General features: G+C 27.6%; 64 protein-coding genes (2 of these 64 cut by a window edge). 41 read left to right on the forward strand and 23 right to left on the reverse strand.

The genetic code is table 11. The features are described 5' to 3' along the window. Window positions 1-2, reverse strand: partial view of a signal recognition particle-docking protein FtsY gene (gene ftsY, locus CRV01_RS10365; protein WP_129008137.1) — a 2-nt sliver only. It extends 1000 nt beyond the left edge of the window; only 2 of the gene's 1002 nt are visible here; the start codon is cut by the window's left edge — 2 of its three bases fall inside, at window positions 1-2; the stop codon falls past the left edge of the window. A 3-nt stretch (window positions 3-5) separates the two neighbouring features. Beyond that, window positions 6-557 (reverse strand): TlpA disulfide reductase family protein, encoded by a 552-nt coding sequence (locus CRV01_RS10370; RefSeq protein ID WP_129008138.1) that lies wholly within the window; start codon window positions 555-557, stop codon window positions 6-8. Between the two features lie 59 nt (window positions 558-616). Between CRV01_RS10370 and CRV01_RS10375 the strand changes: the two genes are divergently transcribed. Both CRV01_RS10375 and rny read left to right on the forward strand, forming a co-directional pair. After that, window positions 617-1153: a 5-formyltetrahydrofolate cyclo-ligase gene (locus CRV01_RS10375; protein WP_129008139.1), complete on the forward strand. Its 537-nt coding sequence runs from the start codon at window positions 617-619 to the stop codon at window positions 1151-1153. A gap of 9 nt (window positions 1154-1162) precedes the next feature. Then, the gene (gene rny, locus CRV01_RS10380; RefSeq protein WP_129008140.1) at window positions 1163-2707 is read left to right on the forward strand and encodes a ribonuclease Y; all 1545 of its coding nucleotides are present in this window, start codon (window positions 1163-1165) and stop codon (window positions 2705-2707) included. Between the two features lie 18 nt (window positions 2708-2725). On the opposite strand, the gene CRV01_RS10385 is transcribed toward rny, so the two are convergent. The 3 genes from CRV01_RS10385 to CRV01_RS10395 form a co-directional block, all read right to left on the reverse strand. After that, window positions 2726-3214: a DUF2062 domain-containing protein gene (locus CRV01_RS10385; RefSeq protein ID WP_164970052.1), complete on the reverse strand. Its 489-nt coding sequence runs from the start codon at window positions 3212-3214 to the stop codon at window positions 2726-2728. 92 nt (window positions 3215-3306) lie between these two features. After that, window positions 3307-3909 (reverse strand): hypothetical protein, encoded by a 603-nt coding sequence (locus tag CRV01_RS10390; RefSeq protein ID WP_129008142.1) that lies wholly within the window; start codon window positions 3907-3909, stop codon window positions 3307-3309. Window positions 3910-3978: 69 nt separating this feature from the next. Continuing rightward, window positions 3979-4548 carry a hypothetical protein gene (locus tag CRV01_RS10395; protein ID WP_129008143.1) on the reverse strand — a complete coding sequence of 190 codons (570 nt, stop codon included), beginning with the start codon at window positions 4546-4548 and terminating at the stop codon, window positions 3979-3981. Between the two features lie 116 nt (window positions 4549-4664). On the opposite strand from CRV01_RS10395, the gene rsmD reads away from it, so the two are divergent. The 3 genes from rsmD to CRV01_RS10410 all read left to right on the forward strand — a co-directional run bounded on the left by rsmD (window position 4665) and on the right by CRV01_RS10410 (window position 7869). After that, on the forward strand, window positions 4665-5261 hold the full coding sequence (rsmD, locus tag CRV01_RS10400) for a 16S rRNA (guanine(966)-N(2))-methyltransferase RsmD (RefSeq protein WP_129008144.1): 597 nt from the start codon (window positions 4665-4667) through the stop codon (window positions 5259-5261). A gap of 3 nt (window positions 5262-5264) precedes the next feature. Then, the gene (locus CRV01_RS10405; protein WP_129008145.1) at window positions 5265-6065 is read left to right on the forward strand and encodes an ABC transporter permease; all 801 of its coding nucleotides are present in this window, start codon (window positions 5265-5267) and stop codon (window positions 6063-6065) included. A 109-nt stretch (window positions 6066-6174) separates the two neighbouring features. Next, window positions 6175-7869 carry a Na+/H+ antiporter NhaC family protein gene (locus CRV01_RS10410; RefSeq protein ID WP_375234267.1) on the forward strand — a complete coding sequence of 565 codons (1695 nt, stop codon included), beginning with the start codon at window positions 6175-6177 and terminating at the stop codon, window positions 7867-7869. Window positions 7870-7892: 23 nt separating this feature from the next. On the opposite strand, the gene CRV01_RS10415 is transcribed toward CRV01_RS10410, so the two are convergent. Continuing rightward, the gene (locus CRV01_RS10415; protein ID WP_129008147.1) at window positions 7893-8714 is read right to left on the reverse strand and encodes an SDR family NAD(P)-dependent oxidoreductase; all 822 of its coding nucleotides are present in this window, start codon (window positions 8712-8714) and stop codon (window positions 7893-7895) included. Window positions 8715-8783: 69 nt separating this feature from the next. On the opposite strand from CRV01_RS10415, the gene CRV01_RS10420 reads away from it, so the two are divergent. After that, complete coding sequence (locus CRV01_RS10420) at window positions 8784-9554, forward strand: TIGR02757 family protein (protein ID WP_129008148.1); 771 nt, start codon at window positions 8784-8786, stop codon at window positions 9552-9554. On the opposite strand, the gene CRV01_RS10425 is transcribed toward CRV01_RS10420, so the two are convergent. Genes CRV01_RS10425 through abc-f form a run of 4 tightly spaced genes read right to left on the reverse strand, consistent with a single transcriptional unit; the run spans window position 9519 to window position 14346 of the window. After that, entirely contained in the window at window positions 9519-10613 is a 1095-nt protein-coding gene (locus CRV01_RS10425; RefSeq protein WP_129008460.1) for a glycoside hydrolase family 3 N-terminal domain-containing protein, read from the reverse strand. The two genes, CRV01_RS10420 and CRV01_RS10425, sit on opposite strands and share 36 nt — an antisense overlap. Further along, window positions 10597-11859: a GGDEF domain-containing protein gene (locus tag CRV01_RS10430; protein WP_129008149.1), complete on the reverse strand. Its 1263-nt coding sequence runs from the start codon at window positions 11857-11859 to the stop codon at window positions 10597-10599. The genes CRV01_RS10425 and CRV01_RS10430 overlap by 17 nt, the downstream gene beginning before the upstream one ends. A gap of 33 nt (window positions 11860-11892) precedes the next feature. After that, window positions 11893-12336 (reverse strand): GatB/YqeY domain-containing protein, encoded by a 444-nt coding sequence (locus CRV01_RS10435; protein WP_129008150.1) that lies wholly within the window; start codon window positions 12334-12336, stop codon window positions 11893-11895. 51 nt (window positions 12337-12387) lie between these two features. Then, window positions 12388-14346 (reverse strand): ribosomal protection-like ABC-F family protein, encoded by a 1959-nt coding sequence (gene abc-f / locus CRV01_RS10440; RefSeq protein WP_129008151.1) that lies wholly within the window; start codon window positions 14344-14346, stop codon window positions 12388-12390. A 157-nt stretch (window positions 14347-14503) separates the two neighbouring features. Between abc-f and CRV01_RS10445 the strand changes: the two genes are divergently transcribed. Beyond that, a complete protein-coding gene (locus CRV01_RS10445) occupies window positions 14504-15283 on the forward strand; it encodes an AraC family transcriptional regulator (RefSeq protein WP_129008152.1) in 780 nt (259 codons plus the stop codon). 8 nt (window positions 15284-15291) lie between these two features. Here CRV01_RS10445 and CRV01_RS10450 read toward each other — a convergent pair whose 3' ends face one another. The 4 genes from CRV01_RS10450 to CRV01_RS10465 are packed head-to-tail and all read right to left on the reverse strand — an operon-like array spanning window position 15292 to window position 21920. Beyond that, entirely contained in the window at window positions 15292-17472 is a 2181-nt protein-coding gene (locus tag CRV01_RS10450) for a CHASE2 domain-containing protein (RefSeq protein WP_258238387.1), read from the reverse strand. Further along, window positions 17472-19820 carry an HD domain-containing phosphohydrolase gene (locus tag CRV01_RS10455; protein ID WP_129008154.1) on the reverse strand — a complete coding sequence of 783 codons (2349 nt, stop codon included), beginning with the start codon at window positions 19818-19820 and terminating at the stop codon, window positions 17472-17474. The genes CRV01_RS10450 and CRV01_RS10455 overlap by 1 nt, the downstream gene beginning before the upstream one ends. 38 nt (window positions 19821-19858) lie before the next feature. After that, window positions 19859-20743 (reverse strand): cation diffusion facilitator family transporter, encoded by an 885-nt coding sequence (locus CRV01_RS10460; protein WP_129008155.1) that lies wholly within the window; start codon window positions 20741-20743, stop codon window positions 19859-19861. A gap of 1 nt (window position 20744) precedes the next feature. Further along, window positions 20745-21920: a pyridoxal phosphate-dependent aminotransferase gene (locus CRV01_RS10465; RefSeq protein ID WP_129008156.1), complete on the reverse strand. Its 1176-nt coding sequence runs from the start codon at window positions 21918-21920 to the stop codon at window positions 20745-20747. Window positions 21921-21992: 72 nt separating this feature from the next. On the opposite strand from CRV01_RS10465, the gene CRV01_RS10470 reads away from it, so the two are divergent. Further along, window positions 21993-22592 carry a M48 family metallopeptidase gene (locus CRV01_RS10470; protein ID WP_258238388.1) on the forward strand — a complete coding sequence of 200 codons (600 nt, stop codon included), beginning with the start codon at window positions 21993-21995 and terminating at the stop codon, window positions 22590-22592. Here the strand turns inward: CRV01_RS10470 and CRV01_RS10475 are convergent. Then, window positions 22576-22992: a DciA family protein gene (locus CRV01_RS10475; protein ID WP_129008158.1), complete on the reverse strand. Its 417-nt coding sequence runs from the start codon at window positions 22990-22992 to the stop codon at window positions 22576-22578. The genes CRV01_RS10470 and CRV01_RS10475 overlap by 17 nt on opposite strands. Before the next feature lie 98 nt (window positions 22993-23090). On the opposite strand from CRV01_RS10475, the gene nadB reads away from it, so the two are divergent. From nadB to guaA, 3 genes are all read left to right on the forward strand, one after another. Then, a complete protein-coding gene (gene nadB, locus CRV01_RS10480) occupies window positions 23091-24539 on the forward strand; it encodes an L-aspartate oxidase (RefSeq protein WP_129008159.1) in 1449 nt (482 codons plus the stop codon). A gap of 2 nt (window positions 24540-24541) precedes the next feature. Then, entirely contained in the window at window positions 24542-25936 is a 1395-nt protein-coding gene (gene nhaD, locus CRV01_RS10485) for a sodium:proton antiporter NhaD (RefSeq protein WP_129008160.1), read from the forward strand. 132 nt (window positions 25937-26068) lie between these two features. Further along, window positions 26069-27604, forward strand: a complete 1536-nt coding sequence (guaA, locus tag CRV01_RS10490; protein ID WP_129008161.1) for a glutamine-hydrolyzing GMP synthase — start codon at window positions 26069-26071, stop codon at window positions 27602-27604. Window positions 27605-27777: 173 nt separating this feature from the next. Here the strand turns inward: guaA and CRV01_RS10495 are convergent, their stop codons facing one another. Next, window positions 27778-28740, reverse strand: a complete 963-nt coding sequence (locus CRV01_RS10495; protein WP_129008162.1) for an integron integrase — start codon at window positions 28738-28740, stop codon at window positions 27778-27780. Window positions 28741-29017: 277 nt separating this feature from the next. On the opposite strand from CRV01_RS10495, the gene CRV01_RS10500 reads away from it, so the two are divergent. The 14 genes from CRV01_RS10500 (at window position 29018) to CRV01_RS10565 (ending at window position 38676) form a co-directional block, all read left to right on the forward strand. Then, window positions 29018-29752, forward strand: coding sequence for an NAD(P)H-dependent oxidoreductase (locus tag CRV01_RS10500; RefSeq protein WP_129008163.1), 735 nt, complete (start codon window positions 29018-29020; stop codon window positions 29750-29752). 141 nt (window positions 29753-29893) lie between these two features. Next, complete coding sequence (locus CRV01_RS10505; protein WP_129008164.1) at window positions 29894-30325, forward strand: DUF3990 domain-containing protein; 432 nt, start codon at window positions 29894-29896, stop codon at window positions 30323-30325. After that, window positions 30322-30720, forward strand: coding sequence for a hypothetical protein (locus CRV01_RS10510; RefSeq protein ID WP_129008165.1), 399 nt, complete (start codon window positions 30322-30324; stop codon window positions 30718-30720). Before CRV01_RS10505 ends, CRV01_RS10510 begins: the two co-directional genes overlap by 4 nt. 79 nt (window positions 30721-30799) lie before the next feature. Next, a complete protein-coding gene (locus CRV01_RS10515; protein WP_129008166.1) occupies window positions 30800-31243 on the forward strand; it encodes a hypothetical protein in 444 nt (147 codons plus the stop codon). A gap of 108 nt (window positions 31244-31351) precedes the next feature. Then, entirely contained in the window at window positions 31352-31777 is a 426-nt protein-coding gene (locus tag CRV01_RS10520; protein ID WP_129008167.1) for a nuclear transport factor 2 family protein, read from the forward strand. Window positions 31778-31855: 78 nt separating this feature from the next. Then, a complete protein-coding gene (locus CRV01_RS10525) occupies window positions 31856-32452 on the forward strand; it encodes a DJ-1/PfpI family protein (RefSeq protein WP_129008168.1) in 597 nt (198 codons plus the stop codon). A gap of 194 nt (window positions 32453-32646) precedes the next feature. Further along, window positions 32647-33498, forward strand: a complete 852-nt coding sequence (locus CRV01_RS10530) for an NgoPII family restriction endonuclease (protein WP_129008169.1) — start codon at window positions 32647-32649, stop codon at window positions 33496-33498. Then, window positions 33495-34586 carry a DNA cytosine methyltransferase gene (locus CRV01_RS10535; RefSeq protein WP_129008170.1) on the forward strand — a complete coding sequence of 364 codons (1092 nt, stop codon included), beginning with the start codon at window positions 33495-33497 and terminating at the stop codon, window positions 34584-34586. Before CRV01_RS10530 ends, CRV01_RS10535 begins: the two co-directional genes overlap by 4 nt. Before the next feature lie 53 nt (window positions 34587-34639). Further along, window positions 34640-35008: a hypothetical protein gene (locus CRV01_RS10540; RefSeq protein WP_129008171.1), complete on the forward strand. Its 369-nt coding sequence runs from the start codon at window positions 34640-34642 to the stop codon at window positions 35006-35008. Between the two features lie 166 nt (window positions 35009-35174). Next, entirely contained in the window at window positions 35175-35813 is a 639-nt protein-coding gene (locus tag CRV01_RS10545; RefSeq protein ID WP_129008172.1) for a LysE family translocator, read from the forward strand. A 91-nt stretch (window positions 35814-35904) separates the two neighbouring features. After that, a complete protein-coding gene (locus tag CRV01_RS10550) occupies window positions 35905-36465 on the forward strand; it encodes a pseudouridine synthase (RefSeq protein WP_129008173.1) in 561 nt (186 codons plus the stop codon). 32 nt (window positions 36466-36497) lie between these two features. After that, window positions 36498-36956: a hypothetical protein gene (locus CRV01_RS10555; RefSeq protein WP_129008174.1), complete on the forward strand. Its 459-nt coding sequence runs from the start codon at window positions 36498-36500 to the stop codon at window positions 36954-36956. A 32-nt stretch (window positions 36957-36988) separates the two neighbouring features. Then, entirely contained in the window at window positions 36989-37336 is a 348-nt protein-coding gene (locus CRV01_RS10560; protein WP_258238389.1) for a rhodanese-like domain-containing protein, read from the forward strand. Between the two features lie 116 nt (window positions 37337-37452). Further along, on the forward strand, window positions 37453-38676 hold the full coding sequence (locus CRV01_RS10565; RefSeq protein ID WP_129008175.1) for a permease: 1224 nt from the start codon (window positions 37453-37455) through the stop codon (window positions 38674-38676). 28 nt (window positions 38677-38704) lie between these two features. Here CRV01_RS10565 and CRV01_RS10570 read toward each other — a convergent pair whose 3' ends face one another. Beyond that, entirely contained in the window at window positions 38705-39457 is a 753-nt protein-coding gene (locus CRV01_RS10570) for a hypothetical protein (RefSeq protein ID WP_129008176.1), read from the reverse strand. A 171-nt stretch (window positions 39458-39628) separates the two neighbouring features. Here CRV01_RS10570 and CRV01_RS10575 point away from each other — a divergent pair, with 171 nt between their 5' ends. From CRV01_RS10575 to CRV01_RS10585, 3 genes are read left to right on the forward strand one after another with little or no spacing between them, the layout of a single operon-like run. After that, window positions 39629-40084: a GNAT family N-acetyltransferase gene (locus CRV01_RS10575; protein ID WP_129008177.1), complete on the forward strand. Its 456-nt coding sequence runs from the start codon at window positions 39629-39631 to the stop codon at window positions 40082-40084. A gap of 14 nt (window positions 40085-40098) precedes the next feature. Next, complete coding sequence (locus tag CRV01_RS10580; RefSeq protein WP_129008178.1) at window positions 40099-40587, forward strand: DUF1566 domain-containing protein; 489 nt, start codon at window positions 40099-40101, stop codon at window positions 40585-40587. Next, complete coding sequence (locus CRV01_RS10585) at window positions 40584-41207, forward strand: hypothetical protein (RefSeq protein WP_129008179.1); 624 nt, start codon at window positions 40584-40586, stop codon at window positions 41205-41207. Before CRV01_RS10580 ends, CRV01_RS10585 begins: the two co-directional genes overlap by 4 nt. 107 nt (window positions 41208-41314) lie before the next feature. Here CRV01_RS10585 and CRV01_RS10595 read toward each other — a convergent pair whose 3' ends face one another. Further along, window positions 41315-43570, reverse strand: a complete 2256-nt coding sequence (locus CRV01_RS10595; RefSeq protein ID WP_129008180.1) for an ATP-binding cassette domain-containing protein — start codon at window positions 43568-43570, stop codon at window positions 41315-41317. Further along, complete coding sequence (locus tag CRV01_RS10600) at window positions 43563-43994, reverse strand: MarR family winged helix-turn-helix transcriptional regulator (protein ID WP_129008181.1); 432 nt, start codon at window positions 43992-43994, stop codon at window positions 43563-43565. Before CRV01_RS10600 ends, CRV01_RS10595 begins: the two co-directional genes overlap by 8 nt. 137 nt (window positions 43995-44131) lie before the next feature. Between CRV01_RS10600 and CRV01_RS10605 the strand changes: the two genes are divergently transcribed. Genes CRV01_RS10605 through CRV01_RS10620 form a run of 4 tightly spaced genes read left to right on the forward strand, consistent with a single transcriptional unit; the run spans window position 44132 to window position 46079 of the window. Continuing rightward, window positions 44132-44449, forward strand: coding sequence for a DUF2834 domain-containing protein (locus CRV01_RS10605; RefSeq protein WP_129008182.1), 318 nt, complete (start codon window positions 44132-44134; stop codon window positions 44447-44449). Window positions 44450-44463: 14 nt separating this feature from the next. Next, the gene (locus CRV01_RS10610) at window positions 44464-45408 is read left to right on the forward strand and encodes a glyoxylate/hydroxypyruvate reductase A (RefSeq protein ID WP_258238390.1); all 945 of its coding nucleotides are present in this window, start codon (window positions 44464-44466) and stop codon (window positions 45406-45408) included. A 33-nt stretch (window positions 45409-45441) separates the two neighbouring features. After that, complete coding sequence (locus CRV01_RS10615; RefSeq protein ID WP_258238391.1) at window positions 45442-45759, forward strand: hypothetical protein; 318 nt, start codon at window positions 45442-45444, stop codon at window positions 45757-45759. Window positions 45760-45794: 35 nt separating this feature from the next. Beyond that, window positions 45795-46079, forward strand: a complete 285-nt coding sequence (locus tag CRV01_RS10620; protein ID WP_129008184.1) for a YrhK family protein — start codon at window positions 45795-45797, stop codon at window positions 46077-46079. 10 nt (window positions 46080-46089) lie between these two features. Here the strand turns inward: CRV01_RS10620 and CRV01_RS10625 are convergent, their stop codons facing one another. Then, window positions 46090-47586 (reverse strand): ATP-binding protein, encoded by a 1497-nt coding sequence (locus CRV01_RS10625; RefSeq protein ID WP_129008185.1) that lies wholly within the window; start codon window positions 47584-47586, stop codon window positions 46090-46092. Beyond that, window positions 47587-48408, reverse strand: coding sequence for a PhnD/SsuA/transferrin family substrate-binding protein (locus CRV01_RS10630; protein WP_129008186.1), 822 nt, complete (start codon window positions 48406-48408; stop codon window positions 47587-47589). Window positions 48409-48706: 298 nt separating this feature from the next. Here CRV01_RS10630 and CRV01_RS10635 point away from each other — a divergent pair, with 298 nt between their 5' ends. From CRV01_RS10635 to CRV01_RS10660, 6 genes are all read left to right on the forward strand, one after another. Further along, window positions 48707-49417: a hypothetical protein gene (locus CRV01_RS10635; RefSeq protein WP_129008187.1), complete on the forward strand. Its 711-nt coding sequence runs from the start codon at window positions 48707-48709 to the stop codon at window positions 49415-49417. A 7-nt stretch (window positions 49418-49424) separates the two neighbouring features. After that, window positions 49425-51947: an ATP-dependent helicase HrpB gene (gene hrpB / locus CRV01_RS10640; RefSeq protein WP_129008188.1), complete on the forward strand. Its 2523-nt coding sequence runs from the start codon at window positions 49425-49427 to the stop codon at window positions 51945-51947. 35 nt (window positions 51948-51982) lie between these two features. Continuing rightward, window positions 51983-52561: a nicotinamide riboside transporter PnuC gene (gene pnuC, locus CRV01_RS10645; RefSeq protein ID WP_129008189.1), complete on the forward strand. Its 579-nt coding sequence runs from the start codon at window positions 51983-51985 to the stop codon at window positions 52559-52561. Then, window positions 52533-53300 (forward strand): choline/ethanolamine kinase family protein, encoded by a 768-nt coding sequence (locus tag CRV01_RS10650; protein ID WP_129008190.1) that lies wholly within the window; start codon window positions 52533-52535, stop codon window positions 53298-53300. The genes pnuC and CRV01_RS10650 overlap by 29 nt, the downstream gene beginning before the upstream one ends. A 136-nt stretch (window positions 53301-53436) precedes the next feature. Continuing rightward, window positions 53437-53718, forward strand: coding sequence for a high-potential iron-sulfur protein (locus tag CRV01_RS10655; protein ID WP_129008191.1), 282 nt, complete (start codon window positions 53437-53439; stop codon window positions 53716-53718). Window positions 53719-53835: 117 nt separating this feature from the next. Next, entirely contained in the window at window positions 53836-54702 is an 867-nt protein-coding gene (locus CRV01_RS10660; RefSeq protein ID WP_258238392.1) for a DMT family transporter, read from the forward strand. Window positions 54703-54740: 38 nt separating this feature from the next. On the opposite strand, the gene CRV01_RS10665 is transcribed toward CRV01_RS10660, so the two are convergent. Next, entirely contained in the window at window positions 54741-54959 is a 219-nt protein-coding gene (locus CRV01_RS10665; protein WP_129008192.1) for a cold-shock protein, read from the reverse strand. Window positions 54960-55196: 237 nt separating this feature from the next. Here CRV01_RS10665 and CRV01_RS10670 point away from each other — a divergent pair, with 237 nt between their 5' ends. Both CRV01_RS10670 and CRV01_RS10675 read left to right on the forward strand, forming a co-directional pair. Next, complete coding sequence (locus CRV01_RS10670) at window positions 55197-55763, forward strand: pentapeptide repeat-containing protein (protein WP_129008193.1); 567 nt, start codon at window positions 55197-55199, stop codon at window positions 55761-55763. Window positions 55764-55804: 41 nt separating this feature from the next. Continuing rightward, window positions 55805-56260 (forward strand): cupin domain-containing protein, encoded by a 456-nt coding sequence (locus CRV01_RS10675; RefSeq protein WP_129008194.1) that lies wholly within the window; start codon window positions 55805-55807, stop codon window positions 56258-56260. Window positions 56261-56286: 26 nt separating this feature from the next. Here CRV01_RS10675 and CRV01_RS10680 read toward each other — a convergent pair whose 3' ends face one another. After that, complete coding sequence (locus tag CRV01_RS10680) at window positions 56287-57291, reverse strand: AraC family transcriptional regulator (RefSeq protein WP_129008195.1); 1005 nt, start codon at window positions 57289-57291, stop codon at window positions 56287-56289. An 82-nt stretch (window positions 57292-57373) separates the two neighbouring features. Here CRV01_RS10680 and CRV01_RS13935 point away from each other — a divergent pair, with 82 nt between their 5' ends. After that, window positions 57374-57671, forward strand: partial view of a CopD family protein gene (locus CRV01_RS13935; protein ID WP_129008196.1) — the 5' portion only. 131 nt of this gene lie beyond the right edge of the window; only the first 298 of its 429 coding nucleotides appear in the window; the start codon lies at window positions 57374-57376; its stop codon lies off the right edge, out of view.

The raw sequence follows: 57671 nt of genomic DNA on the forward strand, positions 1-57671 counted from the left end.
ATTACTTATTTTCCAAGTGCTTCATCTATATCTAATTCCAACATCTCTTCAGGAACTATACCAACATATTTTTGCACTATTTTGCCATTTGGGTCTATTAAAAACATTGAAGGAATACTTTGTACAGGACCAACTAAGGTTGCAATTTTCAAGTTATCATCACTATTTGTAATAGGATATTCTATTTCATACTCTTCAATAAATCTATTTAGCTCTTCTTGACTTAATAAAGTTCCATCTTTTTTGCCTAAGTTAAAACCAACAATTTCAAGTTGTCCTTTGTATTTTTTCTTTAAATTATTTAAATGAGGGATTTCAGCTCTACATGGAGGACACCAAGTAGCCCAAAAATTTAATAATACAGCTTTACCTTTTAACTCTTCTATTGAAACTTGTTCTTTTTTAACTTCAATATTTAAGTTTTTTAATTCATGTGTTTGTAGTGTAAATTTTGTTTGCTTTTCTTTTATAATTTCTTTCTTTTCATCTTTTGAACCACAACCAGTAAACAAAAGTGTAACAGAAATTATTAAAAATGCTATTTTTTTAAACTGCATTTTAATTCCTTATTGGTAGAATATTTAAGGTAAGAATTTTACCCAAGTAAGGCTTAAATATGAAAGAAAATCACAAAAGTGATTTCAGAAAATCATGTATTAAAAGATTAGAGTTTTCAAGCCGCTTTTTAAAGTTATATAAAGATAAAAAGACAGTAGAGAAATTAGAAAAATTTATAGAATTATATAATTTCAGAAATATATTGTTATATATTCCAATGGATATGGAAGTAAATGTACTTCCTTTAATCAATAAATTAAGAAAGAAACAAATTAATGTATTTGTTCCTTTCATGTACAAGGACAGTTTTAAATTAGTAAAGTATAGATTGCCATTACAAAAAAAGAGGTTTGGTATTAAAGAACCCAATAACTCTTTTTGTATTCATCCAAAAATAGATTTAGCCATTGTCCCTGTTGTGGGAGTGGATAAAGAATGGAAAAGAATTGGTTTTGGTAAAGGAATGTATGACAGATTTTTTTATAGCTTAGACTATAAACCAACTATTGTTTTTACTCAATTAACACTTTGTAAAGCGAATAAAACACTAAGTAATAAATACGATATTCAAGCTGATTTTGTAATTACAAATTAAGGTTTTGATATGGAATTAGTAATAGTAGGTATTGTAGTTGCAATTATTAGTGTTGCGATTACGATATTCGTAGTAAAAAAAATAAATAAAGCAAAATTTGATATTTATATTGAACAAGCAAAGGCAAAAGCAAAAGTTATTGAACATGAAGCTAAAGTGATCTTAAAAGATGCTCAAATTAAGGCAAAAAGAGATTATGATAGAGAGTTCAAAGCTGCTAAAAGAGAGTATGATGATATGCTTTCTCAGATTGAGAGAAAAGAGAAAGAGTTAAATCATCATTTGGAATGTGAGCTAAAAGCCATAAAAGAAGAAAAAGCCCAAATAGTTGAAAAAAATGAAAAAATTACAACTATAAAAGAGGGATTAAAAAGACAACAAAAAACTTATGAAGAAAAAATTTCTAAAGCTATAAAAGTATTAGAAAATGCTTCTGGGTTAACTGAAGATGAAGCAAAAGAACTTATGCTTGAAAAAGTAAAAGAAGATAGTCGAGCAGAAATAGCTTCTATTTTTAGAAAAAGATATAAGTTAGCAGAACAAAACAGTAAAGATGAGATTAACAATATGTTCTCTCAAGCTGTTACTAGATATGCAGGTGAGTTTGCAGCAGAAAGACTTATCAATAATATTCCTATTAATGACGAAGAAACAAAAGGAAAAATTATTGGTAAAGAAGGGCGAAATATTAAAGCTCTTGAGATGTTATTAGGTGTTGATATTATTATTGATGATACACCAAATACGATCACTATTTCATCTTTTAATCTTTATAGAAGAGCAATTGCTACTAGAACTATTGAAGAGTTATTAGAAGATGGAAGAATTCAACCTGCAAGAATTGAAGAGATTTACAACAAAGTTAAAACAGAGTTTGATAATAACATCCTAAAAGAGGGTGAAGATGTTGTAATGGAACTTGGAATTAAATCAATGCATCCAGAACTTATTAAGTTAGTTGGAAGATTAAGATATAGAGCTTCTTATGGTCAAAATGCATTAAAGCATACTTTAGAAGTTGCTAACTTAGCTGGTTTATTAGCTGCTCAAATGGGTGGAGATGCTGTTTTAGCTAGAAGAGCAGGTATCTTACATGATATTGGAAAAGCATTAACTCATGATATGCCAGGTAGTCATGTGGATTTAGGAGCTGAAATCTGTAGAAGATATGATGAGCCAGATACTGTTATAAATGCAATTTATGCTCATCATGGACATGAAGAACCAATAAATGTAGAGTCTGCTGCTGTATGTGCTGCTGATGCTTTAAGTGCAGCTAGACCAGGTGCTAGAAGAGAAGTTCTTGAAAGCTTCTTAAAAAGAGTAGAAGAGGTTGAAAATATCTCTACTTCTAAAACAGGTGTAATTAATGCATATGCAATTAATGCTGGACGTGAAGTAAGAGTAATAGTAAAAGCTGAGTTAGTAAATGATGATGAAGCAATTTTACTTGCAACTGAAATAGCACAGGAAATTGAAGAAAAAGTTCAATATCCAGGTGAAATAAAAGTAAATGTAATTAGGGAGATTAGAGCTTCTTCTTACGCTAGATAGAAAAGAGTTTTCTCTTTTTTATCTCCTTCTTTGTTTTTTAACACTTGCAATCCAAAAAAAGTTTACAAATATTGAACAAATAACACTAGAAAAAACTCCAAAAACTAAAGCTCCTGTCCAAAGTGAAGAAGCAATTTGTTCAAAATTATCATACATAGAATGGAAATTAAACTCTACAGGGTTTGTATTTCCCAAAATCAAATTTCCAAGTTTATACTCAAAATAAAAAAGTGGTGGCATTGTAATTGGGTTACTAATAAAGATAAGAGCAAAACTAATAGGTAAATTTACATTAAAATAAATAGCAAGAAGTGTAGATAATACCATTTGTAATGGCATTGGTAAACATGCTACAAAAATACCAATTAAAACTCCACCAACAACTTTTCTTCTAGATACGCTCCATAATTCTCTTTTGTGTAAAAATTTACCAAATATTTTTAAAAATCTTTGTGCTTGTATTTTTTCATGAGTAGGAAGTACTTTTTTTAATTTCTTTCTTGGCAAAGAAATCCTTAATAATAATATTTGGCAAATTTTATCAAAGAAATTGTATTTTTAATATTATAAAAACTATTAAAAACTTATGTTTATTAAAATTAAAGGTATAAAAATATTATCACAAGGGCTATTCCAAGAAGTGTTAGATAAAGACCTCTTTGTCTAAATCCATATTTTCCTTTAACCATAAATATTGCAGAAATAGCAAGAAAAAATAAGATTATAGAATAAGCAAGTGCTAAATACGACCATTTATCTTGGCTTGATGATTTATGTGCTTTAACTAAAGCGTTAATAAAAGTAGGATATCCATTAATTGAATAAATAAGTTCACCTGATGTTTTATAATATGTAATAAATTTCATATCTTTTTTTCTTGATATTTGATATTTGATAAGTTCGTTATTGTTTTCTAATAACTCAAATTTATCTAAAACTGATTTTTTAATAATATGAGAAGGTAAACTCTTTTTTTCTTCATTTTCAGTAAATGTAAGAACTATCTCTTTTTGTAAATCTTTTTCTTTTATATTTTTTTCAATAGTTGCATTTAATATATACTCTTTTTCAAAGAGATGTAAATCTCTAACTGAAAGAATCATCCCTGAAATTGAATAAATAATAGTTATACCAATAACTAAATAACCTAAGTCTCTATGCCAGTTTCTAAGTGTAGTGGAAAGTTTTTTCTTTTTTTTCATTATAACTCCAAAAATATTTTTTGGAATTATAATATTAGAAGTTAAACCTAAATTTAACAGTAAAAATTTTTAAGAGTTTTTTAACTCTTGCATTAAAAGTAGTTCTTCTTGAGTATTAAGATGTTGCTTATTATCTTTTTTTAGTTTTGTAAGTTCTTTTATTTCTGTTGATAATTCTTCAAGCTTAGAAATTGCTTCTTTAAGAGTACTTGATAGTTCTTTGTCATCACTCATATTATCTTGTTTTTCTTTTATTTCATCAGCATCTTTAATGATAACTCCATTTACTGATCTTTTTAATTCATCAATCATTTTTTCAAGTTTTGCAAGTAGTTTTTCTATGGTTTTTAAATCACCAGTTCCATTTTCTTTTTCTTCTTTTATCTTTGCAAGAATTTCTTCTTTTAGTTTTTCAATGGCTTCAAGTTCATCTTTTGTAAAACCAGTTTTTAATAAAGAAATTATATCTTCCACAAGCTCTTCTGTAGATTTTTCAATTTCTAGTGGCTTAGTATCTTCTTCTTTTACTTGTGTATTTGTAAGTTCTTCTTCAAATATAGTATCTTTTGTTGAAATCTCTTTTTTAGATTCATTGTTTGTAAAGTAATAGTTACTTTGAGATGCTGGTTCAACAATCATAGTAAATCCTTTAAATAATATAGAACATTATAATAAAATTAATATTAAAATTCCAATAAAACAAATGCTTAATTAATTTTTACTATAATACAAAAAATTTAGAAAATAAGAGTATTATGAAAAACAATAAACCAACTACAAAAATAATTGCAGGAAAATATAAAGGAAAAGTTCTAGAACTGCCTTCTCTAGATGTAACAAGAAGTTCTAAAGCAAGACTTAAAGAGTCACTTTTTAATGTTCTTCAGTTTGATATTATTGATAAAATATTTGTTGAAAGCTTCGCAGGAAGTGGAAGTATTGGACTTGAAGCTATTAGTCGTGATGCAAAAAAGGCTTATTTTGTAGAGCTTGATAAGAATTCTTATAGATGTTTAACAAACAATTGTAAAATGCTTGAACCGCAAAAATGTCAAACTTTTTTTGGAGATACATTTTCTCAAACACCAGCTATTTTAGAAAGTTTAAAAAATAGTGAAGATGAGATTATCTTATATGTTGATCCTCCTTTTGACTATAGAGATGGAATGGAAGAGATATATGAAAAATCATTTGATATGATTAGAAATATTCAAAATGAAAATATTTATCTAATAATAATTGAGCATGTATCAACTCTTGAAATTCCAGAGACTCTAGGTAAATTTACTCTTCAAAGAACAAAGAAATTTGGGAAAAGTTCTTTATCTTATTTTGAAAGTAAAGAAGCATAAAATATGGTAAGAGTGGCATTTCTTTTATTGGTTTTTTTAATATTATCAGTATTTTTTATGCCTCTTTTTTACACAATTTCTGCCTATGAATTAAATCCTTCAAAAATACTACTTGCTCCTTCTTTTGAACATATTATGGGAACAGATAGATTAGGAAGAGATATTTTTGCTAGAGTTTTACAAGGTGGACAAACTTCACTTATAATAGGTTTTTTAAGTGCTAGTATTGCTTCATTAATAGGATTGTTTATCGGAATAAATGCAGCTTTTTTTAAAGGTAAAGTAGATAAAGCAATAATAGTTTTAATAGATCTTTTTCTTACTTTCCCAACTTTCTTTTTGCTTCTTGCTTTGGTTGCTTATATCCAAGCATCTATTTTAGTTTTAGTAATAGTTATTTCAATAACTGGCTGGATGGGAATGGCAAGACTTATTAGAAGTGAAAGTTTTGCAATAGGAAATCAACCTTTTATCAAAATTTTGAAACTTGCAAATGTGCCAAAAACAAAAATCATATTTAAGTATTTTGCTCCTCTTTTAGCACCTATTTTTCTTATTTCTTTTACTTTTGGAGTAGGTGGTGCAATTTTAGCTGAGTCAGGACTGTCTTTTTTAGGGCTTGGTGTTAATCCTCCCCAAATGTCATGGGGTAGCTTACTTAGTGATGGAAAAGCTGTTATGGATATTGCTTGGTGGGTTAGCTTTTTCCCTGGTTTTATGATATTTTTAATAACTTTTTGTTTAATGCAAATTTCTGATTACTTACAACAAAAATTTAATACAAAAGAGATACAAAGCACTTAATAAAATTTTGTAAATTAATGTAATGAATCTTGCAACTTTTTTGAAACTTTCAAATAATTAATGCTATAATTCCCGACTTTTTTACTAAAGGATTACTTTGAGTAGTACTATTAAATCTTTATTTATTTTAGCTATTTTACCAATAGCTCTTTTTGCTGAAGGGAAAGATAATGCTATAACTTATGGTGCATTAACCTTGCTTCCGCCTCTGGTTGCAATTGTTTTAGCCTTTGTTACTAGAAATGTTATTTTTTCACTTTTTATGGGGATATTTACTGGAACATTTATGGCAAATATCAGTGGTGCAAATATTTTTGCAACTTTTTTTAGTGCCTTTGTTGATATGTCTGGAAAAATGGTTGGTTCTATGGCAGATTCTTGGAATGCAGGTATTATTATGCAGGTACTTACTATTGGTGGTATGATTGCAGTTATAACTAAAATGGGTGGTCCTAGAGCAATTGCTGAAAAACTAGCCCAAAGAGCAAAAACTCCTGCTACTGCACAGTTTTACACTTGGTTACTTGGATTTTTTATTTTCTTTGATGATTATGCAAACTCTTTAGTTGTCGGTCCAATTATGAGACCAGTAACAGATAAACTTAAAATTGCAAGAGAAAAATTAGCCTTTATTATTGACTCTACTGCTGCTCCTATTGCAGGGTTAGCATTAATTTCAACATGGGTTGGTTATGAACTTTCTTTAATCAAAGATGCTTATGAAACAATAGGTCAACCAGAAGTAAATGCCTTCGCAGTTTTTGTTGAGACTCTTCCATATAGATTTTATAATATTTTGATGTTAGCTTTTGTTTTTATCTCTGCACTTTCATTAAGAGAGTTTGGTCCTATGCATACAGCTGCTAAAAGAGCTTTTGAAAAAGGTGAATTAACTGACCCTAAAACAGATTCAACACTAATGAATCAAGAGAACTCTTTTATGATGCCAAAAGATGGAGTTAAGTACTCTATTTTTAATGCAATTATTCCAATAGCAGTTTTAATTGTAGTTGCAATTGTTGGTTTCTATATGAATGGTGTTAGTGGATTAGAGGGAGATACTTTAAAAGCAGTTCAAGCTGATCCATACTCTTTTGCTTCAATTAGAGAAGCATTTGGTGCAGCTGATGCTTCAATTGTTATTTTTGAAGCTGCGTTATTAGCTTCATTAGTTGCAATTGGTATGGGATTAAAACAAAAAGTATTTTCTTTACATGAAGCAATTGAAACTTGGGTTTATGGTGCAAAAGCCCTTGTAATTACAGCTGTAATTTTAATTCTTGCTTGGTCTTTATCTGCTGTTATGAAAGAGCTTGGTACGGCGCAGTACCTTGTAACAATGTTATCTGATTCTACACCTCAGTTTATTTTACCAACTATTATTTTTATACTTGGTTCTATTATCTCATTTTCAACTGGAACTTCATATGGAACAATGGGGATTTTAATGCCTTTAACTATTCCATTAGCAAGTGCAATTGGAATTCATACAGGATTAGAAGGAACTGAATTACATAGTTACATTGTATTAAATGTTGGTGCAGTTTTAACAGGTGCTATTTTTGGGGATCATTGTTCGCCAATCTCTGATACATCTATCTTATCATCTATGGCATCTTCGTGTAATCATATGGATCATATCTCTACGCAGTTACCATATGCACTTTTCATAGGTTTTGTAGCAATTGTTTGTGGATATTTACCAGCAGCATTTGGTGTACCAGTATATTTATTGTTACCACTTGGATTAGTAATTATTTATTTAGTAATAAGATTCTACGGAAAACCTTACATGAATAACTAATAAAAAAGAGGGAAACCTCTTTTTTATATTCTGTTTAAAAGCTTATCAAGTAAGTTTGTACTTAATACTCTTTTTGCAAAACCTAAAATATGAGTTGCTTTTGTAACATAGTATCTTGGTTTTGGTTTTTGTGTCTGCATAATTTTTAATACAACATTTGCAACTGAGGTTGCTGGTAGATTAAAAGGTGTTGTATCTTTATCATTTTCAAGTCTTTTCTTTAATTCTTGTTTATATGTTGGTGTAAAAAAGCTATTTTCTATATCTACATTTTGATTAAACTTTTTAAGAGCATTTTCTCTAAATTTTGAAGTAACTGGACCTGTGTTTATTGTAGAGATATAAATATTGCTATGGCTAACTTCTTGTCTCATAGTGTCAGCAAGTCCTTCAATAGCATATTTAGAAGCGTTGTATGCTCCTCTAAATTTAAGTGAAATAATTCCTAACACAGAAGAGTGCTGAATAACTTTTCCAAAGCCTTGTTTTCTAAAGATTTTCATAGCCTGAATAGTAGCTTCATGTAGTCCAAAAAGGTTTGTTTCAAACTGTTCTTTAAGCGTTTCAGTACTGATATCTTCAACAGCTCCTGGCTGTCCATATCCAGCATTATTAAAAATAGCATCTAGTTTTTCATCTTTTTTTAAAATATATTCTAAAGCTTTACTAATATCTTCTTTGATAGTCACATCTACTTTTAGTGCATCAAAACCTAGTTCTACTAGTTTTTGTACATCTTCTTCTTTTCTAGCACTTGCATAGACTTTGTAGCCGTTTTCTTTTAAAGTAAGTGCTGTTTGAAATCCTATTCCAGTGGAACATCCTGTTATAAAAATATTTTGCATTTATTGTCCAATTTATTTTCTATTTTTTTTAAGATGGTATTATAACAAAAGAAAAAGACTGGAAGATTAATGCAAAGTATAAAAGAGATTTTAGATAAAGAAGTATGTAGTAGAAATAATAATTGTGAGCTTTCATATGAAAGACCAGACCCACTTTTAGTAGCAAGTAGGTACCAAGATGAATATATAATACTTTTATGTGCTTTATTTGGTTATGGAAAAGCTTCATTGATAGTAAAATTTTTAGATAGTTTAAACTTTGATTTACTAAATGAAAAAGAAGAAGTTATAGAAAAAGAGTTGGATAAGTTTTATTATAGATTTCAAAATAATGAAGATGTTAAAACTATATTTAAAACTTTTAGACGTATGAAACAAGAAGATAGTTTAAAAAATATTTTTCTTGAAACTTACAAAAAAGACAATGATATTTTAGAATCTCTTGATAGCCTTATTTTACGAATACATAAAGTAGCAAATTATACCTCGCAAGGTATGACTTTTTTAGTATCAAGTCCATTAAAAAGAAAAAGCCAAGGAGATATAAAACATATAGGAAATGCTCCATATAAAAGATGGATGATGTATTTAAGATGGATGGTTCGAAGTGATAATTTAGATTTAGGATTATGGAAAGAAGTTGATAAAAAAGATTTAATCCTTCCCCTTGATACACACACTTTTAAAGTATCACAAAAACTTGGATTACTTGATAGGAAAACTTATGATTTAAAATCAGCTATTTTAATAACTGAAAAGTTAAGAGAGTTTGATATTATCGACCCTATAAAATATGATTTTGCTTTATATAGAATTGGTCAGGAGAAGATTATTTATTAATCTATTTGATTCAAGAATCTTTGAAAGAGGTATTTTATTTTCTTTTATTAATTCATATGTTGTGTTAACTATTGTTTCAAGTCTTGTATTTCCAAGTTGATTTCCAAATACTAAAATATTAACACCAGAGTTAATAGCTAGTTCTAATGTTTGTTTTAGCGTATAGTGATTGCTTATGGCTTTCATTTGTAAATCATCACTTACAATTAAACCTTTGAAGTTAAGCCTTTCTCTTAGAAGTTTAGTATTTATATTATAAGATAAAGTTGCAGGATAATTTTTATCAAGTTGTTTATTGAAAACATGGGCTGTCATTATAAAATCCACTTTGTCTTTATTTATTAGATTTTTATATGGAGTTAATTCTTCTTTATTCCAAGTATTTGAAATATCTACAAAACCTTTGTGAGAATCAGCTTTTGAGGAACCATGTCCTGGAAAGTGTTTTAATACAGAAAAAATACTATTTTTCTTTTGTTCTTCTATAAATATTTGTGCTATTTTTGAAACTTCTTTACTATCTTTTGAATATGACCTTTCAAGTTTATTTATTACATAGTTGTCTTTATTTATGTTCAAGTCAACAACTGGTGCAAAGTTTAGATTAAAGCCATACTCTTTTAACTCAGCTGCTAACTTTGAGTAGATAGTTTTTATTTCATTTTCCGGTTTTTTAGCAATCTCTTTTGCACTAGGGTAAGAAGTAAAACCATTATTTTTATTGAGTCTTTGAACTTTTCCACCTTCTTGGTCAATAGAAATAAACATTTTATAATCAGAATAGTTTTGAATACTTGAAGTTAAAGCTTTTAGTTGAGTAGGGTTTTTTATATTTTTTATTTTCTTTGTTTTATATTTTTTACTAAATAATATTACTCCACCAAGATTGTATTGTTTTATGTCATTTTTTAGTTGAGTGTTTAAAGAGAAACTATCAAAACCTAAGATGATAGTTCTTCCTATAAGTTTTTTTATCTCTTCTGCTTTGTAGTTTTCTTTCGCACTTACAGAAGAGAATAAAAAAGAAAATACTAAAAGAAGTTTAAATAACTGTACCATCTTCAATAATAATCTTATTTCTTCCACCTTCTTTTGCTTGATAAAGTAGCATATCTGCTTTTTGAATAGCATTTTCATATGAAGAGTGGTTATTTCTGATTGCAACACCAGCTGAGAATGTTACATGAATTTTTTCTTGTTTATAAATAAAGTCATTATCATTGATAATTGTTTTAATTCTCTTTAGATACTTAAGAAGTTCTCTTTTTAGATTGAAGTGAACAATAGCAACAAACTCTTCTCCACCATATCTTCCTACAATATCAAATTCTCTTGTATTTTTATTTAAAACTTTTGCAAAAGTAGAAAGTATAATATCTCCTGCTTGGTGTCCATGATTATCATTTATTTTTTTGAAGTGATCTAAATCAAAGAATATAATTGCAAATTGAGTATTGTTTCTGTCAAACTGGCTTTCGATTTTTTTGATTGCCTCTTCATAAGCTCCTCTTGTTAAAACGCCAGTTAAGTGGTCTTTTGCACTTTGTTCTCTTGTTCTATCAAGTTCTTCTTCAAGTTTTTTTATTTTTTGCTCTAGGGATTCAACTTCTGATTTACCAGAAGAGAGTTTTTCTCCTACATGAGACATTTCACTTTCTATTGTAAGTGCAGCATCAATAAGTTTTGTTTGAAGCTCTGATAATTCTTCAAAACCAGTTGATTTTTGCATATCTATAGACTCAATTTGTGTTTTGATATTAGAAACTTCTTTTGAACCTTTTCCACTACTATGAATAGCATCATTAAAGTATTGTCCCATAAGAGTTAATAATTTTGCTATATCAGAAGTTTTTTGTTTAACTACTTTTTTATCAGCTTCAAATCTTTTTGTAATAAATTCTTGCATCTCTTTTTGAATATCTTCTTCAAATAAAAGTGCAGGGGAGTTACCTATTTTAATAGAGAAGTTTTTTAGGTTTTCATCTACATCAATACTAATTGAAGGAGTAACTGCTTCTTGGAATAGTTTTGCTAAAGAATTTACATTGTCTTTTGAAACTCTATTAAGTAAAATAGGAATCATATCTTCAAAAGTTTGAATACCTTTTGATTGGATTTCTATTTGTTCATTTTTACTAAGTTTACTTATTAGTTCTTTAAACTGTTCGCACTCTTTAACTGAGAACTTGTAAGTTTTAGAAACATTACAAAACTCTTTATGATATTCATTTGGTGTAGCATCAAGACCTTTTTTCTTTATATTTATTAAGGTTTCTTTTACTATGCTATTTATATTTCTTTCCATAATTACTATTCCTAGTTTTAGTATCTAAAAGTTTTATGCTAATAGTTTCTTTGTCATTTCATTAATTCTTTTTCCATCTGCAACACCAGCAAGTTTTTTTGAAGCAGTTCCCATAACTTTCCCCATATCTTTAACTGTTGTTGCACCAACTTCAGCAATGATTTCTTTCATTGAACTTTCAAGTTCTTCATCTGATAATTGTTTTGGCATATACTCTTTGAAAATATCTACTTGTTCTTGTTCTTTTGCAACTAAATCATCTCTTGAAGCTTCTTTATATTGTGCAATAGATTCTTCTCTTTGCTTAATTCCTTTTTGAATAAGTTTTAAAACATCTTCATCTGATAATTCTTTTCTTTCATCTACTTCAATCTGTTTTATCATTGTATTTATAGCTCTAATTGAATCTCTTTTTACTATGTTTTTTTCTCTCATAGCTAACTTTAAATCATCTTTTAATTTTTGTTTTAAACTCATAAAATTTCCTTATCAATTATTTATATTTCATTATATCTTAACTATTTTAAACTAATTGTTAAAACTCTCGACAAGCTCTTCTAGCTCTAAAAATCTTTCAACTTTTTGTTCATAAAGTTCTTCTATTTCTTCTAGCTCTTTTGAAACAGCAACAATTCCTTTTTGCTCATAACAAGAGGGTGTTGCAAGGCATTCATTTATTTGTTCAATTTTTTCTTCAAGCTCTTCTATGTCTTTTGGTAAAGAATCATAGTCTCTTTGATCTTTATATGAAAGTTTTGTTTGCTTTTTTTCTTTGTTAGTTAATTTTATATTAGATGAGTTGTTGTCTTGTTTTGAACTCTCTTTTTCTAAAGAATCAAGTTCTTTTAACTCTTTTTCTATTTCTAAATACTCTGTATAAGGTTGATAGCTTTCTTCAACTGTTCCATCACCTTTAAATACAAATAACTTTTTAGCAATTTTATCTACAAAATATCTATCGTGAGATACAAAAATCAATGCTCCTTGAAAGTTTTGTAAATACTCTTCTAAAATATTAATTGTAGGGATATCTAAATCATTTGTTGGCTCATCAAGGATTAAGCAATCAACTTTTTTAGTAAATAAAAGTGCTAAGGCAACTCTATTTTTCTCTCCACCACTTAAAACACCAACTTTTTTATCTAAATATTCTCTAGGGAAAAGGAAGTTCTTTAAGTATCCAAATACATGCATAGTTCTTCCATCATCTAAAACAACTCTATCTCCACCATTTGGACAAAAAGTTTCCATAAGGTTTTTAGAATCATCAAGCATATCTCTTTGTTGATCGAAATATCCTATATTGAAATCACCTTTTTTAAGTCTTCCACTATCTATTTTCATTTTTTCCATAAAGATTTTAAGTAAAGTTGATTTTCCACTTCCATTTGGACCAACTATTGCAATAGTATCTTTTTGTAAAATTCTTGTAGTAAAGTCTTTTATTAGCTCTTTTTCTCCTAAAGATTTATAGATATTGTCTAACTCATAAAGCATTTTCTTTTTATTTTTTTGTTTTTCTTCACTATTAAATGACTTTTGCTCCCTTTGAAGTTCTAAAGACATTTTTTTAATAGCTGCAGGATTTGATTTTGCTTTTTTCTTTAAATCAAAGTATTCTGCTTTTCTTCTTTCATTTCTTTTCCTTCTCGCAGTAACACCTCTTTGCATCCAATGAGCTTCTCTTTTTACAAGTCTTAGTAAATTTTCATGGTCTTTTTGCATATTTTCTAACATTTGTTGTTTTTGTTCTAAATATGAAGAATATCCACCATTAAATCTTTTTAAGTCTCCCCCTTCAACTTCCACAACTGAAGTTGCAATATTATCAATAAAATATCTATCATGAGAGATGAAAAGTAGAGTAAAGTTGTTCTTTAAAAGAAGGCTTTCTAGAAACTCAACCATATAAACATCAAGGTGGTTTGTAGGTTCATCTAGAAGTAGTACATCAGGTTTTTTAAGAAGTAGTCCAGCTAAGCTAACTCTTCTTTGCTCACCACCACTTAGTAGATTTACATCTTTGTGTTCATACTGTTTTAGTTGAAACTCTTTTAATACTCTTTCTATAGTATTATCTAAATCCCATGCATTATGAAAATCAATATATGTAGCAAGTTCACTTTGTCTTTTTAAAAGCTCTTCATTGTCATAATCACTTGCAATTTTTAAAGTTAACTCTTCATACTCTTTTTTTGTACTTTTGATTTCTGCAAGTTGTTCTTCAATTGCATCTCTTACTTTTAGACCTGCTTTAAATTTTGGTTGTTGATCTAACATTTCTATTTTTAAAGACTTATCAATAGATATTTCTCCATTGTCAGGTTCAACTTGATTCATGATGATTTTAAAAAGTGTTGATTTTCCTTGTCCATTTTGACCAATTACAGCTATTCTTTGACCTTCTAATAAAGTGAAGTTTACATCTTTTAATATTGTTTTTACATCATATTGTTTTGAAATGTTTTGTAGGTCTATTAATGCCATGTATTTTTTAGTTCTCCTGAGATTTCATATCTATTTAAAGGCAGATATAATAGCTAAAAAGTAGTTAAAATTGCATATTATAAAGCTTTGCAATAATATACTATGAGAAGTGGATAAAATTTAGTAAAATATAGAAAAATATTAATAAGTTATAAAAATGGACAAATTTATATATAAAAATAGTCAATTAGGAATTACAGCTTTATCAGCTAAAATAAATAAATTTTCTTATAAAAAACATGCCCATGAAGAGTATGCTATAGGTGTTACTTTAAGAGGAGTTCAAGAGTATAAATTAGAAGGTTGGTCAAAAGCTTCTTATGCAAATGGTGTAATGCTTTTTAACCCAGAACAAGTTCATGATGGAAAAGCAGGGCACTATAAAGAAGGAATTGATTATGTTATGCTTTATATTAAGCCAGAACTTTTTTTAGAGGGAATTTGTAAAAAAGATATTGTAACTTTTTCAGAACCTATTGTTTATAAAGATAAATTGAAAGTAGATATTTTAAATCTTTCAAAAGCAATATTAAATAACTATGATGATGCTTTGTGTAATGAACTATATTTAGAATTAGTTGATAACTTTTCATCAAAAGAGCTTTTATCTACATATAAAAATGAAAATGAAATTATTAAAAAAGCAAAAGAGATTATATATTATGAACTTGATAATGTTTTATATTTAGAAGATATTTCAAAGCAATTAAGTTTATCAAAGTTCGATTTTATAAGACTTTTTAAAGCAAATACAGGAATAACACCATATCAATTTTTTTTAAATGCAAAAGTAGTACACTCTAAAAGATATTTAGAAATTACAAAAGACATTTATGGTGCAGTTGTAGAATTTGGGTTTACTGACCTTTCTCATTATAATCGAAACTTTAAAAAAGTATATGGAATTACACCTTTACAGTATATTTCTCAACTTTGAAAATAGTTTTAAGATTTAGTATTATGCTTATAGACTCCGTTAAAATCTTTTGGTGGAGTTAAAATAAACTCTTTACATCTTTTTATGTAAAGCTTATATATCTTTTTATTTGATTTGTTCTCATCTTCTTGTAAATCTTCAAATATCTTTAATGCTTCATTAAATTTTGAATCTTTGTATAATTTTATTGCTTTATGATATAAGTCTAGTTCTTTTTGTAATGTTTCATTTGGTTTACCAAAATCAATAACTTGCCAAATTTCTATAGGTTTGTTTTTCCCTTTTACAGTTACATAATCTAAGAATCTAAAAATATACTCTTTTTCTAGTTTTTCTTTTGTAAAGTTTGAAATATTTAATTTAGAATCATAATACTTACAAAGAGATTCTAATCTAGCTCCTAAATTAATAGTATCACCAATAACTGTATAATCACTTCTTAGTGAACTTCCCATTTCTCCAACAATTGCAAGACCTGTGTTTAATCCAATTCCAATATCTATTAAAGGTTTATTCTCTTTTTCAAGTTTTTTATTTAAAGGTTCAAGCTCTTTTATTTGATATAAAGAGGCACTTACAGCTTTGTCTGCATGGTTTTTAACATCAGCAGGGGCATTCCAATATGCCATAATTGCATCACCAATATATTTATCAATAGTTCCTTCATATTTTGTAATAATATTACTCATAGGTTCCATATACTCATTTAAATATGAAATAAGCTTTTTGGCATTATTCATTTGTTCTGATATATTTGTGAAACCTCTTACATCACTAAAGAATACAGTTACTTCTTTTTCCATAGCTTGAAATTCATTGCTATCAATATTTTTAAGTAGATTATCCATAACTTCTTTTGATACTTTTGCTGCAAATTTCTTTTTTATAGCTTCTTCTTGTTTGATTTCATAAAAATAGTCAAATAAAGTTGCAATAATAGCTGCAAAAATAATAGTTGCCAATGGAAAAAATATATTTAAAACAATTCCATGGGTAAATAAAACATAATAAGTAAAAATTCCAAAGCCACCTAATAATAAAATAGTTCCTAAAGGATTAAACCAAAAAGGAGTATATGTAATTAAAAGTACAGTAATTATAGAAAGTAAAAATATTAAAGTGACATTAGCACCATCTATCCAAGAAGCTTTGTAGATAAAATCACCTTTTATAATATTATCAATAACATTTGCATGAACTTCAACTCCTGGATAAATTGATTCAAAAGGAGTTGCTCTTAAATCAAGTAATCCAACAGCTGAGGTTCCAATAAGTGCAATTTTACCTTCTAACTCTTTTTTATCAATTTTATTTTCATAGATATCAATTGCAGAGTAGTATTTAAAGTTCCCTTCTTTGCCTCTAAAGTTAACTAAAATTCTTCCATATCTATCAGTTGGGATTTTTAAATCTCCTAAAGATATATTCTCAATTCCTTGTTCATCATAATTAACAATTACTCTTTTTGTTTGAGTTATTATTCTTAAAACTTCTAATGACAAAGAAGGATAAATTATATCATCATAAGATATTACAAGGGGAACACTTCTTATGATTCCTGAGTTATCAGGAATATTATTAAAAAAACCACTGCTATAAGAGTTGCTTTGTAACAGAGGAATATTTAATATTGTTCCATATGCTTTAATTAAAGAGTTATTTCCTAATTGTTTATTTTTTTCAACAATTATTGCAGGTATTTCAGGTGCTCTTTTTCCTAAATGTTTTTTCTGTTCTAACTCAAAAACATAACCAAGTATCGTTGGTGTTGTGGCTACAGTTTTTGCAAAATCCAAATCATAGTTTGGAATATTCTCTTTTTTTATTCCAAACTCTTCAAAAACTTTGTGGGGAGAACTATTGTCTTCTTCTGCAAAAACAATATCAAAAGCAATTAGTCCAATCTCATTTTGAGTAAGATTTTGTAATATTTTTGAGACCTTATTTCTTTGCCAAGGCCATTGACCTAATTTGTTTAATGATTTTTCATCAATATCAATAATAATCACATTATTAGTATTAGAAATTTCACCTCTTATATTAAAAAGTGTATCTCTTAATCTATTATCTATGGAATCGGGTAATTTAGGAAAAAAGATGTAGAAAGTTGAAGAAAAAATAGCAATAAAAATTGATACTAAAAAATATAGTAAAAACTTTTTTATTGCTTTTTTCTTATGCTTATTCATTAGAATAAAAGTTTACTTTCATCAATTTGATAATCAAACAGTTCTTCATAGGCATATTGTTTAAGAGCTTCATTTTCATGGAAGAATTTTAATAAATTTTTATCAATTTCTCCATCTTTTGCCATAAAAGAGAGTATTTTAAATACTTCAGATAGTTTTTTTGCATCTTTATATGGTCTATCATTTGATGTTAAAGCTTCAAAGATATCTGCAAGAATCATAATTCTATCTTCTAAACTTAATTGAGTTTCATCTAATCCTCTAGGATAACCATTTCCATTTAACTTTTCATGGTGATTAACTGCAATATTTAAAACATCTTTGTATTTTTTTGGGAATGGTAAAGAAGATAACATATCAAGAGAAAGCTGAGCATGATAATTCATAATTGATTTTTCATTGCTAGTTAGAGTTCCTTTTTTTATACAAAGGTTAAACTCTTCATCTTCTGATAAGAAGCTTGTTTTTTCTCCTTTTTTTATATAATTATATTTAGCTATTTCTTTAACTCTTTCAATATCTTTATCTTCCATAAATTCCCCACCAATATTGGCTCTTTTCAGGAATTTAATATCATTATCATATTTTTCAATATTTTTTATATACTCTTCTTGTGTAATCTCATTTTTAAGAAGTTTAATCTCTTCATCTCTTTTTAGAATTTCTACTCTTTCTTCTATAAATCCAATTCTATCTATCATTTTTTCTAGTTTTGTGGATTTATCAATAATTGATTCAGGCATTGAGATCTTACCAATATCATGCATCCATGCAGCAAGCTCTATTTGTCTAAAATCATTTTCACTATATCTTACTTCTTTGTAAGTTGTTTCATCTTCATGTATTGCTCTTGCAAGATAGTTAGCTACTTTTGCAACTCTTCCAATATGATTTCTTGTATGTTTTGATTTTGCATCTACTGCATGTGCAATTGTTGTTACAAAAGCATTTAAAAACTCTTCTAAACTATTGATTAAAAAACTATTTGTTAAAGCCATTGCAGCTTGTGAAGCTAAAGCTTTAATAATCTTTTCATCTTCTTCTGTAAAGGCAATCTTTGATTTAGAGATTTTTGTTTTATTTATTAGTTGAAGCACTCCAATTACATCTTCTTCATGATTAATTAGAGGAATAACAAGCATTGATTTTGATTCATAACCTGTTCTTTTATCAAAATCCTTTGTTCCTTGAAAGTTATAGTCTTCATTATTATAAACATCGGGAATGTTAATAATCCTATTTTCCATTGCTGCAACTACTGCAACCATACTTTTATTTTTTGAGCCATCTTTTAAATATAAAGGCAGTGAATCCCAAGTAAGGTCATCTTTTGTTCCTCCCATAAAAATATTCAAAGGATCATTTTGAACTACTTTAAACTCTAGGGATTTTTTGTCTTTTGACATAATATAAAGTGTTCCAGCTTCACAGTGAGTCAGTTCTCTTGTTAAAGTAAGAATCATTTCAAAAAGAGCACTTTTATCAAGTTCACTTGAAAGTTGAAGGTTTATATCCATAATTCTTTCAAACTTATTTTGACTTATTAAATCAGACTCTATTTGTTTTGTATCAATATGAATAATATCACCTTCATTTAATATTTTTCCACCATTTTCCAATATCTTATATTCTTTTATTTCTTCAACAATTTCTTCATAAAATGAAGGTTTAAGGTGATATAAAAAGATTTGGATATCATCTCTTTGTATATTTTCAAGCTCTTTTTTTAGAAGTTCTGGCGTTAAATGCATACTTGCATGTGCTAATTGTTTTAAATGAGAAGGAAAAGAACACTCAATAATAAGACATTTGATTTTATAATTGTTATTTAATATTTCCCATATTTTTGGATTTATATAAGTATCTCCACTTATTAGATACCCTAAGTCATCGTCTTTAATAACTTGGTACCCATATGCTCCTTTTATATGATTAGCTTTTATTGCTGTTATTTCATAATTTTCTATTTTAATTGATTGTTCTTCTTTTATCTCAATAAATTCTAATGCTTTTTTATCTGATTTAAGTAGATTTATTTTTGTAAAATCAGGCCAAATTTTGTCATTGAAAGTGTGTTCTTTTAATGAGTTTATTGTCTCTTTAGAACCATAAATTTTAAGTGTTTCTTTTCTTCTTTCATAAAAACTTTCTATTATAAAAGGTAAATCGATTATATGATCAGAGTGTGAATGCGTAATAAATATATGATCTATAAAAAGAGTTTCATCACTTAATGTATTAATTACATTACCTGCATCAATAATAATATTTTTAAAAATCTGAAAAGAAGTGGTTCCTTTAAGTTTTGTTTTACTACCACTTGCTCCAAGTACTTTTAAATAGTTCATTTAAAATCCTTATGAATGAAGAAATAACTTCTATTATACTATTTTTCTTTGTTGATTACAAAGTCATCATAAGGGTCCATATGAATATTTATAATCCAGTCTCTTTTTGTATCTAAGTTTTTTATAGAAGCTTCAATTTTGTCTGAAACTTTGTGAGCATCCATTAATGTAATTAAACAATCAAAAACTAAATGTACTTCAACAAAAGTTTGGTTACCAGCTTCTCTTGTTTTAAGAAGATGATGCGTGTTTACTTTTTCTTCTTTGTTAATTATTTCAGTTATATTTTTGACAAGTTCTTCATCAACTGCTCTATCAAGTAAAACTAAGATACCATCTTGGATTAGTTCATAAGCAGAATAGATAATAAAAATTGAAATACCTCCACCAACAATTACATCAATAAGTTCAATTCCTGTGAAGTTTATTAAAATAAGAGATATAAAAACAGCAGCATTTGTATATACATCTGTTTTATAATGTAGGGCATCAGCTTTAATAACCATACTTCCTGTTTGTTTTGCAACACGATTTAAGTATATAACTAAACTTATAGTAATTATAATTGAAAGTGTCATTACAAGTAAAGAAATATCTAAATACTGAGAAGTTTCATCATTTATAGCTTTTTTAATGGCTTGATAAAGTAAAAATAAGCCAGAGATACAAATAATTGTACCTTCAATTACAGAAGCTAAGGCTTCTATTTTTCCTCTTCCATAGTTAAAGTGTTTATCGGCAGGTTTTTCTGAATTGCTAATTGCAAAGTAGTTAAAAATAGATACAAACATATCAAGTACAGAATCAATGGCAGAAGCAAGAACTGCAACTGAACCACTAGCAATTCCTACAACTAATTTGATTAATGTAAGAATTGCTGCAACGCTACTTGATACAAGCGTTGCTTTTTTTTGTGGGGTCATATTATGAGTAGTTTTCTTCTACAAACTTTTTAATTCTTCTAATACCTTCTTCAATAGTAGGTAAGTCAGTTGCAAAAGAGAATCTAAAATAACCTTCAGTTCCAAATGCAAGACCTGGAACAATTGCTACACCTTCTTTTTCTAATAAATCAGCAGAAAATTTCATAGAGTCTCCACCAATATCTTTAATATTTACAAAAAGATAGAATGCTCCTTGTGGTACAACACAAGAAATTCCTTTTATAGCATTGAATGATTCAACTGCAACATTTCTTCTTTTTTCAAACTCTTTTCTCATAGCTTCAATATTCTCATCAGCACTTCCATCTAGGGCTGTAACAGCTGCTTGTAAAGTTATTGAGTTTACATTTGAAGTAACTTGTCCTTGAAGTTTTGTCATAGCTTTTATTAGTGCTTTATGAGGAGTTGCAACATAACCATATCTCCAACCAGTCATAGCAACTGCTTTACTAATACCATTAATAGTTACTGTTCTTTGGAACATGTCATCATTAACAGAAGCAACTGCTGTGAACTCTTCTCCATCATAAATGATTTTCTCATACATCTCATCACTTAATACTAAAATATCTGTACCTTTTAGTACTTCAGCTAACGATAATAATTCTTCTTTTGTATATACTGCACCAGTTGGGTTAGATGGAGTATTTAAAAGTAAAATTTTTGTTTTATCTGTAATTGCTGCTTTTAATTGTTCAGCAGTGATTTTGAATTCTGTAGAATCATCTGTTTCAATAAATACAGGAACACCATCAGAAAATTTTACTTGCTCAGGATATGTAACCCAGTATGGAGCAGGAATAATTACTTCATCACCTTCTTCAATTAGACATTGAAATAGGTTAAATAATGAATGTTTTGCTCCATTAGATACAATGATTTCATCTAAATCATAATCTAATCCATGATCAGTTTTTAATTTCTTGATAATTGCTTTTTTAGTTTCAATGGTACCTTCAACAGCAGTGTATTTTGTGTGACCGTCTTTGATTGCTTGGATGGCTGCTTCTTTAATAACTTCAGGTGTATCAAAATCTGGTTCACCCGCACTAAAACTTAAAATGTCTTTACCTTGTGCCTTTAACTCCCTTGCTAAAGCTGTAATTGCCATTGTAACTGATGGCGATAGGTTTTCCATTCTACTTGCAATTTTCATTTTATATTTGTCCTTTAATAAATTTAAAGTATGATTATAACTACAGTTTACTTAGAAAGTTGTCAGTTTAAAGTGATAGAAAAATTTAAAGTTAAAATTAATTATGAAGTCTATGATGTCTTATGGAAAAAGAAAGTATCTAATAAACACGTTTATTTGAGACTTAAAGATAAAAATCTACTAGAAATATCATCAAATAAATATTTTTCAAAATTAGAAGCAGTTGATTTAATCAATAGACAAAAAGATTGGATAGTAAATAGAAGAGATGTTTTTTTACGAAAAGAAAAAAATAAAGATAGTTATTTATTGTATGGAAAAAGATATCCTTTAGAAAATAAAGAACAAAAAGATTTAGATATCTTATATAAAGAAAAAGCAAAAGAGTTAATTCCGAAACTTGTTGATGAGTTTGCAAATAAAATGAGTCTTTACCCTACTTCAATAAAGTATAGAAAAAATAAAAGAACTTGGGGATCTTGCAATTATAAAAATGGATTAAACTTTAATATCTTACTTACTCAGTTTCCCCTTGAAGTAATTGAATATGTAGTAATACATGAATTAGCTCACATAAAACATAAAAATCATTCAAAAGCTTTTTGGAACTTAGTTTATAAATATTGTAATGATTATAAGCAAAGAGAAAAACTTCTTAAGAGCTTTTTATAATAGCTCTTATTTCTTCTACTTTTGCACGAAGTTTTTCATTTGTAATGTGATTTGTAAAAATCCCATGAGAACGCTCTTTAAAAAAAGGTTTTTCTACATTTATGACCTCTTTTTTTTCTCTTTTATTAGTAACGAAAAATTTTAATTGACTTACTTCAATTGCAGGATATTTTTTTAATAGTGTATTTATTAATTCTTTGTTATACTCAAACTCCATTTTATAAACAGGATGGGTTAATACAAAATACAAGATATCAGCTTTTATATAAGCAAATTTGACGCCTTTTTTTAAACTTGGCGGTAATAAATCAATAAAATCTTGAATTGTTTTTTGTGTATTAATCTTTCTGAATTCAGGACTTTTCTTAAGATGACTAAGTATTTCGTTAATTTTTTTCATATTGCTATTATAGCAGGAGTTTTATTATCTTTTAGTGGGTGTGGTTATAAAGCACCTCCAACTTATGTTGAAGACAATAAACAAGAAGTATCAAAGTAATGGTTTATGACTATATTATTATAGGAACAGGTGTTGCAGGATTAAATGCTGCAAGACTGATTCCCAAAGACAAAAAAGTTTTAGTACTTTGTAAAAAATCCCCTTGGAACTGCAATACCTTTTGGGCTCAAGGTGGAGTTGCTACGGCTGTCGATAAAGATGATATAGAACTACATATAAAAGATACTCTTACAGCGGGTGTTAATCAAAATAGTAAAGAAGCTGTAAGGGTTTTAAGTGAAAACTCAAGGGCTTGTATTGATGATTTAATCAATGCAGGATTACAATTTGATTTAAACGACAACGGTGAATTAGCTTTTACAAAAGAAGCAGCTCACAGTAGAAATAGAATCTTACATGCTGATGGTGATGCAACAGGACGAATGGTTCATCTATTTTTACTTTCAACTTGTGACCATGAAATGAGAACAAATGTTGTAGTAAATGATTTACTTATTCAAGATGATATTTGTTATGGAGTTCAATTTTTTACCAATGAAACAGAGCAAGAAGTAGTTTATGCTCACAATACTATCATAGCAAGTGGTGGTGTTGGTTCAATATATAAATACCATACAAACTCAACTGCAATAGCAGGAGAAATCCAAGGTTTATGTATTGAAAAGGGTCTTAAATTAAAAGACATGGAAATGATGCAATTTCATCCAACTGTAGTAAAGGGAACGCACTTTGCTAGAAAACCACTTTTAAGTGAAGCATTAAGAGGTGAGGGCGCTCATATTGTAGATGATGAAAATAGAAGATTCTTATTTGATTATCATAAAGATGGTGAACTAGCTCCAAGAGATGTCGTAAGCAGGTCTATTTTTGATTATCATAAAAAAACAAACTCTTCTATATATTTATCATTTGATAAGTTTGAAAAAAACTTCTTTAAAAAAAGATTTCCAAATATTTATTCAAACCTAAAAGATTTAGGTTTTGAACTTCCTTTTGAGAAAGTTCCTATTTCTCCAGCTTTCCATTATTCAATGGGTGGAATAGAAACAGATATAAATGCAAAAGTTTTAGGAATGAAAAATTTATATGCAGTTGGTGAAGCAGCTTGTAATGGTATTCATGGAGCAAATAGACTTGCCTCAAACTCTTTACTTGAAGGAATTGTATTTTCTCAAATTGCAGTTGAAATAAGTTTAAAAGAAGAGTTTAAAATAAATAAAAAATCTTATATAAAAGAGATAAAAAAATATACTAGAAATAAAGAAATAGATAAGAGGATAAAAAACTCTTTAAGAAAGCTAATGTGGGAAAATGCTGCAATAGTAAGAGACAAAGAAGCATTGAAAATTACACTTGAAAAAATAGACAAATTTTTGGAAGAAAATGTAGGAAGACTGCTATATTTAAGACTACTTACGGCAAAATCTATTTTAAAAGCTGCAATTGAAAGACAAGTATCAATTGGAGCTCATTTCATTAAGGAGTAACGATGTTGAAACTGTTGATGGTTTTAGTTCTATCATCTATTACATTATTTGCTGCAAGTGGTCCTTCGGGAACAGGAGCAGTTGCACCTGATCTAACTATGACATGGGTTGGATTTGCGTGTTTATTTATTTTTGTTGTTGGTTATTATTTTGTAGCAGCTGAAGAAAAGTATGAAATTGATAAGGCAAAACCTGCTTTATTTATAGGTACTTTTATGTTTATATTAGTTGCTTTATATTATGCATTAAATGGATTAGACTTAGGTCTTGTACATATAGAAGCTCAACATTTAATCTTAGAAATCGCAGGAATTTTCTTCTTCTTATTTGTTGCAATGACTTATATTGAGTCATTAATTCATATGGGAGTTTTCGATAGACTAAAATATAATCTTGTTTCTAAAGGTTATAGCTATAAAAAAATGTTCTGGGTAACTGGTTTTATTGCATTTTTCTTATCTCCAATAGCAGATAACTTAACTACTGCACTAATTCTTTCTACAGTATTAATTACAATTGAAAAAACAAGAAAAGACTTTTTAGTTCCAGGAGCAATTAATATTGTTGTTGCTGCAAATGCTGGTGGTGCTTGGTCGCCATTTGGTGATATTACTACACTTATGGCTTGGACTGCTGGAAAAGGTGCTTTCTCAGACTTCTTATTCTTATTCCCAGCTTCAGTAACTGGTTATTTAATCACTGCTTATTTATTATCTAAATTTGTTCCTGATGACAAACCTCAATTTGATGCATCTAAAGAGACAAAACCAGAAATGGCAGAAGGTGCAAAAGTAGTAATGGGACTTGGAGTATTTACAATTTTTTGTGCTGTAATGTCTCACCAAGTATTACATTTACCTGCAATGTGGGGTATGATGTTTGGTCTTTCTTTACTTAAAGTTTACTCTTATGGTTTAAAAAGAAAATATGGTACAGATCATTTCAACATTTTTCACTCAATGGCTAAAATTGAAAACAATACATTAATGTTTTTCTTTGGTATTTTAGCAGCAGTTGGTGCTTTATACTTTATTGGATGGTTAAGTTTAGCAGTTGTTGTTTACCAACCAGATGTATTAGGTCCAACTTGGTCAAATATCGGTGTAGGTTTCTTATCAGCTATCGTTGATAACGTACCAGTTATGTCAGCAGTATTAAAAGCTAACCCTGAAATGGGACTTGATCAATGGATGCTTGTAACTCTTACAGCAGGTGTTGGTGGTTCTATGATTTCATTTGGTTCAGCAGCAGGTGTTGGTGTAATGGGTAAATTACATGGAATTTATACTTTCGGTTCACACATGAAATTAGCATGGACAATTGTAGTTGGATACTTTGTATCTGTTGCAGTTTGGTTCTTACAATACGAAATGCTAGGTTTCTATCACATCGGGTAATTACCAAATATTATTGTGTGAAGGTTTTTCCTTCATGCAGTATTCTCTTTATTTTTTTCTCTTCTATTAATCAATTTTAAATCCCACTTCAGATATAATCGCGCATACTTTAAAAACAAAGGAATCTGTTTAATGAAACATGTACCAATAGTTGTATTAGATTTTGGTAGTCAATATACACAAATTATTGCAAGAAAACTTAGAGAAGCGGGTGTTTATTCTGAAATTGTACCTTTCAATGAAAGAATTGAAGATATTCTAGCAAGAACACCAAGAGGAATTATTCTTTCTGGTGGACCAGCTTCAGTTTATGCAACTGATGCATATCACCCAGATGAAGAGATTTTTAATTTAGGACTTCCTATTTTAGGAATTTGTTATGGTATGCAGCTTATTTCTCAATTCTTTGGTGGAAGTGTAATTCCAGCTGACCATCATGAATATGGAAAAGCAAAATTAACTTTTGAAAACCCAAGTGATATTTTTAAAGATACTACTGATGGACAAACTGTATGGATGTCACACGGTGATAAAGTTGACCAATTACCTACTGGATTTGAAGTTATTGGTACAAGTGAAAACTCTCCATTTGCAGCAATTGCAAATATGGAAGAAAGAGTTTATGCATTCCAATTCCACCCAGAAGTTTATCATTCACAAGAGGGTGCAAAAATCCTTAAAAACTTCGCAAAACATATTTGTGGTTGTGAATCAACTTGGAATATGGGTTCATTTGCAAAAGAGCAAATTAAAAAAATCCAAGATACTGTAGGAAATAAAAAAGTTCTTTGTGGTGTATCAGGAGGAGTTGATTCTTCTGTTGTTGCAACACTTTTAGCTGAAGCAATTGGTGACCAACTAGTTCCTGTATTTGTTGATAATGGATTATTAAGAGCAAATGAAAGAGAACAAGTTGAAGCTATGTTTAAAGCAAGAGGAGTTGACTTAATTACTGTTGACGCTTCTGAAGAATTTCTTTCTAAACTAGCAGGTGTTACAGACCCTGAAACAAAAAGAAAAGTTATCGGTGAAACTTTCATCAAAGTATTTGATGAAGAAGCTAAAAAACACGATGGAATTGAGTTCTTAGCACAAGGTACACTTTATACAGATGTTATTGAGTCAGTATCTGTAAAAGGACCTTCAAAAACTATTAAGTCTCACCACAATGTAGGTGGATTACCTGATTGGATGACTTTTGAGTTAATCGAACCATTAAGAGAAATCTTTAAAGACGAAGTAAGAGCTTTAGGATTAGAGCTTGGGTTACCAAAAGATATGATTGGAAGACATCCTTTCCCTGGACCAGGACTTGCTATTAGAGTTATGGGTGATGTAAATAAGCCTGATTTAGAATTACTACGAAAAGCTGATACTATAATGTTAGATGTATTACATGCAACTGGATATTATGATAGAACTTGGCAAGCATTTACAGTACTTTTAAATGTAAAATCTGTAGGTGTTATGGGTGATAATAGAACTTATGATAACACTGTATGTGTTAGAATTGTAGAAGCAACTGATGGTATGACTGCTACATTTGCACATATTCCACATGATATTTTAGAAACTATTTCTAGAAGAATTATCAATGAAGTTGATGGGATTAATAGAGTTGTTTATGATATCTCTTCTAAACCACCTGCAACTATCGAGTGGGAATAAAATAAAGCAGTATCTTTTAACTTGATACTGCATCATAAAATAAAATTAGCATCGGTCATTTACTACTAGTAAACTCCCTCGCTAATTTTCTTCTCTTCTTTGTCTAAATCAAAAATCTACTGCTTTATTCGAGGTTAGAACTATTTTATAACGAAAGCTTTTCCTAGTTTATTTTAAAAATCCAATGGACTTTTTATCTCATTTTTATTTAATTCTTTTACCACGTGTGTATATATCATCGTTGTTTCTATAGATTTGTGTCCTAGTAGTTCTTGAATACTTCGTATATCTGTACCATTTTGAAGTAAATGAGTAGCATAAGAGTGTCTAAAAATATGGGACGTAACTCTTTTATCTATATTTGATTTTTCAACTGCATTTTTTATATTTCTACTTAAAGTTACATCTAAAATATGATGACGTCTTTGTTCTCCAGATCTAGGCTCTTTTGAGATTTTATTCATAGGAAAAATATATTGCCATTTGGTTTCATATTTAGCTTTGGGAAATTTTCGCTCTAGTGCATAAGGTATAAAAACACTTCCAAAGCCATTTTCTAAATCTTTTGAATGTATCTCTCTTACTTTTTCTACTTGAATTTTAAGTTCATCCTTTATTTTTAATGGAAGTGGCAAGGTTCTATCTTTTAAGGATTTACTATCCCAAATATAAACTTTATTAAAACCAAAATCAATATCTTTTATGCGGATATTTTGTACTTCTTTCATCCTCAATCCACAACCATACATAAGTTTAACAATAAGTTGATAAATACCTGTCATATTTAATATAATACTTCTTACTTCATCTATAGTTAAAACCACTGGAATATGTTTTCTCTCTTTTGCTCTTAAAGCTTGAATGTTTTGGTCTTTTAACGATATGTTTAAAACTTGTTCGTAAAGAAATACAATAGAGTAAAAAGCTTGGTTCTGTGTAGTAGGAGATACATTTAGATTTTTTGCTAGATAAGTTAAATACTCTTCAATTTCTTTTTTACCCATAGTATTAGGATGTCTTTTATTATGAAATAGAATATATTTTTTTGCCCAGTAAATATATACATTTTCAGTTTTTAAACTATAATGTTTTACTCTAATTTTATCCCTCATTATATCAAGTAGTTTTTTACCCATAATATTTCCTAAACTATAAAATATTATTTAAAGTTAAATTTTTCACTTTTAACATACATTATGTATATTAAAGTTCTAAATATAAACATAAAATAAACATAAAAATTATAACTTATAATAAAAATATATAGAAAAAATATTGCATTTTGTAATATTTATCTATAAAGATACATGAAATAAGCTTTTCTACTAAATATATAATAAAGTAGTGGATTTAAGTACTTTATTTATATAATGTATATTCAATAAATAGTTATACTAAAGTAGGAGATACAAAATGAATGTATTAATTGTCTATTGCCATCCTGAGCCAACTTCGTTTAATAGTACGTTAAAAGATACTGCAAAAGAAACTTTTGAAGCAGATGGACATTGTGTGGAGATATCTGATCTGTATGCTCAAGGGTTTGACCCTGTAGAAAAAGAAGAACATTATAGTCATAATAGAATTGAAAAAGATAGATTTGATTTATTATCAGAACAACGAAACGCATACATGACAGATTCATTACCCAAAGAGATAAAAAAAGAAATACAAAAAATAGAATGGTGTGATTTACTTATATTTCAATTTCCTTTATGGTGGCATCAACAACCAGCTATATTAAAAGGATGGTTTGATCGAGTATTTGTAAGTGGTGGTCTTTATACTAGTACTATGAGATATGATAAAGGCTACTTTAAAGGTAAAAAAGCGATTTGTTCCGTTACATCAGGAGCACCTGTTACTACATTTACAAAAAATGGTAGAGGTGGTGAAAGCATAGAAGTTTTATTGCGTTCTATGAACTTTTCACTGCATTACATGGGTTTTACCGTGCTTCCACCTTATTTGTTTGGTGAGATTCAAAACAAAGATTATACCTATATGCAACCTGATGATTTTACATCACATTTAAAAGAGAGTATAAACAAATGGGAAGATTATTTGCAAAATATTCATCAAGTTGAACCTTTGTCTTTTTGCGGTTGGAATGATTGGGATAATAATGGTATGGAGAGAAAAGTATAACAATACATTGGAAATAAAAACAAGGTTATACTGCGGCTAATTTAAGCTTTTATCTTGTAAGGTTATTCAAAAAGAAATTTTGAATAACCAAGTGGTAAAATCACCTTGTTTTTCAATTCAAACGTTAACTAAAGGAAATATATGTTCAAAACAAAGTCATACCATGGAACTTCACCACAAATTGTAAGTAATATTTTTTTACATGGTATTTCTGTGTCACTAGGAGGTGGTGAATTAGGGCAAGGTTTTTATACGGGTGAACATTTACATGAAGCCAAAGCATGGGCATACCAAAAAACAAAATCAAAAAAAGATAATGTAATTGAATTTGAACATAATGATGAAGATATATTAGATTTAAATATTGAAGAACTTAATCACTCACAAGCCAATATCAAAAGATATGAATTAAAAAGAACTAATCAAACACGTACATATTTATTTAATGTTGATTTAGTTTGGTCTCCAATTGTTGGAACAGATAGAGTAAGTGGTATTCAATACAAATGGGAATCTACAATATCTGAAACATTATTAAATGATCCAGTTCAAACAACAAAGACAATTATATGAATGAAAATATAATATATTTAACAAAATCACCCATTTTTAATAATAATGGTTTAGTATTTCCATCTGAAATTGAAGATGAAAATTATTATGGGATAGGTAATTTGTATATTCCTAATGATAAATTAAATCCAATATATAATATTCAAGCAATTTATAATGAACAAATCATTACTATTGAATTGACTTTAAAAAAAGACAATATTTATACATGCAATTTTAAAAATGTTGGAAAGTTTAATTTTTTTGCAGAAAAGCTATATAAACCTTTGGAATATATAGGAAATATTCAAAGATATAAAAATAAAAGTTTACATTATAGATTAAGACTGATGAACACCAATAAAGCAGAATATTGTGTTAGAGAACATGATTTTTACTTCATAGGAAATGAATAGTTAACAAAACATTGGAAAGAAATATTTGACCCTGCGGCTCAAATATTTCTCAACTCAACCGTTATGATAAGGATACAAAATGACAGATGAAGAATTAAGACATAAAAAGTTATCAAATAAAAGTTTTACTGAACATCAAATATGGTTGTATAGTGTATTAACAGCAGTATCTATGAGTTTTTTTCTAGCCTTAATTGGTTCAGGAAGTAATTTTCTAATTGGTACTTTTTCTGTACAAGTATGTATTTTTCTATTTACTGTTAGTTTAATTTCTAATGCAACTAGTACTTTTATTATTGCTTCACATAAAGACACAACAAACGGTAGAGAATATATTAAATGGTTGAATGAATCAAAATATGGCAAACTTTTTGGTATTGCTATTTGGAGTTTTGTAGCTAGTATTCTAGTATTAATTTTTGTTTTTTCTATTTTATCTACTATACTTTTTATTGCAGGTATCTTTATTGCCGTTTATTATGTTGTATTCAAGTCATACAAAGAATATATAGATGGTATTTAAGAGTAATATTATAACAAATCATTGGAGAGAAATAGTTTACCCTAGCGGGAAAAGCTATTTCTCAACTCAACCGCTACACATAAAAAACAATAAGGATATATAATAGTTATGAAAAAAGAAAATCTAGAAGAGATTGTGATTGAATATTTTAAAAAAGTAGATAGTGGTGACTCTAGTTATCTTAAGTTGTTTACAGATGATGTGGATTTTTTCTTTCCTAAATTTGGACAAAAAAAAGGAAAAGAGGCATTAATTGAGTTTGGTAATAGAATTGGAAGTTCTTTAACAAGTATTTGGCATGACATAGATGGCTTTCAAATAATATCTGTTGATAATAAGGTTGTTGTCGAAGGTCAAGAAGGTGGCGTAATGAGTGATGGAACTCCTTGGCCAGATAACAATATATCTATAGGTCGTTTTTGTAGTGTATTTGAATTTACTGGAAAACTTATTAGTCGTATGTATGTATATGTAGATCCTGATTTTCCAAGCCGAGATTTAGAAAGAATTTCAGTATTGTCAGAGGGAAAGTAACTTATAATAAGCTGTAAATATTATTATTTTGCCAATAATATGAGTCTCATATTATGGTTTTAAGCAAAAGGAGTAAATATGGAAATTGCTATACTGACCTTTGATGGATTTAATGAACTAGATTCATTTATAGCATTAGGTATTTTGAATCGAATGAAAGATTCTGGTTGGAATGTCCAAATAACAAGTCCTTCAAAATCAGTTACTTCTATGAATGGAGTTACTATTGAGTCTCAACAGCCTCTAGAATTTGCAAATAATGCAGATGTTGTATTATTTGGTAGTGGGTTATTAACCCGTGATATTGCACAAGATAAAGAAATACTTTCAAGATTAAAACTTAATCCTAAAACACAGTTAATTGGTGGCCAATGTTCAGGAACATTACTTATGTCAGTACTTGGATTATTAAATAAAGTACCAGCTTGCACTGATTTAACAACTAAACCGTGGGTTATTGAGTCTGGGGTAACTGTTTTAGAACAAGCATTTTTTGCAGAAGGAAATATTGCTACTGCTGGTGGTTGTTTATCTTCAAAATACTTAGCAACATGGGTTATTAGTAAATTATCAAGTATTGAAAATGCTGAATCGGCAATTCATTATGTTGCACCAGTGGGCGAAAAAGAAAGTACAGTGAAACACTGCATGTCTGTAGTTGGAAAATATCTTTAAAGATGGAAAAGGATGATTTAATTCTATACATTTTCTTGCAAATCAAATATTAAGTAATTGAATCGTTTTTTTCTTAATTATATTGCTATCTGACATATTTTTAAATATTTACAATAATTTATTATAAACTACTAATTAACTTTAATGATAAGTCATTTTAGATAAAATAATTTTAATAAAAATAGGAATAATTTATGTCAAATATATTAAAAGCATTAGTTAATATTGTTAATAATTATCAAGTTAATGTATCAAATGTAATAAATGGAAATAATAGAGCAAATAATATGGGAGAGGGACTTGAAACATATATCAAGGATGCTTTTTCAGGTACATTTTTAGAAGTAGATAAAAAAAAGAAAAAAGAAAAATTTAGAGATAACTTTTCTTATGAAGGTTCTAAAACTAGGATTCCTGATTTAATTTTAAAAAATGGGGATGCAATAGAAATAAAGAAAACTGAAGTTTTAGGTGACTTGCAGTTAAATAGTTCTCATCCAAAAGCTATATTAAAATCTAATTACAATCTTTCTGCTGAATGTAAAAATTGTGAAGAACAGCCTTGGATACAAAAGGACATTATTTATGCAATGGGGCATATCCCAAAAGACTCAAAAATACTAAAATCTCTATGGTTTGTATATGGTACTTGTTATGCTGCCAACGAAGAAGTATACAAAGAGGTAATTTCAGAAGTTAAAAATGCTTTAAAAAGTTCTGATAAATTGGATATTGACCTTGAGTGCAAAGAATTAGCAAAAGTAAAAAATATTGATTCTTTAAAAATTACATATCTCAGAGTTCGAGGTATGTGGGTTATAAAGCATCCTTCAAAAATTTATGACGATTTATATAAACAGACTAATGAAATATTTAGTTTAGTAGCTATTATTCCTATAGATAAGTACAATAGTTTTCCAAAGGAAGATAGAAATATTATCGAAAATATAGATTCAGTAAGCATCACAGATGAAAAAATATCAGACCCAAATAATGCAGCAAATACAATAGATATAAAACTAATTCTTTTTAAGGTTACACAATGAATATAATATCTTTATTTTCAGGTGCTGGAGGATTAGACTTAGGTTTTGAAAAAGCAGGTTTTAAAACTATATGGGCAAATGAATATGATAAAGAAATATGGGAAACATTTGAAAAAAACTTCCCTGATACTACATTAGATAGAAGAAGTATTATTAATATTCCATCAAGTGATATTCCTGATGCAATTGGTCTTATAGGTGGACCACCATGTCAAAGTTGGAGTGAAGCAGGAAAATCAAAAGGTATAAATGATCATAGAGGACAATTGTTTTTTGAATTTATTAGAGTTTTAAGAGATAAAAAACCTTTGTTTTTTTTAGCTGAAAATGTTTCAGGTATGTTAGCTAGTCGTCATAAAGAAGCCCTTGAAAATATTAAAAAGCATTTTACTGAAAGTGGTTATGATTTATCCTTTAAACTTTTAAATGCTCATGATTATAAAGTGCCACAAGATAGAAAAAGAGTGTTTTTTATTGGATTTAGAAAAGATTTAAATATAAATTTTAGATTTCCTTTGAAATTTCCTAAAAAAATATTTTTAAAAGATGTGATTTGGGATTTAAAAGATAATGTTGTATCTGCAAAAGATAAAAACTATACAAATGATAATTGTTTAATAGATAATCATGAATATATGACTGGTACATTTTCCTCTATGTTTATGTCTAGAAATAGGGTTAGAAGTTGGGATGAACCTTCATTTACAATTCAAGCAGGTGGAAGACATGCTCCTATACATCCTCAGGCTCCAAAAATGGAACTTGTTGAGCAAAATAAAAGAATTTTTGTACCGGGTAGTGAACATTTATATAGAAGATTAAGTGTAAGAGAATGTGCTAGAATTCAAACATTTCCAGATAGTCATAAGTTTTATTATAAGAACATAAGTGCTGGTTACAAAATGGTAGGTAATGCAGTACCACCAAATTTAGCATACTTTTTAGCAAAAAAGATAATTGAAGATTTAAGTAGTATCTATCTTAATAAATCACAGGAATTGACAACTGTACCTATTTCAAAGAATTCAAGTAATTATAATACATATATTCCTGATAAAAAGATTGTTTCTTCTCAGATGCACTTGTAATTTGACTTGATATATATAATATATTAATAAATCAAAACAATGTAAGGAAAAACATGAAAGTACATACCTCAAGAATACTGATTTTTATAACAATTGTAATACTTATTTTATCTGAATTATTTTCGCAAGTAGTTAATCTTTTTTCTATTTTGGGTGCTATTCTTGTAATTGTTATATATGGATATTGTGCTAAAATGGCTAGAAAAAGTACAAAAGCTACTATTTGGTTTCTTGTACCAACTATTATTTTTACATTCATTCCCTTAGTTATTAAGTTTTGGCCAGAAGAAAAACCTAATTCAATACTTGAATATACACTTTCATCGTTATTGAATAATATTCCATTGCTTGTAAGTTTTATTATTCCTATTATTTTACTTACAACAGTGTATTATGGTCTTAAAAAACATGAAGAGATTTAAAAACTATTATTTATTTTAGTGAGTGGTTTAATAAAAGGTGACACATTAACTATTCAAAACTATGGTAATGCTATGAATTCTTTTACATTCTTTTCAGAATATAATAATAAATACTATCTCTAGTTAAGGTTAACAAATAACATTAGTTTTTTTATGGAGGATTGAAATGGATTTAAACAATATTCTTACTTTTGTTGCAGTTGCAACTTTGTTGGTTATTTCACCAGGCCCAAATGGGTTCCTTATTGCCAAAACAGTTCCTTTGTCTGGTCATAGAGCAGGTTTAGCAAATGTTGCTGGCTTTGTTGCTGCATTTTATGTTCATGGAACTTTGTCTATATTTGGTATTTCTATTCTTTTAGTACAATCAGCCCATGCTTTTTTTATATTTAAAATGCTAGGTGCTACTTATTTGATTTGGATTGGTTTAAAGGCATTAAAAAATGCCATAAGTCAAAATTCAATGACAAAAAATAAACTTGCAGATAAACAGCAAAAATCAATATCAATAAAAGGTGCTTTTATTGAAGGCTTTTTGACTAACACTCTTAATCCAAAAGTCTCTATATTTTATCTTGCTGCTTTTCCTCTGTTTATACCTTTGGATGGGAGTGCCCTAAGTGCATATTCTCTTGTCACTGCTCATTCATTAGTGAATCTTGTATGGTTTTCAGCTATGGTATTTACTTTAAATAAAGTAAAAAGAGCTACCAACCACCCTAAATTTAAAATCTGGTTAAACTCAATAACAGGTATTGTATTTATTGGCTTTGGTACTAAATTAGCACTTACAAAAAATAGCTAATAAACAAATACATGAATAATTTTAAAACAATAAGGAAATAACAATTACAAAACAACAAAATCTAATAGAACAATCTCATTATCATTTCAAAATGTTTAAACCTTACGGTTGTGTAAGTCAATTTAGACCTAAACCAAGAAAAAACAAAAAGTTATTAGGTGACTTTTATAGTTTTCCAAAAGACACCATGGCAATAGGAAGACTAGATTTAGATTCAGAAGGTTTACTTTTACTTACAACTGATGGAATGGCTAGCTTTAAAGTTAGAGATAAAAGCATAGAAAAAGAGTACTATGTTCAAGTAGATGGAATTATCACTGATGAAGCAATACAAAAGTTACAAGCTGGTGTTGAGATTAGTATAAATGGAACTATTTATCAAACTCTTCCATGCAAAGCTTTTAAAATAGAAGGTGAACCATCTTTGCCTTCTCGTGGTCGAAATATTCGTAAATCAAAGCATGGACCAACTTCTTGGGTATCTATTACTGTTACTGAAGGAAAGTTTCGACAAGTACGAAAGATGACAGCCTCTACTGGTTTTCCTACTTTAAGATTAGTAAGAGTTCGTATTGGTAATATCCATATTGGAAACTTGCTTCCAGGTGATGTAATTGCCTTAGACAATCTAAATGAAGCACATACTTGCTAAAATAAGATTTAAAATTTTTAAAGGAATAGTATATGCAAGAAAAGGAACTAAATACTTTCATAAAAGAAAATTCACACTTAATACATGAATATATAAATAGTGTGATATTAAAAGATATAGGTACTATGTCTTATAACTTTTTTCTAAGATTAGTTGATAAATATTTTAATAAAGAAAATAAAAGAATTCCTTGTGATAACTTAACAGCTGATACTTTAGGGTACTTTCTTATTGCAGAAGTTTTGGGTGAAGCTAAACAAGCATTTCCATTTTTTAGAAAAGATACTCTTACTTTAGATTATATATTTAAAGATGCAAAGGTATATTTTAATCATGTAAAATTTACTATTGAAGGTAATACTTTCAATATCTATTTAATACAAACAAAAGCTGGGGTTAGCACATTAGATGAAGAGATAATAAAGTATTCAAAGCAATTTTCTATGAAAACCTCTGGTTTAGAAGAGTTTATAGCTAAAAAATCTAAGTAAAAAAAACATTATAAATATTATTAAGGATAATTTTGAACGAAAACATAATTTATGTATTTATTATATTAGTACTGTATGTTGCTTATAAAAAATATACTCAATACAAAGTATTAAAACTTGTTCCAACTTTACTTTTAAAAGGTGGACAAATTATTGATGTTAGAACTACAGAAGAGTTTAATACATCAAACAAAGAAGGAAGTATCAATATTCCAATCACTTATCTAGAAAGTAGAATGAAAGAATTAGATAAGACTAAACCTATAATTCTTTGTTGTGCTAGTGGAGGTAGAAGTGCTTTAGCAAAACGTACTTTAATATCAAATGGATTTGAAAATGTTTACAATGCAGGAACTTGGAAAACCCTTTTAAAGTTTTAATTTATTAATACAAAATACAGCATATAAAATTAGTTAGATTTAAGTTACATCCAATACAATATTAGAAATAACCTATTTGTTTTTTTGGTTCTAAATTTGTCTTCTAGGAATTTATTATGCAAAACTTTTTTCAACTTTGGAATGATTCAGTAATTACAAGTTTAGGCTTTTTTTGGATGGCTTTATGGGCTTTTATTTTAGGATATATAATTAGCAGTTTAATTCAAGTCTTAGTAACAAGAACGCGTATGCAAAAAAGTATGGGAAAAGATGGTGCTAAAAGTATTTTTCTTGGAACATTTTTCGGATTTCTGTCAAGCTCATGTAGCTTTTCAGCTCTTTCTACTACTCGTGCTATATTTAATAAAGGAGCAGGACTTGCACCTTCTGTAGCATTTTTATTAGCTTCAACAAATTTAGTTATTGAACTTGGGATGGTTATAGCTATATTTCTTGGATGGCAATTTGTTGTTGGTGAATATGTAGGTGGAATAATGCTTATTTTAATCTCATGGTTAATAATACGTATTACAAGACCAAAACGTTTAGAAGCTCAAGCAAGAAAAAAACTAGATAGTGATGAGGACGAAGAAGAGGAACAACTTAGTTGGAAAAAGAAAATCTTTAGTTTTAAAAGTTGGCAAAAAATAGGGCAAACATATGTCATGGAGTGGCAAATGGTTTGGAAAGATGTGCTTATAGGTTTTACAGTGGCAGGGATTATTTCTGCGATGGTACCAGATAGTTTTTTTCAAGCTTTATTTATAGGTTCAGGAAATGCTAATATGGCAAACCCTAGTTTTTATACAGTACTTATGCAAACTTTAGTTGGACCTATTGCAGCATTTTTTACATTTATTGGTTCTATGGGAAATATCCCTTTAGCAGCTGTTTTATTTGGTCAAGGTGTAACTTTTGCAGGTGTTATGGCATTTATTTTTTCAGATCTTGTTGTTTTTCCTGTACTTAGAATAAATGCAAGTTATTATGGATGGAAGATGGCTCTTTATCTTTTAGCAATTATGTTTGTTGGCATTATCATTTCAGCTTTATCTATGCACTATGCCTTAGTATATTTAGATTTACTTCCTGATTTTTCTAGCGTAATAGCTCCAAACGAACGTGAATATTTTAAATTTAATTATCAAATGGTACTAAATATTATATTAATACTATTTAATCTTTTACTTATTTGGTTCTGGTCTAAAAGCAATGGACAACATCAACATCATCATCATTCTGATTCAAGTTCAACAATTACAGAAAAAATTCAATATATTATAGTTATTCTTGCAATTGTATGGTTAATTGGTGGTTTGATAGTTTCTTTATTTATCTAGCTTGCTTTTAAGATATATACTATTGGTATTATAAATAACTATAAAATAGTGTTTTTGTTTGAAAGTTATTTAGTACTTTAAAGTTTTCACTTGTTTGATTGTTTGTATATACTTCATTAAAAACTTGACCTTGTGTATCCAACCAATCTTTTAATTCTTCAAGAGTTTTGTTTTCTGTATTATCTTGCTGTGTTTTTGAAACTTCAATAGATATGTTTTTGTAATCAACTTGATTTATCAAATTTAGTATATTTGATGTTTCAGTACTATCATTTTGTTCATTAACTTTGTTATAACTTTGTGTGAAAGAGAATGAAATATCAACGTTATATTTTCCATTTTGTGTTGAGATATTAAATGAGTTTGAAAAACCAATTTCTGTTTTATAGGTATTTCTTTCTTTTACTAAGTCATTCTTATTAGAATCTAAAAACTCTTTTACTCTTTGGGTTTGTTCTCCTGAATTAAGATCTTTGGCAAGACTTTCTATCTTTTCTTTGGCTTTATCAATACTGCTGTTATCTTTATTATGGTTAAATTTCCAAAAATCGGAATCTTCTAATGATGAACTTGAATAGGTATTTAAAATTTGTTCAAAAATCTTTTTTTCGATGAGCTTTTCTTCACTCATCTGTGATTCTTCAATATATTCTGTAGGAAGATTGCTTATTTCAATATTATTATCACTTTTTGTAATTCCTTCAAGTTTTTGAACTTGTTTCATTTGTTGAGTCATATCATTAGTATATTGTTGTAATGAGTCTAATTGATTTATAAGCATATTCTTTCCTTTTAAACTATTATTAAGAATTGTACAATAGAATTTATAAAAAAAAACTTATAAGTTTATAAAATATATTATCTTTGTAAATTTAAAGAATGTAATTTTTATTAAAGATAATTATAGAATAAGTGGTTAGAATTATGTCCTTATAAATAGGAGATAAGATTAATGAAATTAGATTTTAAATGGTCTCGACTGGAATCTTTAACTGCTTTGGAGTTATTTAATATAATAAAAGCACGTGAATCAGTTTTTGTAGTAGAACAACAATGCCCTTATCAAGAAACTGATGATATGGACCTTTATTCATGGCACCTTACTGTTTCATTACATGGAGAGTTAGCTGCTTATGTTAGAGTTGTTGATCCAGGAATTAAATATAAACAACCATCTATTGGTCGAGTAATGACTTTAGAAAAGTTTAGAAATTTAAAAATTGGACGTCCTTTGATGAATGAAGCTATTCGTTTTACAGAAGAGCAGTTTCCTGAGATGGGCATTAAAATCGGTGCTCAAGTTTATTTACAAAAATTTTATGAGTCATTAGGTTTTAAAGTTGTAGATGAACCATATGATGAGGATGGAATTCCCCATGTAGATATGATTAAAAATAACAATTATTAAAAAAGTATTTATTGATGTATTTGCTAAAATCTTTATTTGTATTTTTTGTTTTTAGTACTTTTCTTTTTGCCCAATGTGATGAATTAAATAATGCACGTTTTACTATTATTGAAAATAAAGTATTTGATAAGCAAACAAATTTAACTTGGATGCGTTGTAGCGTTGGTAGTAAATGGGAAAATAGTGTTGGATGTAATAAATATCCTCAAATTATGAGTTTTTATGAAGCAAATGATTTAGAAAAAAAACTAATAAATGGTTGGCGTATTCCTACTATAGAAGAGTTAAGAACGATTTTTGATGATAAGTGTGAAAAAAATGCTATTAATTCTCAATTGTTTCCTGATATAAAACTTTTATCTAACTTTACACCTTATTGGAGTTCTACTTCAGTAGATAATTTACCTAATCTTATATATTATGTAGATTTTATTAATAAAACAATGGATGTGCATAGTAAAGGTTTTTCAATGTTTGTTCGTTTAGTAAAAAGTGAAAAATGAAAAAAATTATTTGTATCTTTTTTTTATTCTTTAATACTACAATATATGCAAATAGTGAATTATATGAATCTGATTTATATTATTTAGAGAAAAACGAAGTATTATTATATAAAATTTTAAATTGGTGGAGCACTAAATCTCAAGAAAATAGTATTGAGTTTTGTTTTAATAACCTTAGAGTTAGAAGTAACAAGACTCTCAATTTAAATTATGATAAACAAACAAAAATATTAAAAATATATCTAAAAGAAAAGTTTGCTGATTTGATATCTGTTTTTGAAAATAAAAATACATATTTAAAAACTGATTATATAAATAGAAGCTATTTTAAAAATTTGAAATCAGAAAATATCAAAAGAATAGATATGATTAGTTTAAATAATATTAGTTTTAGTGAATATAAAAAGATAAAAAGTATGAAGAAAAGTATTGCTTTTGAACTTGAAGGAAAAGTTGCAGGATTATTAGCTTATACTGGAAAGCTTTCTTTTCATAAAGCTGGAGATTTTTTAAGAACTTGTCCTAATAACTCAAATGAAAAGTTTGATATTTCTTTTAAGCTTTTAAATATAAATACAAAAGAAATACTAATTAAGTATACAGAATCCTCTTCGTTTTGATGTTTATGAAAAGTTTGTTGATAAAGTTGCCTTTGAAAAACATCAAAAAAGAGTTAAAGCTTCTAAATGGGGTAATGTAACTGCAAATGTAACGCGTCATTATGAAATCATTGAATAAATAAAAACTCTTTTAAATATTTAGAGGTAAATGAATTTTCATTATTTAAAAAGTTTTTTAAATATCCTTGAAATAGTAGTTTACCACCTAAACTCCCACCTTTTACTCCAAGATCTATAATCCAATCAGCTTGAGCTATTATAGATAAATTATGCTCTAATACAATTAAAGTATGTCCTTGATTTATCAATTCTTTAAATAGTTTTATTAGCTTTTCAATATCTGCTTCATGTAATCCTGTACTTGGTTCATCTAAGATTATAATCTCATCTGATTTTTCACATAACATTTTTGCTATTTTTAGTCTTTGTAACTCCCCACCTGAAAAAGTATCAAGGGTTTGTCCTAATTTAACATAATTCAAATTTGCATTAATCATAGCTTCTAATTTGTTTTTGATTATTAAATTGTCAGAAAACATTTCATTTGCTTCTTGTACAGTTAAATCAAAAATCTCACTTATATTTTTACCTTTATAATAATATGAAAGTGCCACATCATTAAATCTTTTACCTTGGCATTTTTCACAAATTTGAGTTGAGTTTCCCAAATAAGCCAAGTCAAGTTTGATAAAACCTTTACCTTTACAAATATTGCATGCACCTTCACCTGTAGCAGAAAATATACTTGAATTTACAGAGTTTTCTTTACTAAATAACTTTTTTATCTCATTATATATATTCAAATATGTAGTTATATTTGAACGACTACTTGCATGGGGTAAACTTTGATCTAAAAGTGTAGCTTGTTTGTATTTATTTTTAAAAAGATACCGAATCAATGTACTTTTACCAGAACCAGCAACTCCAGTTACTAAAGTCAATGCATTTTTAGGAATCTTTATTGAAATATTTTTAATATTATTTTTTGAAACATTGTCAAGGGTATAAAAAGATGAGAATTTTTTTTCTTTTTCATTAATAGTGTGCTTTTTTAAAAAAGCTTTTGCAGTTATTGTATTTGATTTTAGTAACTCTTCATATGTGCCATAAAAAGTGATATTTCCTCCATTTACTCCAGCTTTTTCTCCAAAATTTATTATTTTATCAGATATTGAAATAATATCTTTATCATGATCAACAAATAAGATTGAATTTCCTTTGTTTTTAATCTCTTTAAATATATTACCAATACCTGTTATATCATATGGATGCAATCCTATAGTTGGTTCATCAAAAATATATAATACATCAGACAATGAGCTATTAAGATATTTTGTCATTTTAATACGTTGAGACTCACCTCCTGATAAAGTATTTGTACTTCGACTCAAACATAAATAATCTAAACCTACAGTTTGTAAACTTTTTAATTTCTTTTTTAACTCATTTAAAATAACACTTACTTCTTCATTTTTTATTTTATTTATAAAATCAAACAATTCATTTATAGACATATTTGAACAATCAGCAATTGATTTATCCATAATCTTTGCACTTAAAGCTCTTTTATTTAATCTTGTTCCTTTGCAACTAGAACATATATTTATAGTCAAAATATCATTTAACTCTTTTTTATATTTGTTTGTTTCTGAATTAATAAATGCATTTTCTATTCTAGGTACTACACCAATATAAGTAGCGGTCTTATGCCAATTTATTGTAGGTTTTGTAGGTTTCATCTCTTTTGAATATAAAAGTAAATCAAGCTCTTTTTTTGAATATTGTGATATTTTCTTATCATTGTTAAAAAATCCAGATTCAGTATATCTTGATAATCTCCAACCTTTCTTTTGAAAAGTTGGAAATAAAATTGCTCCTTGATTTAATGACTTTTCAAAATCAAACAATCTATTTATATCTATTTGTTTTACTTCCCCTAAGCCCTTACAAGAAGGACACATACCTTGTGTATTATTAAAAGAGTAATTCATAGAGTACCCAATAAATGGAATAGCAATTCTAGAAAAAAGTAGTCTTAGATTTGTATAAATATCAGTGATAGTTCCAACAGTAGATCTTGAATTACCTTCAATTCTTTTTTGATTTATTACCAAAGAAACAGGAAGATTAGAAATAGAATCAAAAGTAGGTTTTTTATATTTTGGTAATAAATCTTGAATATAACTTGAATATGTTTCATTTAATAAACGTTGGGATTCGCTTGCAATAGTATCAAATACAAAAGAAGATTTGCCAGAACCAGATACTCCTGTAACTGCAATTATTTGATTTTTAGGAATATTTATAGATATATTTTTAAGATTGTTAGTTGTTGCATTTTTAATAACTATATTTTTATTCATAGTTATTAACTCTTTTTTCTTTTAATGCTTTTGAAACTTTTAAAGCAAGTTCTTCAAATCTATCTTGTTCTTCTTTGCTTAAAGATTGAAGTGTAGTTTCATATAAGCAGTTATGTTCTTTTGATATATTGTCTAATAAATCTTTACCTTTTTTAGTAATAGAAGTATATAATTCTCTACCATCTAATTTATTTGGATATTGATAAATATAATCCAATATTTTTAGCTCTTTTAATGCTTTTGATAATTTAGTGCGTGATGTACCCATTGTAGTACTTAAAGTAGAAGGCAGAATCTCTTTTTGTTTATTTAACTGATATAAAATATCATATTGTAACCAAGAAATATTATCAGGATTGACCATATTTCTTTGGGCGACCATTTCACATTGCAAATCTATTAAAGCTGTTTTTAGTTTTTTCATTTATTACTCTTAAATATAATTTCTATTTAGAAATTATATTATAATAAAAATTATTTTAAGATTTAATATTTATAATGATTAAGAAAAAATATTAAAAACTTTGTTATACTTTTTTATTATATAAAAATAGGATATTAATGAAAAAGTTCTATATAGTCTTAGCTATACTGGGATTCATATTACCTTATACACAATTTATTTCATGGCTAAGCGTAAATGGATTAGATGTAGTATTATTATTCCAAGAAATTATAGAATCAAAGATAACTCTATTTGCTTGGATTGATGTTATTATTTCAGCTATTGTGCTGATTGTTTTTATTCTAATAGAAGGAAAAAAACAAAAGATGAATAAACTTTGGTTACCTATATTTGGGACTTTATTAGTTGGAGTTTCTTTTGGTTTACCTTTATTTTTATTTATGAGAGAGATTCAAATTGATAAGAATATATAATAAAAGATAAGAAAATGAAAAAAATAATACCCTTTGTAAGTGGATGTGATGAAGATGCTACAAAACTTTGGTTAGAACATTTACAAGAACAAATAAGTGAATACCAAGTAATACTTTTTGAAAATTTGACTCAAGAAGAAAAACTATCTGCAAATATTGCAATTGTAGCAAATCCTAATCCAAAAGATATAGCGCAATTAAAAAATTTAAAATGGATACAAAGTCTATGGGCAGGGGTTGAAAAACTTTTACAAGAACTTCCCCAAGCTTGCTTTAAAATAGTACGCATGACTGATCCTCAATTAGCCAAAACTATGGCAGAGTCAGTTTTAGCATGGAGTTTGTATATACATAAAGATATGCCACTATATTTGAAACAACAAAAGCAAAGATTATGGAAACAACATGTAGAAGTTCTACCAGAAGAAAGAAATATATTAATTTTAGGTTTAGGTAAATTAGGAAAAAAGAGTGCTGAAAAATTAAAAGAAAATGGTTTTAATGTATCAGGTTGGGCAAGAAGTAAAAAAAGTATTGATAGGGTTAATACTTATTATGGCAATGAAGGTTTAAATGAAGCCTTAATAAAAGCAGATATAGTAGTTTGTTTACTACCACTTACAAATGAAACAAGAAACTTACTTAACAAAGAAAAATTAGATTTACTACATAAAAAAGCTTCAATTATAAACTTTGCAAGAGGTGCAATTATAGATTATAAATGTTTGCTCGAAAAATTAGATAAAAAAGAACTTTCACATGCTGTTTTAGATGTATTTGATGTTGAACCACTTCCTTCTAACTCTTCTTTATGGGAAAATGAAAATATAACAATATTACCTCATATTTCGGCTCCTACAAATATGAAAAGTGCTTCAAAAATAGCTTCAAAAAATATTTGTGAATATTTTGAAAAAGGTATCATTCCAGATTTTGTAGATACGAAAAAGGGTTATTAAGGTATGAAAATTTCCTATCATCGTAGACGAAAGATGAAAACTAGACGAATAGCAATAAAAGAATTAATTTCTCAAGGTATAGAAGACCCAAAAGAGCTTGCAGCTAAGCTTAAAGTGACTGTTGCTACTATTAAAAGAGATTTAGAAGCTATGAAAAGCATGAGTGAAGAGGATTTTACTTTTCAAAAAAGACAAACTCCTCAAGAGATACTTGATAAAAAAGATGAAATTTTGCGAATGTTAGATGATGAAGATTATTATACAGAAAATGGGGATATAAATATAAGTAAAATTACTCAAGAACTTAAAACAAGCAGGGCTACAGTTATGTCTGTATTAAATGGTGAATAATAAAATTACAATTTGAAAAAGATATAGGAGAAAAATTGACTTTTTATAAGAAAGAAGATGAATTAGATTTAGAAATAGGGAATCGATATATTATTATACAACGAAGATATGAATTTATTGGTGCTTTTAATGATTTACTTATTGCAATCTGGTTTTTAATTGGAAGTATTTTCTTTTTGAATGATTCACTTATGGAAAGTGGTACATGGCTGTTTATAGTAGGGAGTGCACAGTTTTTAATAAAACCATTAATAAAAGTAGCAAGTTTAATTCATGTTTCTGGAATATACAAAGAAGAACAAGAAAATCAAAAAAATTAAATAGTAAACTTTATATTGGTAAAATTATAAAGAATTTTGCACCTACATAAGTTTTCTCATTGAAAGTTATATTTTCATTTTTTACAAGTATCTCTCCTGAAAAATGTTCTTTAATAATCTTTGCACTCATGTATAAACCTATTCCTGTACCTTGACTTTTGTGTTTCGTAGTAAAATATGGGTCAAATATTTTATCAATAATATCATCATTGATGCCACCTGCATTATCTTGTATAGTGATAATTATTTTGTCATCTTCTTTTAAGAATCTTACTTCTATTACTTTTTCTTCAATATTATTTTCATTTAAGATATCTTTTGAATTGTTAAAAATATTTATAAAAACTTGATTTAATTCATTTATTACACCATCTACTATTAAGTCACTATCAGCTTTAATTATATTTAGTTCAATATGATTATTTTTTAAAGATGCCAAGACTATATCAAGAGCTTTATTTAGGGAAGTTTCAATACTAAAATATTCTCTTTTACTACTATCATCACTTATATAATCTCTAAAATCATCAATTGTATTACTTAAGTAGTTTGCATATTTCATTACACTATCTGAGGTTCTTTCTATCTCATTTTCTTCTATAAGATTTAACTCTTTTCTTAGTTTTAAACTACTCATTTGAACAGTAATAGCATTTAAAGGTTGTCTCCATTGGTGAGCAATATTATTAAGCATTTCTCCAATTATTGCCATTCTTGATTGATGTTTTAAAAGAATATCTTGTTCATGATTTTTTTCTATTTGAGATTTTAATTTATCAAATAACTTCTTTTCTTTTTTATTTAGATGTTTTAAATCTATTATATTTTTTTCTATATTTTTTGCCATAAGATTAAAAGATTCTTGTAATTCGAAAGTTTCTTTACTATCTCCTAGATTTATTCTTTGAGAATAGTCTCCATGGGCAATTGCATCTGCACTTTGGGTAAGTTTGACTAAGTTTTTAATAATCCATTTACTTACAGTTATAAGTAAAATTGCCGATAAGATTAGTTCTATTAATGCAATAATAATGCTTCTAGTAATCATCTCTTTTTTTGCTTGAATATAAAATTTCGTGGAAAGACCTAAATAAACTTTACCTAAAGATTGAGAAAATAAGCTTATTGGAATATGTGTATCAAATCTTTCATCTTTTAGTGAATCTTCACTAAAAGGATTTATCTCTTTTTGTGGTAAATTTGAACAATCACTCCATCCTATAGTAGAGATACAATTATTTTGATTATCAACAACAACTAAATAATCAATTGTTGAGATTTTTTTAGTCTCTTTTAGGATTGCATTAATTGTTGCATAATCCATTTGAACAAGAGGTGCTACTAAGGCACTTCTTAATAATATTTTTTGTTCATCTAATCTTATATTTGTTTGAGTGGATAGGTTATCTTCTAGTTGTTCTACATTTTTTATTACCATAAGTGTGAGCATTAAACTCTCAATTAATAAACTAGCAATTACCCATTTCCAAGATAGAGATAATCTCATTTATTTATATAACCTTTTCATCGTTTCATCTACTATTGAGTCTAGATTATTTAGATCATTTTCTTCTATTTTTTTAAACCCTTCTAGTTTTGTAATTTCTAAGTGCCTTTTACCTTCTTTAGATTTAGAAAATGCTTCTAATGCTACTTCCCATTCTTTTAAAGTGATATTATCTGTATCTTTTGCTAAATATATTCTACTTGGCTTTGGTTCACTTTGATATATTATATGTACTAAGTCTTTATTCTTTTTTACTATAAGTTTTATGTAGTTTGGTAAAGACATAATTATCATATCTGCGTTGTTATTCAAAAGTATAGATATAGAACTATCTGTTGCACTTGTATAAGTATATTTTATTTTCTCCCCTTCTTTAAAACCTTTTTTTGCTAGCCAATCTTGTGCATCTAATGTTGGGAAAGAGACGGGATCTAAGCCAATTACATGAAGTGGAAGTTTTTTACTTTTTAAAATATCTTTATTAGTTGCTAAAAGAATTGTAGAAAGACCTTTTTTATAAGTCATTAAAGGTGTATATCCAGCAAGTCTTTGAGCAAGAACTGCTAAATTTGGTGAAGTTAAAATTAAATCATAATAAGTTCCCTTATTTGAACGTTTTGTAAATTCACTAAAGTTTTTAGCAGTTAAAATATTAACAGGTCTTTTAAAATAGTTTTCTAAAAAAAGTTTTAGGTCTTGATGGGATTGTAAAATAACTCTAGTAGAAGAGTGTGGAGCAATACCAATTTTAATTGGATTATCTTTTCCATAACAAAGGCTTAATATAAAAAAGGTTGATAAAAGTAATAGTTTTAGTTTCATATTATTCTTCACTTATAAAGTATAATGTTATTATAACAAATAATATTAATATAATTTATTAAGCAACTATTTAAAAATGAAATATTTTATCAATGAAGTATATTGCAAAATAGTTTCTTTTAAAGTACAATACCACAAAATATAACATTGGAGTTATTAAATTAAAAAATACAAAAAACAAAATAGTCTTAAGTTAATTTTTCTATTTCTATTTTTATTATCTTTTCAAATTTTAATATATTTTATTTATATAAAACCTATAATCATAAAATGGGGTTCATCTAATAAAGAGTTTTCTATGCAAATGCTTGGAGATAATAAATCTTTACCTATAACATCTACAAGAGCTATTACAATAAATGCCTCAAAAAATACTGTATGGCAATTACTCATGCAGTTAGGTGCAAAAAAACAAGGATTTTATAGTTATGACTTTTTAGAAGAGAATCTAAAAAGTAAAGAAAAAAATGCAGATTTAAAAATAGGTGATATTATTCATGGTTCATCAAAAGAAGATGGTAGATTAAGTTCTTATAATTTTAAGGTTTTAGATATTGATCCTAAAGATGCAATTGTTTTAGAAAATTGGGGAACTTTTTTACTTAAAAGTAAAAATAAAGATCAAACACGTTTAATTATTCGAACTCAAGAAATAAAAAGTACAAATCTATTGACAGCTTTTAAAAATGAATTGATTATACCTTTTCATTTTATCATGGAAAGAAGGATGATGTTAGGTATTAAAATGGAAGCAGAACAAAACAAAAGTCCAATCTTATCTTTTAACAAAGATTTACTTTGGTTAGCAGGTGTTGTACTTTCTTCTTTTCTTATTTTATTAATTTTTATTGTTTTAAATAGTACTTTTTATAAAATATTAATTAGTTCTGCTCTTGGTACTATATGGTTAGTTATTGTTTTTTTATTTAATCCTGTACCTATGTATATTGTAGTTTTTTTATTAGCATGTTTCTATTTACTTATAAAAATTAATAGGATTAACTCATAGCTTTATTATGAAAGATTTACCAATATATGATGTTTTAGATGACATCAAACAAACAATAAATCAAAACTCAACACTTATACTACAAGCACCTCCAGGAGCTGGGAAAAGTACAGTTATACCTATTTCTTTACTAAAGGAGGTTTGGCTTGAAGATAGAATGATAATCATTTTAGAACCAAGACGAGTAGCTGCAAGAATGGTAGCCCAACAAATGGCAAAGCTACTAGGGGAAGAAGTAGGGCAAACTGTTGGTTATCAAGTTAGGATGGATAGTTGCAAATCAAAGCAAACTAAACTTCTAGTTGTAACAGAAGCAATACTTGTGCGAAAACTACAAAGTGACCAAGCTTTAGAAGATGTAGGCTTAATCATCTTTGATGAGTTCCATGAAAGAAGTATTCATACTGATTTATCCCTTGCTTTATCCTTGCAAGTACAAGAGTTAATAAGAGAAGATTTAAAACTTCTTATCATGTCTGCAACTTTAAACTCAAAAGAACTAACTAAACTATTAGGTGAAGATATTCCTGTTGTAAGCTCAAAGGGTAAAACTTATGAAGTAGAAGAGGTGTTTTTAGATGCAAGTATCAAGCAACCTGATTTTAAAACCATAAATACTGTTTTATTAAATACTGTACAAAAAGCAGTAAATGAAGATGAAGGAGATATCTTAGTTTTTTTATCAGGAGCTAAAGAAATAAATAGTTTACAAGAGCTTTTAAATGAAAAACTAAAAGATAGAGAAATAGAAATATTACCTTTATATTCAAGTTTGAGTAAAGACAAACAAGATACAGCTATATTAAAATCAAAATCAAATAAAAGAAAAATCATCCTTTCAACAAATATAGCTCAAACCTCTTTAACAATAGAGGGTGTGAAAGTAGTAATAGATACAGGCTTAGAAAAACAATCCTTTTATAACTATTCAAATGCAATGAACCATTTAGAACAAGTTTTTATCTCACAAGACTCAGCTACTCAAAGAGCAGGGCGAGCAGGAAGACTAAGTAATGGAAAGTGCTATAAACTTTGGCATAAAAGTAAGATATTGCAAGATTCAAGTAAACCTGAGATACTAAGAACTGATTTGAGTTCATTTTTACTTGAAGTTGCTCTTTGGGGTGAAGATATAAGTGAGCTAAAACTATTAGATACTCCTTCAAAAGAAGTTTTAGATAGTACAAGAATAGTTTTACAAGAACTAAAGATGTTAGATGAGAAAAATGAGATAACAACTATAGGTAAAAAAGCACTTGCTTTAGGAATCCATCCTAGGTTTGCATATATGATACTAAAAGCAAATAATTTAGGCTTTGCCTATGAAGCTTGCCTTTTAGCCTCACTTTTAGTTGAAAAAGATATTTTTAAAAGCAGTTTCCAAGATACAAATATATATTCAAGATTTGTACACTTGTATGAAAATGATATAGATATCTCTTTTATAAATAAACATAGAGCAAAAAATATTTTAGCAGGGGCAAAATTTCTGTTTAGCAAGTTAAAAGTAGTACAGAGTATAGAAAAGCCAAATAAAAAAATAGATGAGCAGATTGTAGCTGTTTTAACTCTTTTTGCTTACCCAGATAGACTTGCCAAGCAAAGAGGCAAAAATGATAATAGATACAAACTAAGTAATGGTAAGGGAGCTATTTTAAATATTGAAGATATACTATTTAATGAAAGCTTTTTAGTAACCCCAAGTCTAAATGCAAAGAACAAAGACTCATATATAAGTTTTGCATCAAGAATATCATTAGATACTATTTTAAAAGAGTTTGAAGATGATATAAATATAAAAAAAAGTATCACCTATAATAAAGAGAATAAAAAGTTTGATATAAAAGAGCAATACTTCTTTTATGAGTTAGAACTCTTTTTTAAACCTATAAGTGATGAAAACCAAGACTTCTCAAGCTTACTTTGTGAACTTGTGCAAAAAGAAGGGTTAGAGCTTTTAACTTGGAGTAAGAAAGCAGAAGCCTTAAGACAAAGAGTAAATTTTATAAATGAAAATAGTGATTTAGAATTTCCAAGTTTCAAAGAAGAGGATTTAAAAGAAAATGTTTTTGATTGGTTAAAGCCTTATTTACATGATATCAAAACAGTAAAAGAGTTACAGACTTTAGATACATATTCAATATTACTTGGATACATTCCTTGGGATAAACAACAGCTTTTAGATACTCTTGCCCCAACTCATATAAAAGTGCCTAGTGGTTCAAATATTAAAATAGATTATAACAATAGTACAACACCAATTTTAGCAGTAAAAATACAAGAGATGTTTGGTATGCATGAAACACCAAAAATACTTAACAATAAAATAGCTCTGCAAGTTCATCTTTTAAGTCCTGCATTAAGACCTATTCAAATAACTTATGATTTAAAAAGCTTTTGGGAAAATTCATATGCTGAGGTTAAAAAAGAGTTGTTTTCAAAATATAAAAAACACTATTGGCCTGATAATCCTTTTGAAGCAATTGCTACAAATAAAACTAAAAAGAATATGAAGGATAAACTATCTTAGAATTTTTGCAAACAATTATTGAGTCACTAAATGTGATGAGTACTTATGAAGCTATAGCCATGCTTTTAGCAATAGCTTATATACTACTTGCTGTAAGACAAAGCCTTTGGTGTTGGACTGCTGCATTTATATCAACACTTATTTATACAATATTATTTTTTGATGTCTCTTTACTTATGGATTCAGCTTTAAATGCATATTATCTTATCATGGCAGTTTATGGTTGGTACTCGTGGAAATATGGTGGAAAACTACAAGAGCAAGAGCTTGAAGTAACTAGTTTTAGTTTAATAAAAAATATAAAAATCATATTTGTATTAACTTTGATATCATTAGCTTTTGGTTATGTGATGGCAAATTATACAAATGCAGATTTTGCATATATTGACTCTTTTACAACTGTATTTGCAATATTTACAACATACATGCTTGCAAAGAAAATATTAGAAAACTGGATTTATTGGATAGTAATTGATGTAGTTTCTATTTATATCTATATTCAAAAAGGACTTAATCTTACGGCTATTTTATTTGTGATTTATACAATTCTAGCCTTTGTGGCTTTTAAAAAGTGGAAAGAAGAGTATGACAAAAAAGCAACTAAAACAATATAATATATTTAAAAATGAAAAGCTTTTAAGCCTTAAACTACTTAAAACTCAAGGTTTTTGTAATATAAACTATCTATTAAAAACTTCAAAGAAGAAATACTTAGTAAGAGTCTTTAAAAATGATGATACTGTAAATATTAGTAGAGAGTTTGAGTTTAAAGTTCAAAAAAAAGCTTTTAATAAAGGTATTGCCGCAAAGCCAATATTTTTGGATAGCAATAAAACCTTTATGGTATGTGAGTATTTAAAAGGAAAACATAAAAAAAGTATCAATATCCAAGAAATAAAACGTCTAGCAAAGATGATTAAAAAAATACACAGAATAAAAAGCAATATAAATTCATATGATTTAAAAAAAACATTAAATCATTACAAAAAAAATCTTAACACTAAAGAAGCACGAAAAAGTATAAGTATTTGTAAAAAAGAACTAAAGAACTTGAAAAAGTATAAAAAGACATTAGTGACTACTCATCATGATTTAAATCCTAGAAATATACTTTTTCATAAAAATAGTATTAAATTTATTGATTGGGAATATGCAGGAGTTAATGACAGTTTTTTTGATTTGGCAACTTTATGTTTTGAGTACAAACTAAATAAAAAAGAACAAAATATCTTATTAAAGAGTTATCAAAAAACTGCAAATAAAATTGATATACAAAAACTTCATTCTTATATAAAAATATATAAACATATTTGCAAGTTATGGTTTATAAATTTAAAAAAAGCTAATAAATAGTTAATCTAACTTTATTTAATAACTAAATATGACATAAAAATCTTATTTAAGAATAAATATGTGACAATAAAAAGGGAGATAAGTTAGGTGTTAGAACAATCAAAAGAAACTATGTGGTCATAAGAAAGGATAAGTAATGATACATGAATCTAAAGAAAACAGCAAAAGTCTAAGTAAAAGGTTAAAAAGAAGAGAGTTTTTTAAAAGTATAGCTTTTCTTGGTTTAGTAACTTTTTCAACAACTAAACTTCATGCAAAAGGTTCTAAGTCTCAGTTTAAGTATCAAGATACTCCAAAAAATGGTCAAGCCTGTAAAGATTGTATACATTTTGAAGCTGAAACAAATACCTGTAAAGTTGTAAAAGGCTCAATTGATGCTAATGGTTGGTGTACTTTATATACAAACCCTAAAAAATAATTTTTAAACTAAAAAAAAGATATAGACTAAATATCTATATCTTTTTGCTTACTAATTAAATATATTTAAAATCTTTTTTATATATTTTCTATACAATTGCGTTCATAAAGGAATTTAATGTCAAATGAACGTAACTCTTTATCTATAGACAAGGGTGCTTTATTTATGCTTCTAAGCTCGTTTTTTGGAGCACTTAATGGAGCAGTAGCAAAGATACTTTCAGATTCTATGGATCCTATAGAAGTGGTTTTTTATAGAAATTTACTTGGTGGATTAATAGTTTTATATAGTTTACAAAGAGTAAAAGTATCTTTTTCTCTTTCAAAAATTCATCTACTTTTTTTAAGAGGATTATTTGGTGGAACTGCAATGGTACTATTTTTTTATACTATTGCTACAATTCCTTTAGGTGAGGCAGTTGTTTTAAACAAAACTTCTCCTTTTTTTGTAACTATCCTTGCATATTATCTTATGAAAGAAAAAGTGAATCTTCCTACCTTTATTGCTCTTATTTTAGGTTTTATAGGAGTGGTTTTTATAATAAAACCTTTTGGTATAGAAATATCAATAGACCATATATTTGGTGTATTAAGTGGATTTTTTTCAGCAGCTGCATATGCAACTATTAAAAAAATTAAAGATATATATGATGCAAGAATAATTATGCTTTCATTTATGACAGTTGGAATGCTTATTCCTTTGGGATTATTTTTATTTACTCCTTATGTACAATTTAAAATACATACAGATCCTTTTATTTGGGCATTAATTGGATTTATGGCAATTATATCTACAGGTTCACAATGGTTTTTAACTAAAGCTTATAGTTTGAGCAAAGCTAGTATTATTGGCGTTGTTAGTTATACGAATATTCCCTTTGCATTAGGGTTTGGTATTATGTTAGGAGATAAATTTCCTGACTCTTTTACTTTTGTAGGTATTGTTTTGATTGTTGTTGGAGGGGTTTTAGTAAGTAAGAAGTAGTTTCTATAAAGTAGCAAAAGCTACTTTATAGTATGGTATTATAAAACAGTAACGTTTTCTGCTTGAAGACCTTTATCAGATTCTCCAATTTCAAAAGATACTTCTTGACCTTCTTCTAAAGAAACTCTTCCATATCCTGGGTTATTGATTTGTCTATAGTGTACAAATACGTCTTTTCCACCATCTTTTTGTTCGATAAAACCGAAACCTTTTTCACTGTTGAACCATTTTACTGTTCCATTTACTAATGTTGCCATTGTAATTCCTTAATTGTTAAATTTTGCCAAAAATTGGCCTTTAAAAGTATAATATGAGACTCTCTATAGGTGGATTGTACTGTATAACGAAGGGCTATCAATAAAACGCATACTAAAGATGTAACTCGAACCATCTTTTTAATTATAAGCATTATACTCTATTTTTCTCTTATTTAATCTTAAAATAAAATTTATTTTCAATATAATGATGATAGAATTTAAATTAAAAAGAAAAAAATGTTTAAAACTGACGATTATTGGGAAGAAGAGTTTAATGAATATAAATCAAAAAAGATATATAAAATCTATTTTGATAATTGTATATTTACAAAATGTGACTTTTCTAAAGCACTTATTCATTCTTGTAAGTTTACTGAATGTACTTTTATAAATTGTGATTTATCTTTAGTTACTTTAAAATCATCTACTTTTAATGATGTGAAATTTGAAAACTCAAAACTTATAGGTATTTCATGGAGTTCTTGTGATGAACCTTTTGATGTTAGCTTTGATTCTTGTAATATATCTCAAAACTCTTTTCATCTTTTAGATTTAAGAAAAATATTGTTTAAAGATTCTATTATAAAGGATACAGGCTTTGAAGAGTGTAATTTAGAAAATTCTATTTTCGATAATTGTGATTTAGAGCTTTCTTCTTTTATAAGTAATAGTTTAGTAAAAGCAAATTTTGAGACATCAAGAAACTACTTTATAGATCCTAAATCAAATGATTTAAAAGATGCAAGTTTTACTTTACCTGAGGCACTTAGCTTTTTGTCTTTACTTCCAATTAAAATTAAATAAATTTAGATAAAATAATCTAAATAAAAACAAAGGCTAAAGTTATGAAAAAAGCTATTAAAATATCTGAAAACAAAAACTATAGTGCAGTTGATTTAGGGAATTTAAACAAACTTATGGAGTATTCTTTAATTCATCCTATAAACAAACAAGAAATTGAAGGAAAAGTATTTTTAAAGGATTCTACAAAATCAAGTGGTACTGAGATATCTTTTAATTCTTTGCCTGCAAATACAGCTCAGCCGTATTTTCATATTCATAATAAAAATGAAGAGACATATATTATTTTAAAAGGACATGGTTTTTTTCAAGTAGATGATGACTGTTTTGAAATAAAAGAGGGGAGTACAATTAGAGTTGCACCTAAAGGTGTAAGAGGTATAAAAAATTCTTCTGATGATATTATGATTTATTTAGTAGTTCAATCAAAAGAAAACTCTTTGGAAGAACATACTACAGCTGATGGAACAAGAGTTCCTTACGAAGCAAAATGGAACTAAGTAAAAATTATTTAGTACTTTAGAACTTAATATTTTATACAGTCATTTGAACTTCTTTCAATTTCTCTTTTGTATTGATTAGGTGTTTGATTAAACCATTTCTTAAAACTTCTAAAAAAAGAGTTTGTTTCTTTATAACATAAGTAAATAGAAATTGTAGTTGTATCAAGTCCCTTTTTTAAATAGTATAAGCAAAGTTTCTTTCTAATATCTTCAACTATATAAGAGTAGCTTATGTTCTCTTTTTTTAATCTCTTTTGTAAAACTCTTGGGTGTAAATCAAGTTTCTTAGAAATATTTTCTAAAGATATATCAAGTTCCATAATATAAGAAAAAACAAGTGCAGAGACTTTTGTTTCATAGCTTTCTTTGCTTAGATTTAAATCTAGTAGTCGTTCTACTTCTTTTTTATAGTATTCAAATTCATTTTTATTTGATGAAATTAGATTAATATTTTCAATATCTTTATCAAAATATATTGCATTTTCATCTTGTGAAAAGTTGACTTTTATATTTGAAATATACTTTGTATTAAATAGTTTATTTTGCATTAGGTTTATATATATTGGAACTATCTCTTTAGAACTTAAGTTATTAAGTAAGTGTAAAAAAGCAAACAGATGAATAAATGTTTTGTTGTGTTCAATATTTAAAATACCTTCTTCTTTTGAGTTTGAATAAATACTTAACTTATAGTATTCATTAGTTTCCAAAAGTGTAGGTTTTATACTATTTCCTATTAGACAATAGTACGTGCTAAGAAGTTTTAAACTATGAGCTATAGATGATGAGTTTAATACTAAGTATCCTAAAACTCCTAAATCTTTTGGTTTTGCCTGTTTTGATAGTTCTATCAAAATTTCATAACTTTTATATTCTTGAATACAAAAATCTAATAAATCATTAACCTCTTTGATATCTATTTTATTTAGATTATTTTCTTTTATATATTTATCTTTATCAAAATTGTATTTTGATTCTAACAAATTTGATGTTAGGTTAAAAAGCATTAAAGGAAAGTTTGCATTCAAAAAGTGCCTTTGTTCGTGAAATGATATAAACTATATTTAGTTTTGATTGTACAATAAAAAAATTAAACAAAAAGGATTTAAAATGCATTATTATGAGTTTATAAAGGCATTTCATTTAATCAGTATTATCATTTGGTTTTCAAGTAGTATTTACCTACTAAAAACTCTTTTTTTTCATAAGAGCCTACTTGAGATAAAAGACTTGCACCTAATAAAAAAGTTAGAACAAAAAGAGATTTTTATTTATAGATATATTTCATCTTTGTCTTTTATTTTTGCTGTAATATTTGGGATTGTATTGATTGTTCAAAATAGTGCTTTATTGCAAAGTGGATATTGGATATATACAAAATTCTTTTTTATCTCTTTACTTGCGATAG

The sequence above is a fragment of the Arcobacter sp. CECT 8983 genome (genome assembly GCF_004118855.1).
Taxonomy (GTDB): domain Bacteria; phylum Campylobacterota; class Campylobacteria; order Campylobacterales; family Arcobacteraceae; genus Halarcobacter.

Excerpts from the sequence above, each read along its gene's own strand:
- CRV01_RS10675 (WP_129008194.1), top strand. The coding sequence starts at position 55,805 with ATGAAAAAAGCTATTAAAATATCTGAAAACAAAAACTATAGTGCAGTT.
- CRV01_RS10420 (WP_129008148.1), top strand. The coding sequence starts at position 8,784 with ATGCAAAGTATAAAAGAGATTTTAGATAAAGAAGTATGTAGTAGAAAT.
- CRV01_RS10415 (WP_129008147.1), bottom strand. The coding sequence starts at position 8,714 with ATGCAAAATATTTTTATAACAGGATGTTCCACTGGAATAGGATTTCAA.
- CRV01_RS10615 (WP_258238391.1), top strand. The coding sequence starts at position 45,442 with ATGAAAACTAGACGAATAGCAATAAAAGAATTAATTTCTCAAGGTATA.
- CRV01_RS10460 (WP_129008155.1), bottom strand. The coding sequence starts at position 20,743 with ATGACCCCACAAAAAAAAGCAACGCTTGTATCAAGTAGCGTTGCAGCA.
- CRV01_RS10445 (WP_129008152.1), top strand. The coding sequence starts at position 14,504 with ATGGACAAATTTATATATAAAAATAGTCAATTAGGAATTACAGCTTTA.
- nadB (WP_129008159.1), top strand. The coding sequence starts at position 23,091 with ATGGTTTATGACTATATTATTATAGGAACAGGTGTTGCAGGATTAAAT.
- guaA (WP_129008161.1), top strand. The coding sequence starts at position 26,069 with ATGAAACATGTACCAATAGTTGTATTAGATTTTGGTAGTCAATATACA.
- CRV01_RS10580 (WP_129008178.1), top strand. The coding sequence starts at position 40,099 with ATGTATTTGCTAAAATCTTTATTTGTATTTTTTGTTTTTAGTACTTTT.
- CRV01_RS10370 (WP_129008138.1), bottom strand. The coding sequence starts at position 557 with ATGCAGTTTAAAAAAATAGCATTTTTAATAATTTCTGTTACACTTTTG.
- CRV01_RS10435 (WP_129008150.1), bottom strand. The coding sequence starts at position 12,336 with ATGAGTTTAAAACAAAAATTAAAAGATGATTTAAAGTTAGCTATGAGA.
- CRV01_RS10660 (WP_258238392.1), top strand. The coding sequence starts at position 53,836 with ATGTCAAATGAACGTAACTCTTTATCTATAGACAAGGGTGCTTTATTT.
- rny (WP_129008140.1), top strand. The coding sequence starts at position 1,163 with ATGGAATTAGTAATAGTAGGTATTGTAGTTGCAATTATTAGTGTTGCG.
- CRV01_RS10390 (WP_129008142.1), bottom strand. The coding sequence starts at position 3,909 with ATGAAAAAAAAGAAAAAACTTTCCACTACACTTAGAAACTGGCATAGA.
- CRV01_RS10550 (WP_129008173.1), top strand. The coding sequence starts at position 35,905 with ATGTTTAAACCTTACGGTTGTGTAAGTCAATTTAGACCTAAACCAAGA.
- hrpB (WP_129008188.1), top strand. The coding sequence starts at position 49,425 with ATGAAAGATTTACCAATATATGATGTTTTAGATGACATCAAACAAACA.
- CRV01_RS10610 (WP_258238390.1), top strand. The coding sequence starts at position 44,464 with ATGAAAAAAATAATACCCTTTGTAAGTGGATGTGATGAAGATGCTACA.
- CRV01_RS10450 (WP_258238387.1), bottom strand. The coding sequence starts at position 17,472 with ATGAATAAGCATAAGAAAAAAGCAATAAAAAAGTTTTTACTATATTTT.
- CRV01_RS10530 (WP_129008169.1), top strand. The coding sequence starts at position 32,647 with ATGTCAAATATATTAAAAGCATTAGTTAATATTGTTAATAATTATCAA.
- CRV01_RS10525 (WP_129008168.1), top strand. The coding sequence starts at position 31,856 with ATGGAAATTGCTATACTGACCTTTGATGGATTTAATGAACTAGATTCA.
- CRV01_RS10500 (WP_129008163.1), top strand. The coding sequence starts at position 29,018 with ATGAATGTATTAATTGTCTATTGCCATCCTGAGCCAACTTCGTTTAAT.
- CRV01_RS10535 (WP_129008170.1), top strand. The coding sequence starts at position 33,495 with ATGAATATAATATCTTTATTTTCAGGTGCTGGAGGATTAGACTTAGGT.
- CRV01_RS10600 (WP_129008181.1), bottom strand. The coding sequence starts at position 43,994 with ATGAAAAAACTAAAAACAGCTTTAATAGATTTGCAATGTGAAATGGTC.
- CRV01_RS10495 (WP_129008162.1), bottom strand. The coding sequence starts at position 28,740 with ATGGGTAAAAAACTACTTGATATAATGAGGGATAAAATTAGAGTAAAA.
- CRV01_RS10655 (WP_129008191.1), top strand. The coding sequence starts at position 53,437 with ATGATACATGAATCTAAAGAAAACAGCAAAAGTCTAAGTAAAAGGTTA.
- CRV01_RS10570 (WP_129008176.1), bottom strand. The coding sequence starts at position 39,457 with ATGCTTATAAATCAATTAGACTCATTACAACAATATACTAATGATATG.
- CRV01_RS10430 (WP_129008149.1), bottom strand. The coding sequence starts at position 11,859 with ATGGAAAGAAATATAAATAGCATAGTAAAAGAAACCTTAATAAATATA.
- CRV01_RS10455 (WP_129008154.1), bottom strand. The coding sequence starts at position 19,820 with ATGAACTATTTAAAAGTACTTGGAGCAAGTGGTAGTAAAACAAAACTT.
- CRV01_RS10375 (WP_129008139.1), top strand. The coding sequence starts at position 617 with ATGAAAGAAAATCACAAAAGTGATTTCAGAAAATCATGTATTAAAAGA.
- CRV01_RS10540 (WP_129008171.1), top strand. The coding sequence starts at position 34,640 with ATGAAAGTACATACCTCAAGAATACTGATTTTTATAACAATTGTAATA.
- CRV01_RS10510 (WP_129008165.1), top strand. The coding sequence starts at position 30,322 with ATGAATGAAAATATAATATATTTAACAAAATCACCCATTTTTAATAAT.
- CRV01_RS10475 (WP_129008158.1), bottom strand. The coding sequence starts at position 22,992 with ATGAAAAAAATTAACGAAATACTTAGTCATCTTAAGAAAAGTCCTGAA.
- pnuC (WP_129008189.1), top strand. The coding sequence starts at position 51,983 with ATGAGTACTTATGAAGCTATAGCCATGCTTTTAGCAATAGCTTATATA.
- CRV01_RS10465 (WP_129008156.1), bottom strand. The coding sequence starts at position 21,920 with ATGAAAATTGCAAGTAGAATGGAAAACCTATCGCCATCAGTTACAATG.
- CRV01_RS10635 (WP_129008187.1), top strand. The coding sequence starts at position 48,707 with ATGCAAATGCTTGGAGATAATAAATCTTTACCTATAACATCTACAAGA.
- rsmD (WP_129008144.1), top strand. The coding sequence starts at position 4,665 with ATGAAAAACAATAAACCAACTACAAAAATAATTGCAGGAAAATATAAA.
- CRV01_RS10425 (WP_129008460.1), bottom strand. The coding sequence starts at position 10,613 with ATGGTACAGTTATTTAAACTTCTTTTAGTATTTTCTTTTTTATTCTCT.
- CRV01_RS10670 (WP_129008193.1), top strand. The coding sequence starts at position 55,197 with ATGTTTAAAACTGACGATTATTGGGAAGAAGAGTTTAATGAATATAAA.
- CRV01_RS10520 (WP_129008167.1), top strand. The coding sequence starts at position 31,352 with ATGAAAAAAGAAAATCTAGAAGAGATTGTGATTGAATATTTTAAAAAA.
- CRV01_RS10585 (WP_129008179.1), top strand. The coding sequence starts at position 40,584 with ATGAAAAAAATTATTTGTATCTTTTTTTTATTCTTTAATACTACAATA.
- nhaD (WP_129008160.1), top strand. The coding sequence starts at position 24,542 with ATGTTGAAACTGTTGATGGTTTTAGTTCTATCATCTATTACATTATTT.
- CRV01_RS10650 (WP_129008190.1), top strand. The coding sequence starts at position 52,533 with ATGACAAAAAAGCAACTAAAACAATATAATATATTTAAAAATGAAAAG.
- CRV01_RS10395 (WP_129008143.1), bottom strand. The coding sequence starts at position 4,548 with ATGATTGTTGAACCAGCATCTCAAAGTAACTATTACTTTACAAACAAT.
- CRV01_RS10575 (WP_129008177.1), top strand. The coding sequence starts at position 39,629 with ATGAAATTAGATTTTAAATGGTCTCGACTGGAATCTTTAACTGCTTTG.
- CRV01_RS10505 (WP_129008164.1), top strand. The coding sequence starts at position 29,894 with ATGTTCAAAACAAAGTCATACCATGGAACTTCACCACAAATTGTAAGT.
- CRV01_RS10565 (WP_129008175.1), top strand. The coding sequence starts at position 37,453 with ATGCAAAACTTTTTTCAACTTTGGAATGATTCAGTAATTACAAGTTTA.
- CRV01_RS10555 (WP_129008174.1), top strand. The coding sequence starts at position 36,498 with ATGCAAGAAAAGGAACTAAATACTTTCATAAAAGAAAATTCACACTTA.
- CRV01_RS10405 (WP_129008145.1), top strand. The coding sequence starts at position 5,265 with ATGGTAAGAGTGGCATTTCTTTTATTGGTTTTTTTAATATTATCAGTA.
- CRV01_RS10665 (WP_129008192.1), bottom strand. The coding sequence starts at position 54,959 with ATGGCAACATTAGTAAATGGAACAGTAAAATGGTTCAACAGTGAAAAA.
- CRV01_RS10545 (WP_129008172.1), top strand. The coding sequence starts at position 35,175 with ATGGATTTAAACAATATTCTTACTTTTGTTGCAGTTGCAACTTTGTTG.
- CRV01_RS10605 (WP_129008182.1), top strand. The coding sequence starts at position 44,132 with ATGAAAAAGTTCTATATAGTCTTAGCTATACTGGGATTCATATTACCT.
- CRV01_RS10595 (WP_129008180.1), bottom strand. The coding sequence starts at position 43,570 with ATGAATAAAAATATAGTTATTAAAAATGCAACAACTAACAATCTTAAA.
- CRV01_RS10625 (WP_129008185.1), bottom strand. The coding sequence starts at position 47,586 with ATGAGATTATCTCTATCTTGGAAATGGGTAATTGCTAGTTTATTAATT.
- CRV01_RS10630 (WP_129008186.1), bottom strand. The coding sequence starts at position 48,408 with ATGAAACTAAAACTATTACTTTTATCAACCTTTTTTATATTAAGCCTT.
- abc-f (WP_129008151.1), bottom strand. The coding sequence starts at position 14,346 with ATGGCATTAATAGACCTACAAAACATTTCAAAACAATATGATGTAAAA.
- CRV01_RS10515 (WP_129008166.1), top strand. The coding sequence starts at position 30,800 with ATGACAGATGAAGAATTAAGACATAAAAAGTTATCAAATAAAAGTTTT.